54 protein-coding genes (2 of these 54 cut by a window edge) are annotated in these 56585 nt (G+C 67.7%); 35 read left to right on the top strand and 19 right to left on the bottom strand.

All coding sequences use genetic code 11. The features are described from left to right. From ACWF4Z_RS26235 to ACWF4Z_RS26215, 5 genes are all read right to left on the bottom strand, one after another. Window positions 1–110 carry the beginning of an alkaline phosphatase D family protein gene (locus ACWF4Z_RS26235; protein ID WP_452245794.1) on the bottom strand. It extends 1462 nt beyond the left edge of the window, so the window shows 110 of its 1572 coding nt (coding positions 1–110); the start codon lies at window positions 108–110; its stop codon lies beyond the left edge, outside the window. Between the two features lie 119 nt (window positions 111–229). Beyond that, complete coding sequence (locus tag ACWF4Z_RS26230) at window positions 230–982, bottom strand: hypothetical protein (protein ID WP_452245793.1); 753 nt, start codon at window positions 980–982, stop codon at window positions 230–232. Between the two features lie 300 nt (window positions 983–1282). Next, window positions 1283–3430 carry a (Fe-S)-binding protein gene (locus tag ACWF4Z_RS26225; RefSeq protein ID WP_452245792.1) on the bottom strand — a complete coding sequence of 716 codons (2148 nt, stop codon included), beginning with the start codon at window positions 3428–3430 and terminating at the stop codon, window positions 1283–1285. 106 nt (window positions 3431–3536) lie between these two features. Continuing rightward, on the bottom strand, window positions 3537–4790 hold the full coding sequence (locus tag ACWF4Z_RS26220; protein ID WP_452245791.1) for a hypothetical protein: 1254 nt from the start codon (window positions 4788–4790) through the stop codon (window positions 3537–3539). A 57-nt stretch (window positions 4791–4847) separates the two neighbouring features. Further along, window positions 4848–6302, bottom strand: coding sequence for a GAF domain-containing protein (locus tag ACWF4Z_RS26215; RefSeq protein WP_452245790.1), 1455 nt, complete (start codon window positions 6300–6302; stop codon window positions 4848–4850). A gap of 93 nt (window positions 6303–6395) precedes the next feature. Between ACWF4Z_RS26215 and adh the strand changes: the two genes are divergently transcribed. Together adh and ACWF4Z_RS26205 are read left to right on the top strand one after the other, a co-directional pair. Beyond that, window positions 6396–7919: an aldehyde dehydrogenase gene (gene adh, locus ACWF4Z_RS26210; RefSeq protein WP_452245789.1), complete on the top strand. Its 1524-nt coding sequence runs from the start codon at window positions 6396–6398 to the stop codon at window positions 7917–7919. 2 nt (window positions 7920–7921) lie between these two features. After that, window positions 7922–8302, top strand: a complete 381-nt coding sequence (locus ACWF4Z_RS26205) for a DUF779 domain-containing protein (protein WP_452245788.1) — start codon at window positions 7922–7924, stop codon at window positions 8300–8302. Between the two features lie 65 nt (window positions 8303–8367). Here ACWF4Z_RS26205 and ACWF4Z_RS26200 read toward each other — a convergent pair whose 3' ends face one another. Further along, on the bottom strand, window positions 8368–8850 hold the full coding sequence (locus tag ACWF4Z_RS26200) for a hypothetical protein (RefSeq protein ID WP_452245787.1): 483 nt from the start codon (window positions 8848–8850) through the stop codon (window positions 8368–8370). Between the two features lie 309 nt (window positions 8851–9159). Between ACWF4Z_RS26200 and ACWF4Z_RS26195 the strand changes: the two genes are divergently transcribed. From ACWF4Z_RS26195 to ACWF4Z_RS26185, 3 genes are all read left to right on the top strand, one after another. Next, the gene (locus ACWF4Z_RS26195; protein ID WP_452245786.1) at window positions 9160–10383 is read left to right on the top strand and encodes a S53 family peptidase; all 1224 of its coding nucleotides are present in this window, start codon (window positions 9160–9162) and stop codon (window positions 10381–10383) included. A 164-nt stretch (window positions 10384–10547) separates the two neighbouring features. Next, window positions 10548–11498, top strand: coding sequence for a hypothetical protein (locus ACWF4Z_RS26190; RefSeq protein WP_452245785.1), 951 nt, complete (start codon window positions 10548–10550; stop codon window positions 11496–11498). Between the two features lie 94 nt (window positions 11499–11592). Next, window positions 11593–14520: a M36 family metallopeptidase gene (locus ACWF4Z_RS26185; protein ID WP_452245784.1), complete on the top strand. Its 2928-nt coding sequence runs from the start codon at window positions 11593–11595 to the stop codon at window positions 14518–14520. A gap of 57 nt (window positions 14521–14577) precedes the next feature. On the opposite strand, the gene ACWF4Z_RS26180 is transcribed toward ACWF4Z_RS26185, so the two are convergent. Then, the gene (locus ACWF4Z_RS26180; protein WP_452245783.1) at window positions 14578–15111 is read right to left on the bottom strand and encodes a helix-turn-helix transcriptional regulator; all 534 of its coding nucleotides are present in this window, start codon (window positions 15109–15111) and stop codon (window positions 14578–14580) included. Window positions 15112–15254: 143 nt separating this feature from the next. Here ACWF4Z_RS26180 and ACWF4Z_RS26175 point away from each other — a divergent pair, with 143 nt between their 5' ends. Beyond that, entirely contained in the window at window positions 15255–16082 is an 828-nt protein-coding gene (locus ACWF4Z_RS26175) for an SDR family NAD(P)-dependent oxidoreductase (RefSeq protein WP_452245782.1), read from the top strand. A gap of 112 nt (window positions 16083–16194) precedes the next feature. On the opposite strand, the gene ACWF4Z_RS26170 is transcribed toward ACWF4Z_RS26175, so the two are convergent. Beyond that, the gene (locus ACWF4Z_RS26170; RefSeq protein WP_452245781.1) at window positions 16195–17202 is read right to left on the bottom strand and encodes a LacI family DNA-binding transcriptional regulator; all 1008 of its coding nucleotides are present in this window, start codon (window positions 17200–17202) and stop codon (window positions 16195–16197) included. Window positions 17203–17318: 116 nt separating this feature from the next. On the opposite strand from ACWF4Z_RS26170, the gene ACWF4Z_RS26165 reads away from it, so the two are divergent. The 5 genes from ACWF4Z_RS26165 to ACWF4Z_RS26145 all read left to right on the top strand — a co-directional run bounded on the left by ACWF4Z_RS26165 (window position 17319) and on the right by ACWF4Z_RS26145 (window position 22021). Beyond that, the gene (locus tag ACWF4Z_RS26165; protein WP_452245780.1) at window positions 17319–18224 is read left to right on the top strand and encodes an amidohydrolase family protein; all 906 of its coding nucleotides are present in this window, start codon (window positions 17319–17321) and stop codon (window positions 18222–18224) included. Beyond that, window positions 18221–18784, top strand: coding sequence for a cysteine dioxygenase (locus ACWF4Z_RS26160; protein ID WP_452245779.1), 564 nt, complete (start codon window positions 18221–18223; stop codon window positions 18782–18784). The genes ACWF4Z_RS26165 and ACWF4Z_RS26160 overlap by 4 nt, the downstream gene beginning before the upstream one ends. A 1036-nt stretch (window positions 18785–19820) precedes the next feature. Then, the gene (locus tag ACWF4Z_RS26155) at window positions 19821–20633 is read left to right on the top strand and encodes a class I SAM-dependent methyltransferase (RefSeq protein WP_452245778.1); all 813 of its coding nucleotides are present in this window, start codon (window positions 19821–19823) and stop codon (window positions 20631–20633) included. Window positions 20634–20679: 46 nt separating this feature from the next. Beyond that, entirely contained in the window at window positions 20680–21135 is a 456-nt protein-coding gene (locus tag ACWF4Z_RS26150; protein WP_452245777.1) for a hypothetical protein, read from the top strand. 13 nt (window positions 21136–21148) lie between these two features. Further along, complete coding sequence (locus ACWF4Z_RS26145; protein WP_452245776.1) at window positions 21149–22021, top strand: bifunctional helix-turn-helix transcriptional regulator/GNAT family N-acetyltransferase; 873 nt, start codon at window positions 21149–21151, stop codon at window positions 22019–22021. A gap of 50 nt (window positions 22022–22071) precedes the next feature. On the opposite strand, the gene ACWF4Z_RS26140 is transcribed toward ACWF4Z_RS26145, so the two are convergent. After that, window positions 22072–23175, bottom strand: a complete 1104-nt coding sequence (locus ACWF4Z_RS26140; protein WP_452245775.1) for a TIGR03118 family protein — start codon at window positions 23173–23175, stop codon at window positions 22072–22074. Between the two features lie 101 nt (window positions 23176–23276). Between ACWF4Z_RS26140 and ACWF4Z_RS26135 the strand changes: the two genes are divergently transcribed. Beyond that, window positions 23277–23693: a RidA family protein gene (locus ACWF4Z_RS26135; protein WP_452245774.1), complete on the top strand. Its 417-nt coding sequence runs from the start codon at window positions 23277–23279 to the stop codon at window positions 23691–23693. 155 nt (window positions 23694–23848) lie between these two features. Here ACWF4Z_RS26135 and ACWF4Z_RS26130 read toward each other — a convergent pair whose 3' ends face one another. Further along, the gene (locus ACWF4Z_RS26130; RefSeq protein WP_452245807.1) at window positions 23849–24460 is read right to left on the bottom strand and encodes a hypothetical protein; all 612 of its coding nucleotides are present in this window, start codon (window positions 24458–24460) and stop codon (window positions 23849–23851) included. A gap of 301 nt (window positions 24461–24761) precedes the next feature. On the opposite strand from ACWF4Z_RS26130, the gene kdpF reads away from it, so the two are divergent. From kdpF to ACWF4Z_RS26095, 7 genes are all read left to right on the top strand, one after another. After that, window positions 24762–24851, top strand: coding sequence for a K(+)-transporting ATPase subunit F (gene kdpF, locus ACWF4Z_RS26125; protein ID WP_131363646.1), 90 nt, complete (start codon window positions 24762–24764; stop codon window positions 24849–24851). Continuing rightward, window positions 24851–26512 carry a potassium-transporting ATPase subunit KdpA gene (gene kdpA, locus ACWF4Z_RS26120; protein WP_452245773.1) on the top strand — a complete coding sequence of 554 codons (1662 nt, stop codon included), beginning with the start codon at window positions 24851–24853 and terminating at the stop codon, window positions 26510–26512. The genes kdpF and kdpA overlap by 1 nt, the downstream gene beginning before the upstream one ends. A gap of 101 nt (window positions 26513–26613) precedes the next feature. Further along, window positions 26614–28611, top strand: a complete 1998-nt coding sequence (gene kdpB, locus ACWF4Z_RS26115) for a potassium-transporting ATPase subunit KdpB (protein WP_452245806.1) — start codon at window positions 26614–26616, stop codon at window positions 28609–28611. A 30-nt stretch (window positions 28612–28641) separates the two neighbouring features. Then, complete coding sequence (kdpC, locus tag ACWF4Z_RS26110; protein ID WP_452245772.1) at window positions 28642–29274, top strand: K(+)-transporting ATPase subunit C; 633 nt, start codon at window positions 28642–28644, stop codon at window positions 29272–29274. A 94-nt stretch (window positions 29275–29368) separates the two neighbouring features. Then, window positions 29369–31960 (top strand): DUF4118 domain-containing protein, encoded by a 2592-nt coding sequence (locus ACWF4Z_RS26105; RefSeq protein WP_452245771.1) that lies wholly within the window; start codon window positions 29369–29371, stop codon window positions 31958–31960. After that, window positions 31957–32634 carry a response regulator gene (locus ACWF4Z_RS26100; RefSeq protein ID WP_452245770.1) on the top strand — a complete coding sequence of 226 codons (678 nt, stop codon included), beginning with the start codon at window positions 31957–31959 and terminating at the stop codon, window positions 32632–32634. The genes ACWF4Z_RS26105 and ACWF4Z_RS26100 overlap by 4 nt, the downstream gene beginning before the upstream one ends. After that, window positions 32631–33398 (top strand): class I SAM-dependent methyltransferase, encoded by a 768-nt coding sequence (locus ACWF4Z_RS26095; protein ID WP_452245769.1) that lies wholly within the window; start codon window positions 32631–32633, stop codon window positions 33396–33398. The genes ACWF4Z_RS26100 and ACWF4Z_RS26095 overlap by 4 nt, the downstream gene beginning before the upstream one ends. A 70-nt stretch (window positions 33399–33468) precedes the next feature. Here ACWF4Z_RS26095 and ACWF4Z_RS26090 read toward each other — a convergent pair whose 3' ends face one another. After that, on the bottom strand, window positions 33469–34719 hold the full coding sequence (locus ACWF4Z_RS26090; RefSeq protein ID WP_452245768.1) for a hypothetical protein: 1251 nt from the start codon (window positions 34717–34719) through the stop codon (window positions 33469–33471). A gap of 108 nt (window positions 34720–34827) precedes the next feature. On the opposite strand from ACWF4Z_RS26090, the gene ACWF4Z_RS26085 reads away from it, so the two are divergent. Beyond that, window positions 34828–35670 (top strand): hypothetical protein, encoded by an 843-nt coding sequence (locus tag ACWF4Z_RS26085; RefSeq protein ID WP_452245767.1) that lies wholly within the window; start codon window positions 34828–34830, stop codon window positions 35668–35670. Between the two features lie 84 nt (window positions 35671–35754). On the opposite strand, the gene rpsN is transcribed toward ACWF4Z_RS26085, so the two are convergent. Together rpsN and rpmG are read right to left on the bottom strand one after the other, a co-directional pair. Continuing rightward, a complete protein-coding gene (gene rpsN, locus ACWF4Z_RS26080) occupies window positions 35755–36060 on the bottom strand; it encodes a 30S ribosomal protein S14 (protein ID WP_452245766.1) in 306 nt (101 codons plus the stop codon). A 6-nt stretch (window positions 36061–36066) separates the two neighbouring features. After that, window positions 36067–36234: a 50S ribosomal protein L33 gene (gene rpmG, locus ACWF4Z_RS26075; protein WP_452245765.1), complete on the bottom strand. Its 168-nt coding sequence runs from the start codon at window positions 36232–36234 to the stop codon at window positions 36067–36069. 124 nt (window positions 36235–36358) lie between these two features. Here rpmG and ACWF4Z_RS26070 point away from each other — a divergent pair, with 124 nt between their 5' ends. The 3 genes from ACWF4Z_RS26070 to ACWF4Z_RS26060 all read left to right on the top strand — a co-directional run bounded on the left by ACWF4Z_RS26070 (window position 36359) and on the right by ACWF4Z_RS26060 (window position 38608). After that, on the top strand, window positions 36359–37450 hold the full coding sequence (locus ACWF4Z_RS26070; protein ID WP_452245764.1) for a GTP-binding protein: 1092 nt from the start codon (window positions 36359–36361) through the stop codon (window positions 37448–37450). Then, complete coding sequence (locus ACWF4Z_RS26065) at window positions 37447–37692, top strand: type B 50S ribosomal protein L31 (RefSeq protein ID WP_452245763.1); 246 nt, start codon at window positions 37447–37449, stop codon at window positions 37690–37692. Before ACWF4Z_RS26070 ends, ACWF4Z_RS26065 begins: the two co-directional genes overlap by 4 nt. An 88-nt stretch (window positions 37693–37780) precedes the next feature. Next, a complete protein-coding gene (locus ACWF4Z_RS26060; RefSeq protein WP_452245762.1) occupies window positions 37781–38608 on the top strand; it encodes a hypothetical protein in 828 nt (275 codons plus the stop codon). A gap of 117 nt (window positions 38609–38725) precedes the next feature. Here ACWF4Z_RS26060 and ACWF4Z_RS26055 read toward each other — a convergent pair whose 3' ends face one another. Further along, window positions 38726–39085, bottom strand: coding sequence for a nuclear transport factor 2 family protein (locus ACWF4Z_RS26055; protein ID WP_452245761.1), 360 nt, complete (start codon window positions 39083–39085; stop codon window positions 38726–38728). A gap of 95 nt (window positions 39086–39180) precedes the next feature. On the opposite strand from ACWF4Z_RS26055, the gene ACWF4Z_RS26050 reads away from it, so the two are divergent. Then, window positions 39181–40602, top strand: a complete 1422-nt coding sequence (locus ACWF4Z_RS26050) for an aromatic amino acid lyase (RefSeq protein WP_452245760.1) — start codon at window positions 39181–39183, stop codon at window positions 40600–40602. 27 nt (window positions 40603–40629) lie between these two features. Here the strand turns inward: ACWF4Z_RS26050 and ACWF4Z_RS26045 are convergent, their stop codons facing one another. Genes ACWF4Z_RS26045 through ACWF4Z_RS26035 form a run of 3 tightly spaced genes read right to left on the bottom strand, consistent with a single transcriptional unit; the run spans window position 40630 to window position 42496 of the window. Next, window positions 40630–41388 carry an IclR family transcriptional regulator gene (locus tag ACWF4Z_RS26045; protein WP_452245759.1) on the bottom strand — a complete coding sequence of 253 codons (759 nt, stop codon included), beginning with the start codon at window positions 41386–41388 and terminating at the stop codon, window positions 40630–40632. Window positions 41389–41411: 23 nt separating this feature from the next. Continuing rightward, complete coding sequence (locus ACWF4Z_RS26040; RefSeq protein WP_452245758.1) at window positions 41412–41603, bottom strand: hypothetical protein; 192 nt, start codon at window positions 41601–41603, stop codon at window positions 41412–41414. Further along, entirely contained in the window at window positions 41600–42496 is an 897-nt protein-coding gene (locus tag ACWF4Z_RS26035; RefSeq protein WP_452245757.1) for a GNAT family N-acetyltransferase, read from the bottom strand. Before ACWF4Z_RS26035 ends, ACWF4Z_RS26040 begins: the two co-directional genes overlap by 4 nt. Before the next feature lie 59 nt (window positions 42497–42555). On the opposite strand from ACWF4Z_RS26035, the gene hutH reads away from it, so the two are divergent. The 9 genes from hutH (at window position 42556) to hutI (ending at window position 53009) form a co-directional block, all read left to right on the top strand. Next, on the top strand, window positions 42556–44148 hold the full coding sequence (gene hutH, locus ACWF4Z_RS26030; protein ID WP_452245756.1) for a histidine ammonia-lyase: 1593 nt from the start codon (window positions 42556–42558) through the stop codon (window positions 44146–44148). Between the two features lie 16 nt (window positions 44149–44164). Further along, a complete protein-coding gene (hutU, locus tag ACWF4Z_RS26025; RefSeq protein WP_452245755.1) occupies window positions 44165–45820 on the top strand; it encodes a urocanate hydratase in 1656 nt (551 codons plus the stop codon). Window positions 45821–45999: 179 nt separating this feature from the next. After that, entirely contained in the window at window positions 46000–47001 is a 1002-nt protein-coding gene (locus ACWF4Z_RS26020) for an ABC transporter ATP-binding protein (protein WP_452245754.1), read from the top strand. After that, the gene (locus ACWF4Z_RS26015) at window positions 46998–47654 is read left to right on the top strand and encodes an ABC transporter permease (RefSeq protein WP_452245753.1); all 657 of its coding nucleotides are present in this window, start codon (window positions 46998–47000) and stop codon (window positions 47652–47654) included. Before ACWF4Z_RS26020 ends, ACWF4Z_RS26015 begins: the two co-directional genes overlap by 4 nt. Window position 47655: 1 nt before the next feature. Then, window positions 47656–48306 (top strand): ABC transporter permease, encoded by a 651-nt coding sequence (locus ACWF4Z_RS26010; RefSeq protein ID WP_452245752.1) that lies wholly within the window; start codon window positions 47656–47658, stop codon window positions 48304–48306. A gap of 108 nt (window positions 48307–48414) precedes the next feature. Continuing rightward, window positions 48415–49338 carry an ABC transporter substrate-binding protein gene (locus tag ACWF4Z_RS26005; protein WP_452245751.1) on the top strand — a complete coding sequence of 308 codons (924 nt, stop codon included), beginning with the start codon at window positions 48415–48417 and terminating at the stop codon, window positions 49336–49338. 7 nt (window positions 49339–49345) lie between these two features. Then, window positions 49346–50542, top strand: a complete 1197-nt coding sequence (locus tag ACWF4Z_RS26000) for an allantoate amidohydrolase (RefSeq protein ID WP_452245750.1) — start codon at window positions 49346–49348, stop codon at window positions 50540–50542. Then, a complete protein-coding gene (locus ACWF4Z_RS25995) occupies window positions 50539–51849 on the top strand; it encodes a formimidoylglutamate deiminase (protein ID WP_452245749.1) in 1311 nt (436 codons plus the stop codon). Before ACWF4Z_RS26000 ends, ACWF4Z_RS25995 begins: the two co-directional genes overlap by 4 nt. Then, window positions 51846–53009, top strand: a complete 1164-nt coding sequence (gene hutI, locus ACWF4Z_RS25990) for an imidazolonepropionase (protein WP_452245748.1) — start codon at window positions 51846–51848, stop codon at window positions 53007–53009. The genes ACWF4Z_RS25995 and hutI overlap by 4 nt, the downstream gene beginning before the upstream one ends. A gap of 63 nt (window positions 53010–53072) precedes the next feature. On the opposite strand, the gene ACWF4Z_RS25985 is transcribed toward hutI, so the two are convergent. Next, window positions 53073–53930 carry a DUF559 domain-containing protein gene (locus ACWF4Z_RS25985; protein ID WP_452245805.1) on the bottom strand — a complete coding sequence of 286 codons (858 nt, stop codon included), beginning with the start codon at window positions 53928–53930 and terminating at the stop codon, window positions 53073–53075. Between the two features lie 356 nt (window positions 53931–54286). Here ACWF4Z_RS25985 and ACWF4Z_RS25980 point away from each other — a divergent pair, with 356 nt between their 5' ends. Further along, window positions 54287–54679 carry a phosphoribosyltransferase family protein gene (locus ACWF4Z_RS25980; RefSeq protein WP_452245747.1) on the top strand — a complete coding sequence of 131 codons (393 nt, stop codon included), beginning with the start codon at window positions 54287–54289 and terminating at the stop codon, window positions 54677–54679. On the opposite strand, the gene ACWF4Z_RS25975 is transcribed toward ACWF4Z_RS25980, so the two are convergent. Further along, window positions 54676–55161 (bottom strand): GNAT family N-acetyltransferase, encoded by a 486-nt coding sequence (locus ACWF4Z_RS25975; RefSeq protein WP_452245746.1) that lies wholly within the window; start codon window positions 55159–55161, stop codon window positions 54676–54678. The two genes, ACWF4Z_RS25980 and ACWF4Z_RS25975, sit on opposite strands and share 4 nt — an antisense overlap. A 246-nt stretch (window positions 55162–55407) precedes the next feature. Between ACWF4Z_RS25975 and dnaK the strand changes: the two genes are divergently transcribed. Then, window positions 55408–56585 carry the 5' portion of a molecular chaperone DnaK gene (gene dnaK / locus ACWF4Z_RS25970; protein WP_452245745.1) on the top strand. It continues 676 nt past the right edge of the window, so only the first 1178 of its 1854 coding nucleotides appear in the window; its start codon is at window positions 55408–55410; the stop codon falls past the right edge of the window.

Here is a 56585-nt window from a genome sequence, read left to right as displayed (position 1 = left end):
CGCCCGGTCCAGCCGGCCGCAGCCGACTCGATCTCGGGCAGGCTCCCGCCGAGCGCCAGCGCGGCCGCGGCCCCGGTGACGGTCAGAAAGCTTCGTCGCGTACTACTCATCGGCACCCGCCCACTCGATCATCCGACGCCATCACTTCCGCGACAGGTAAGTAGCTACCTGGCTAACGTCAGATTACGAGAATTTCCCACCCATCAGCGTGAAGTGACCGAATCCGGTCTCAGCCCACGACCTTGCTCGCGGGCGGCGCGGCGATGTGGACCGGCTGGTTGTAGTCGGTGATCGTGGTCTTCATGGTCAGGCCCGAGGCTGTGTAGCTCAGCTCGCGGACCAGGCGCGCCGAGTCCAGCAAGATCTCGAAGTCGATCGTCTTCGGGGTGCCGGCCGGGACCGTCTGACCGATGGCCTTCAGGGCCTTCACTGTGTCGACCGTGGCGACATAGGCCTCGAGCTTCTTCCCGCCGAGCGTCCTGGTGCCGTCGTACGTCACGGTGGTGACTGACCGCAGCGACGCGAACAGGTCAGTCGGATTGCCACCCTGAAGCATTGAGTGAAGCTGAGCGGCCTGTGCTCCCTTCGCCTTCACGTACTTGCCGGCCGGAGTTACGCCCGGCACCGAGACGTAGAGCGCGTTGCCGACGAGGATCACCTTGGCCGGCTTGCCGCCGATGAGCCGGCCCGAGACGTCCATGGACATCGCGAGCGGCTTCGCGGTCTGTACTCCGTTCGCCGTGAATACAGTGACACCGCTGGTCGTCACCCACATCGTGGAGACGATGCGCCAGGACTTCTGCCTGGTCAGGGCGGTACTCATCGCGGGGACGAGGGTGTCCCGGGTGAGGTGCGCGACCGCCTTGAGCGGCGCGGCGGTCGTTTGCTCCACCGGCGCAGCCGAAGGCCGGTACCCGGTGGGTTGCGCCTGGCCACCGCACCCGACCAGACCGAGCACGAGCAGTACCACGACCACAGCCACGCGAACCTTCATCGTGCCAATTCCTCCCCAGGCAACCCAAGCCGTCGGATCTTATGGTCTGGACCACCTGAAGCGAAAGAGCCTTGCAGCTATTTGCAGTTAGCCAAGCAACGTGTCCGCCAAGAGGACAGCGGTCCGGCACCACTCATCAACCAGCCCGTTGAACACCTGCCCACGCGCACGACCTCGCCCGGGCAGGGCGGAGTTCGCGGTTGATGAGTGCCTGGAGTCCGCTAGGACAGTTCCCCAGGCCGCGAAGCGGTGTTCGCTCAACCCGCCACATCCGTGACAAGAACCCGATTAGCTTCTTTTGACTGAGGCTAGGAGGAGTTGGGCTACGTCTTGGACTTCGACTTCTTCGCGGGCTGTGCCGTCGGCCTGTTTTGCGGTGAGGCCGTCGGAGAGCATGACGCGGCAGAAGGGGCAGCCGGTCGCGATCTTGTCGGCGCCGGTGGCGACGGCCTCGTCGGTGCGGTTCAGGTTGATCCGGCTGCCGATCTTCTCCTCCATCCACATCCGCGCACCGCCGGCTCCACAGCAGAACGACTTGGTCTGGTTGCGCGGCATCTCGGCGAACTCCGCGCCGGGGATGATGTCGAGCAGCTCGCGGGGAGCGTCGTACACCTGGTTGTGCCGACCCAGGTAGCACGGGTCGTGGTAGGTGATCTTCTGCCCGTTGAGCGTGCTGTCGGCCGGAGCGACCGGGGTCAGCTTGCCCTCGCGGACCAGGCGATTCAGCAACTGCGTGTGGTGGATGACGTCGAGCTCGACACCGAGCTGGGAGTACTCGTTCTTCAACGTGTTGAAGCAGTGCGCGCAGGTGGAGACGACCTTCTTCGCTCCGGTCTCCTTGAAGACCTCGGCGTTCTGCATCGCGAGCTGCTGGAAGACGAACTCGTTGCCGGCCCGACGGGCCGGGTCACCGGTACACGTCTCGCCGTCACCGAGGACCGCGAACGAAACGCCGGCGATGTTGAGTAGCTCGGCAACCGCCTGCGTGGTCTTCTTCGCGCGGTCCTCGAAGGCGCCGGCGCAGCCGACCCAGAACAGGTACTCGACCTCGGCCAGCGTCTCGACGTCAGTGCCGACCTGCTTGACCTCGAACGGCAGACCCTTGGCCCAGTCCATCCGGCCCGACGGGTTCATGTTCCACGGATTGCCCTTGTTTTCCAGGCCTTTGAAGAGTCCGTTGAGCTCGGACGGGAACGACGACTCGATCAGCACCTGGTAGCGGCGCATGTCCATGATCGCGTCGACGTGCTCGATGTCGACCGGGCACTGCTGCACGCACGCACCACACGAGGTGCACGCCCACAACGCTTCCTCGTCGATGACCGCGACGTCCGCGGGACCCACGAGTGGCTTGTCCTGTTCCGCGAGTACCAGCTCCGGGAGCGACTTGCGGTCATCGTCGCTGCTCGCCAGCAGGTACGGCGCTTTGGCGTACGCGTGCTCGCGCAGACCCATCATGATCAGCTTGGGGGACAGCGGCTTCTCGGTGTTCCAGGCCGGGCACTGCGACTGGCACCGGCCGCACTCGGTGCAGGTGGTGAAGTCGAGCAGGCCCTTCCAGGTGAAGTCCTCGAGCTTGCCGACACCGAGAGCCGCGTCCTCGTCGAGCTCCTCGATGTTCTCGAAGTCGATCGGCTCGCCCTTGACCATGATCGGCTGCAGCGCGCCGAGCGCCGTACCTCCGTCGGCCTTGCGCTTGAACCAGATGTTCGGCCAGGCGGTGAACCGGTGCCAGGCCACGCCCATCGTCGCGTTCAGCGAGATCGTGATCATCCAGGCGAACGAGATCAGGATCTTGATCATCGCGACCAGGTAGATCGTGTTCTCGAGGCCGTGCGGGGAGAGGCTGCCGAACAACCCGTCGCCGACGAAGAACGTCGACGGGAAATGGAACCTGGAGGCGCCACTCAGCTCGTACTCCAGGCCGCGCAGCAGCAGGATGCAGATCAGTACGCCGAGGATCGTGTACTCGACGTAGTACGCCTGCCAGGCGGTCGAGCCGAAGAACCGGCTGTAGCGGCCCTTCTCGCCGCGCGGCAGGTTGCGCAGCCGAATCGCCATCAGGCCGAGGATCGAGACCAGACCGGTCCAGGTGAGGAACTCGCTGACCCACTCGAAGACGAACCAGTGGCCGATCACCGGCAACACCCAGTGCGCGTCGAAGAGCTGCCCGAACGCCGTCACCAGGCTGAGGAACAGCCCGATGAAACCGAACGCGACGAACCAGTGCAGTACGCCGATGTGGCTCCACTGCAACATCCGGGTGTGCAGCAGCGACTCCTTGGCGAGCGTCGCGGTGCGCTGCCCCGGGTGGTCGGTCCGGCTCGATGGCTGGCCGAGCTTGATGACGGACACCATGTGCCCGATCGTCTTGCCGAACAACGCGACACCGACCAGCGCAACCGCGAGCGATACGACAATGGCAAGGATCTGCATACCAGCGATGTTATTGGTCGGTTACTCGTCAGTCATGTCGATGCGGCCATCATCACGCCCGCGTGTTGCATCACACCCCGGTGGGTACACCTCGGTGCGTACTGCGTCAGCCGCGCGCGATGCCGCCCGAACGCGTGGTCCGCGGGGCAGGTTTCGTGGCAGCCGGCTGACTTGCCTCCGCGGCCTTGCCCGCCGAAGCCGCGAGTACGGCGGCTACTTCGGAGTCGGTCTGCTTGTTCCGGTCGTCCCAGCCGCGGGTGTACATCTCGTGCAGGAAGGCGGAGGGTCCGTCGCCGACCAGCGCATCCTCGAGCCGGTCGCCGGTGCCTTCGTGCCGAGCGATCCATCCGGACCGATAGGCGGCCGTGGCCGCCGCTTGCACCGCCACGGTGACCGCAACGTCCGCAGGCCCCGCCGGTGCGGCAGCAATTGCCGCACCTGCAGCTGCGCCGCTCGCCGCGGCACCGCTCGCCGCACCTGCACCTGCGCCGCTCGCTGCACCCCGGCCGCCTGCGGCCTCGGCGCCTGCTTCGCTTGTCGCAGTGCGCTGGTTGCGCAGCTCGACCGGCCCGCGAGAGTCCTTCGCGGTGATCTTCGCCGCTGTGCTGGTGGTCCCCGTCACCAGGCCGTTTCCAGTGGTGAAGGTGTGCTCGCCGTACCCGGAGACGTTGGCCGTGATGTCCCCGCCCTGCACGTCCACCAGGCTGTAGTTGCCGGCCGCGTCCCCAACCGTCACATCGGCCTGCCGTGCCCGCACTGTCAGCCGATCGGTCACCTGCCCGATGTCGACCTTGCCTTCGTCCATCGCGATCTGGACATCCGCCGACTGACCGATCCAGGCGTACGCCGGACCCTCGGCGTAGATCTTGTCGGCCTTCGCGACCCGCACCTCGCCGCCCTGGGAGACGACGTTCACCTCGGCCGCGCCCTGCAGACCGTCGGAATCGACCCCACCCGGCAGCACCACGTCGACGTCCGCATGATCGGTGTCGACATCCACACCGGAACCCAGCGGGACCCGCGCGACGACCTCAACCCGCGAGCCCAGTCGCGGATCGACGTCCGGCGTCTGCACCTGCACGACCAGCCGACCGGCCCATGGGTTCGGCTCCCGATCGAGCTCCGACAACTCGTGCGACGGCGTGCTCGTCCGAACCGGCTCGTCCCGAACGTCCGGACTCCAGGCCACCACACCGTCCGCGATCGCCGCCGCCGACGGGCCGCTCGCGTCTGCCGTCCGCACCTCGAGCTCGGCGCGTTCGATCTCCGGGTCGACCTCGACCCGGATGATCCCGTTCCGCCCGTGCAACAGCACCTCGACCATCACGGGACCGGCAGCCTCAGCGGTGATCGACCTCATGCGCGACTCCTAGGGACCGGGAAACAGAAGTCCACCGAGAGTAAGGACAGCGCGGGGTCACTCGACCAGGCGGTTGAGGCGGGCGGAGACGGCAGGGCGGCGGGGGTCGGTGGGTGGGAGATCGGTGGCAAGGGACTCGAAGATCTCGCGGTCTTCGGCGCCGGTGGAGGTCTGGGCGAAGCGCCACAGGAGCTCGGGGTCGTCGGTATCGAGGACGGCTCGGCGGAGCGTCGCGTCGAGTTCGTCGCGTTCGGCGCGCAATGCCGGCGCATCCGATCGAGCCAGCAGGGGGCCGGCGTACAGGTCGAGGGCGGCGGTCAGCTGGCCGTCGCGGATCGCGCGTTGTACGTCGGTCACGTCGCCGGTGACGTCCGCGATGATCCGGTAGGGCTTGGTGTCGAGTACGCCGCCGCCCAGGACATTCCGCAGTCGGTGCATCTCCGCGCGGACTGTGGTCGGGTTGCCTTCGTCGCCGTACAACTGCAGCATCAGCTGCTCGGCGGTGAGCCCGGCCGGATGCAGTAGGAGCAGTGCGAGCACTTCGGCTCGCCGCAACGTCAGCGCGATCTCGCGCCCACCCACGACCGCGATCGGTTGGCCGGCGCCGAGCAGCTTGAGCCGGAGCGAGGGCCGACTGCGTCGTACCGGCGTCCCTGGGATGCGCAGCAGATAACCCTCGTCGAGCGGCTCGATCAGACCCTCACGTCCATCACCGAGGTCGATCCGGTCAGCGCCATCAGGAAGCACGAGGCGGTTCGGTAACCATTCAAGCGGTTGTACGGCGAGCACTCGCCCGCTCGGCGTGAGCAGCGCGCCCGGCGCGTCGCCCAACGCCATCAGGTGCCGCATGTTGCGAGCCCGCAGCATCTCGTCGGCCGCGGCCATCCGAACCCGCAGCTGCCCCTCGGCCAGCTGAGCGGCCGCAGTCACCAACACGACCATCGCGGGATGGACCGTGCGGAGCGGACCCGAGACATCGACCGCGCCGAGCAGCTTGCCGGTATCGGGGTCGTGGACCGGCGCCGCCGCACACGTCCACTCATGAATGCGACGGACCAGGTGCTCGGCCGAATGGATCTGCACGGGTGCTCCGACGGCGAGCGACGTACCCATGCCGTTCGTGCCGATCTGGTCCTCGGACCACAGCGCGCCTTCGGACAAAGCGATCTGGTCGGCCTGGCGCTTCACCTCCGACGAACCCTCGCGCCACAGGATCATCCCCTGCGCGTCGGTGATGATCATGATGTGCGACGCCTCGTCGGCGATCGTCGTCAGCGTCTGCCGCAGCACCGGCAGGACCGCGCGCAGCGGGTGGTGCTCGCGGATCGACTCGAGCATGTCGTGGTCGACGATGACCGGCGGCGCGTCGAGCTCGGGATCGACGGCGGCGGCGAGCGAACGCTGCCACGACGCGGCGACCAGCGCACGCGGAGACCCGGTCGTGCGGGCGTCGCCGCTGAGCACCTCGTCGTACAGCTCACTGAGCCGGTGCGCCTGCTCCTTCGCATCCATCGCGCCTCACTTCGCGGTGCCTGTCACATGCAACGTCCGTGCAACGTAGCGCCGGTTAGATTCCGGTCCACCCGTCCAGGTCAAGGAGGACCTATGACGATCTTCGCAGCTCCCGGGCAAGATGGCAGCCCGGTCACGTACAAATCGCGCTACGAGCACTTCATCGGTGGCGAATGGGTGCCGCCGGTCAAGGGCGGGTACTTCGAGAATCCGACCCCGATCACCGGCGAGAACTTCACCGAGATCGCTCGCGGTACGTCGGAAGACGTCGAGGCGGCCCTCGACGCCGCGCATGGCGCCGCGCCGGGCTGGGGACGCACGTCACCGGCCGAGCGCGCGAACATCCTGAACAAGATCGCCGACCGGATCGAGTCGAACCTCGAGATGCTCGCGGTCGCCGAGGCGTGGGACAACGGCAAGGCGGTCCGGGAGACACTGGCCGCGGACATGCCGCTGGCGGTCGACCACTTCCGCTACTTCGCCGGCGCGCTGCGGGCCCAGGAGGGCTCGGTCTCGGTGATCGACGACGACACGATCGCCTACCACTTCCACGAGCCGCTCGGCGTGGTCGCGCAGATCATCCCGTGGAACTTCCCGATCCTGATGGCGACCTGGAAGCTGGCCCCCGCGCTGGCGGCCGGCAACGCCGTCGTACTGAAGCCCGCCGAGCAGACACCGGCCTCCATCCACGTCCTGATGGAGCTGATCGCGGACCTGATCCCGCCGGGTGTGCTCAACATCGTCAACGGGTTCGGTGTCGAGGCCGGCAAACCGCTTGCCTCGAGCAACAGAGTCGCCAAGGTCGCGTTCACTGGTGAGACCACGACCGGGCGCCTGATCATGCAGTACGCGTCGGAGAACATCATCCCGGTCACCCTGGAGCTCGGCGGCAAGAGCCCGAACGTGTTCTTCGCCGACGTCGCGTCCAGCCGGGACGACTTCTACGACAAGGCGTTGGAGGGCTTCACGATGTTCGCCCTCAACCAGGGCGAGGTCTGCACGTGTCCGTCCCGGGCGCTGATCCAGTCGTCCATCTACGACCAGTTCCTCGGTGACGCGCGGGCGCGGACCGAGGCGATCAAGCTGGGCAACCCGCTCGACACCGACACGATGATGGGCGCACAGGCCAGCAACGACCAGTACGAGAAGATCCTGTCCTACATCGACATCGGCAAGGCCGAGGGCGCCAAGGTCATCACCGGTGGCGAGAAGGCCGAGCTGGGTGGCGACCTCAGCGGCGGGTACTACGTCAAGCCGACGATCTTCGAGGGCGACAACAAGATGCGGATCTTCCAGGAGGAGATCTTCGGTCCGGTCGTCTCGGTGACCAAGTTCGACGACTACGCGGACGCGATGAAGATCGCCAACGACACGCTCTACGGTCTGGGCGCGGGCGTCTGGTCGCGCGACATCAACACGGCCTACCGGGCCGGGCGGGAGATCCAGGCCGGTCGCGTCTGGACGAACAACTACCACGCCTACCCGGCGCACGCCGCGTTCGGTGGTTACAAGAACTCCGGCATCGGCCGGGAGAACCACAAGATGATGCTCGACCACTACCAGCAGACCAAGAACCTGTTGGTCAGCTACAGCCCGACGAAGCTCGGGTTCTTCTGATCATGGTCGTCGAGAAGGTGTTGCTCTCGGACGAGGCGGCGGGTTGGTTGCGTCGTCTCACCGAGGTGCACGGTCCGCTGATGTTCCATCAGTCCGGTGGCTGCTGCGACGGCAGCTCGCCGATGTGCTACCCGGACGGAGAGTTCCGAACGGGCGCGGCGGACGTGCATCTGGGTGATCTGGTCGTCGACGGCCTGGACCAGCCGATCGGCTTCTGGATGTCGGCGAACCAGTACGAGTACTGGAAGCACACCCAGCTCACCGTCGACGTCGTGAAGGGTCGCGGCAGCGGCTTCTCGGTCGAGGCCCCCGAGGGCATCCGCTTCCTGATCCGCTCCCGTCTCTTCACCGACCAGGAGTCCGAGGCACTAGGACTCCTCTGAAAGCGAGTGCCGACCGTCCGGTGGCGTTGCCGGACGGCCGGCACTCTTCCCTGCCCTGTACGCCGTCACCTCAGCACGGCAGCGTAGATCTCCGAGCTGTCCCGGTCGGGGTGCTCTGTCTTGAGCGCCAGGATCCGCAGACGCTGCTCCTCGGTTGCCGCTTTCACGCGAAGCGCGTGGGCAACATGCGGGCGGTCGACGACGTGCAGCCAGAAGGTGAGATCGATCTTCCAGGTATCGGAGTGCAGTACGGCGTAGAGCCGCTCGTCGGTGATCGCCGGGGTAGGGCGCCGATCGTCCCGCTCGTCACCGAAGTCGATGCTTCGAAGCTCGACCCGCTGGGCGATCGTCGTCAGGCCTTCCAGCACCGACGCAGCTGTGGCGTCGGGTGCGTCGAACATGACGTCGAGGTCGCGGGTGACCATGAGGCCGGACAAGGCGCTGCCGATGAGCACCGGCTGCCAGGGAAAGGCCGACTGCAGGTCAAGCTGTTCGAACAGTTCGTGTGCCTCGGCCTGCAAGGCGTTTGCGTGGTCGGCCAGCGTCATGGCTCGACGGTAGAGGGGTGGGATCTGGTGGGCCAAGGGTTTCCCGGGGTGGGGACGTAGAGTGACGTGGCAAACACAGGGGGAATCCTTCATCGGGCGGCGAGCGCCTTCTAGGCCCGTCAGGGCGGGGAAAATTCGGCCCGATCGGGCAGATGTCATGGGTGCACCCATGACAGATGTCAGGGGACGGATCGCTGGCTTCGGATTGCCTGCCGGGCGGACGATTTCGACACCCACCCCACGCCGGTCTCCGCCCCCGACGCACGGTTTACGAGGGAGCGGAGGTCTGCCCAAAACTCGAGGAGTCCCGTGAGGCAACGGATTCTCGTGTCCGCCCTGGGTGTCGGCGCAATAGCCGTCGCTGGGCTGACCGCGCAAGGAATGACCGCACAGGCATCATCCGTCCCCGGGGCAACCGCCGCCCCGTCGTACACCGCCGGAAAGCACGCCAGTCGGGTGTGCTCGACCACCAAGGCCGCACACACCGCGACGTGCAACGCGGTGAAGCTGGTCGACGCTTCCGGCTTCGCGCCGGCGGCCAGTGCACCGCCGTCGACCGGGCTCACGCCGTCCGGGCTGCGCGACGCGTACAAGCTCAACGGGCTGAGCGCCGGCGGCCGTACGGTCGCCATCGTCGACGCCTACGGTTACCCGAACCTGGAGCGCGACCTCGGCGTCTACCGCTCCCAGTTCGGCATCGCCGCCTGCACCACGGCGAACGGCTGCCTGCGGGTCATCAACCAGACCGGCGGTACGACGCTGCCGACGTTCGACGTGGGTTGGGCCGGTGAACAGGCCCTCGACGTCGACGCGGTCTCGGCCGCGGCTCCGGACGCGAAGATCGTGGTCGTCCAGGCCAACTCGGCCAGCTTCGCCGACCTCGGTACCGCGGTGCAGACCGCGGCCAAGCAGGCCGGGGTCGTTGCCATCTCCAACAGCTACGGCGGTGGCGACGCGTCCGACACGACGTACGGCAAGTACTACAACCACCCGGGCATCGCCGTCACCGCATCCACGGGTGACGACGGTTACCAGGGCGGCAGCTACCCGGCGTCCTCGTCGTACACGACCGCCGTCGGCGGTACGTCGCTCGTTGCCGCCAGCAACTCCCGTGGGTGGAGCGAGACGGTATGGAGCGGTGCCGGTTCAGGCTGCTCGACGTACAACACCGCACTGAGTGCGGCTTCGTCGTTCGGCACCGGCTGCTCGAAGCGCGCAATGGCCGATGTTTCCGCGGCGGCCGACCCGTCGAAGGGCGGGATGGCGATCTACTACCCGACCAGCAAGACGGCGTCGACGTGGGCGCAGTTCGGCGGGACGAGTGAGGCGGCGCCGATCATCGCCTCGGTCTACGCGCTGTCCGGCAACACCGCCGGCTACGCGAACGCGCTGCCGTACGGGCACGCGAGCTCGCTGTTCGACGTGACGAGCGGGAGCAACGGTTCCTGCCCGACAACCCAGTGGTGCAACGCCCGCGCCGGCTGGGACGGCCCGACCGGCCTCGGCACCCCGAACGGCGCCTCCGCTTTCTAGCGGCTGCCGTCTGACGCCGAAGCCCTGCCAGCGAACGGGCGGACCCCTACCGCGATTGGGGCCCGCCCGTTCATCAGGGTTCGGTCAGGGTAGGTCGAGCACCACCGGCTGAGGTGGTTCTGACGCTCCTGATTCACAGCATGCCGATGCTGAGGATCAGGTGTATGACAAATCGCCTGCACCGCCCGCTGTTGTGGGTCTCGATCGCACTCGCCGCGCTGGTCCCGGTCACGATTCTCGGCGCACTCTTCGACGACCGGGTCCTGCTCGGTCACCCGATCTGGATGAAGCCGCTGAAGTTCGCGATCAGCCTGGCCTTGTACTGCGGAACCCTCGCCTGGATGCTGTCCCTGCAACGGCGGGCGCGGCGGGTCGGCTGGTGGATGGGCACGATCGTCGCCGCCGGGATCGCCACCGAGATGGTGCTGATCATGCTCCAAGTCGTGTTCCGAGGCCGGCAGTTGCACTTCAACATGTCGACACCGAGCGATGCCATGATCCACAACATCATGGCGACGGCCATCTACATCGTGTGGGCGGCCGTGTTCGTCGTCGCCGTACAGCTGCTGTTCGACAGGCCCGGTGACCGGGCGTTGCGGTGGAGCATTCGGCTCGCACTCGGTACGACGCTCTTCGGCATGTTGCTCGGCTCCCTGATGTTTCGCGCCACCCCGGCTCAGCAGGCCGAAACCGCCGCAACCGGGAAGGAACTGCACTTCGGCTCGCACTCCGTCGGTGTCGAGGACGGTGGCGCCGGTCTGCCGATCACCGGCTGGAGCACCGAGGGCGGCGACCTGCGGATCGGTCACTTCCTCGGCGTGCACGCGCTGCAGGCGATCCCCTTGCTTGCCCTCGGCCTCGTGCTGCTGGCTCGCCGGTTCCCCGCGCTGCGGCCCGAGGGCCTCCGGACCGCCTTCGTCTTCGTCGGTACGGCGTCGTACGCAGCCCTGATGTGGCTGGTCACCTGGCAGGCCCAGCGGGGTGAGTCGATCGCGCATCCCGGCACGACGACACTCAGCGCGGCCGGATGCTGGCTGGGTGCGACCATTCTCCTGTCGCTCCTAGTACTGTTCCGGGCACGAAGGACAACCCTCGTCCCTACGGCATTCCGGTGATTTCCCTTCCCCGAGAGCTCGCGCAGGCTTAGGGTCGGCCCTCGGACGGGTCGTGGAGGGCGATCCGCAGACACGACTCCCTGGAGATTTTGCTGTGACAACATCACGCAGAGGGCGGGGGCTCCTGGCCGTCACCGCCGTCTCCGCCGCGACTGTGCTGGCTGTGACCGCCGCCAGTGGCGCGAATGCGGCGCCGACCGCTGGCCCGCCCACAGGCAAGGCCAAGGCCGCCCAGACCGATACACCCGCGAGCAAGGACCGTAAGGGCAACTACGACGCCCGGACGCCCAGTGCCAAGACCACCTACGCCCGGTCCGCCAAGGTGGCCGGCAAGGAGAGCGCGGCCTCGGAGAAGTTCCGCAACTCGCTCGGCACCCAGGGTGTCGTCGAGCTGGACCCGAACACCGGGACCCCGGCTCAGGTGACCAAGCTGGACGGATTCCTGACCGGCAAGAGCGCCAAGAAGGCCGCGGACATCACGCTGGACTACGTGAAGGCGCACCCGGAGGTCTTCAAGCTCTCCACCGCCGACCTGACCACGCTGAAGCTGCGCAAGGACTACGTCGACGACCTCGGCACGCACCACGTGTTCTGGTCGCAGGTGGTCGACGGCATCGAGGTGTTCGGCAACGGCCTGAAGTCCAACGTCACCAAGAACGGCCAGCTGATCTCGATCATGGGCTCGCCCGTGGCCGGACTCACTGCCCAGGCCCAGACCCGGTCGGCCGAGGCCGCGCCGCAGGTCACCGCCGACGGTGCGCGGACGGCGGCCGCCGAGGACGTCGACGCGAAGCTGAACACGGCGACCGCCAAGACCGCCGGTGTCAGCACGACGTGGAGCAACGGCGACACCGCCAAGCAGGTGTGGTTCCACACCGCCGACGGGCTGCGCAAGGGCTGGCTGACCTACGTCAACGCCGGGAACGCGAAGATCTACAACCACGTCATCGACGCCGCGACCGGCAGCCTGCTGTACCGCAAGGACCTGATTGCCGAGGGCAACGGCGACGCGCTGGTGCAGGACAACTACCCGGGCGCACCCAAGGGCGGTACGCAACGGGTCGAGAACCTGATCTACAACAAGTGGCTGCCGAAGAACGCCAAGACCCTGCTGGAAGGTACGTCGGTCGCGGCCTTCGCCGACATCAACGACGACAACCTGCCGAACACCGGTGAGACGGTCAAGGTGCCCGGCACCGCGACCGGCGGCGAGTACAAGCTGGTTCCGTTCCAGAACTCCTCGTCGTTCTGCTCGGCCGCGTTCATCTGTACCTGGGACCCGGCCAAGCCGACGTCCTGGCGGACGAACCTGAACCAGGACGTCACGAACGCGTTCTACCTGGCCAGCAACTTCCACGACTGGCTGGCCAAGCCGCCGATCAGCTTCACCCCGGCGGCGGGCTCCTTCGACGCCGCGGGCGGCGACCCGGTGCACCTGAACGCGCTCGACGGCGCGGCGACCGGTGCCAACGGCGGCCCGGACGCCAACCACGACGACAACGCGAACATGGGTACGCCGCCGGACGGCACCTCGCCGACCATGCAGATGTACCTGTGGCACTCGCCGGGCAAGTCCGACGCGCAGGAGCCGTGGGTCCCGGCCAGCGGCGCGAACGACGCCAGCATCCTGTACCACGAGTACACCCACGGCCTCTCCAGCCGGCTCGTGATCGATGCCACCGGCAACAACACGCTGAACAGCATCCAGGCCGGCTCGATGGGCGAGGCGTGGAGCGACTTCTACGCGATGGACTACCTGGTCTCGCACGGTCTGGAGAAGGACACGACCGCACCGGGTGAGGTGCTCGAGGGCAAGTACGTCTCCCACGGGGACCTGTTCCGGACCCAGGCGATCGACTGCCGCGTGAAGGCGGTCAGCCCGAACTGCATCCAGCCCGACGGTTCGAAGGGCGGCTACACCTACGCCGACTTCCCGACCATCGGCGGCCGCCCGGAGGTGCACGCCTCCGGTGAGGTCTGGGCACAGACGCTGTGGGACCTGCGGGAGCGCTTCGGCCGCAGCTACGCGCTGAGCATCATCACCCGCGCGATGGAGCTGTCGCCGTCCGACCCGACCATGCTCGACATGCGGAACGCGATCGTGCAGGCCGACCTGGTCGCCAGCGGCGGCAAGAACGCCGGCATCATCTGGCAGGTCTTCGCCAACCGCGGCATGGGCTGGTACGCCGGTGTCGTCGACGGCGGCGACCCCTACCCGGCCGAGGACTTCCACAAGCCGCCGACAGGCGCGACCACGACCCTGACCGGCACGGTCAAGGACAAGGACACCGGTGCTCCGGTGGCCGGCGCGCTCGTCTACATCGGCGGGCACTCGTCCGGCTACGCGGGTGACTACGCGGGTTCGACCGACGCGGCCGGCAAGTACACCATCACCGGTGTCGCTCCGGGCTCCTACCCGAAGGTCGTCGTGTCCGCGCCGGGCTACGAACTCGTCGTCCAGCCGGTCACCGTGAAGGCGGGCAGCGCGGCCAACTTCGTCCCGCGGCGCAACTGGGCATCGGCCTCCGGCGGCGGAACGGTCGCCGGCTTCAACGGACCGGACTACAGCGACTTCGGTTGTGGTCCGGGCGGTGCGATCGACAACGCCCAGGGCACCGGCTGGGGCAGCACCACCGGAGACGACGACGGCAATCCGACCGGCACGATGATCCCGAAGCACGTCGACATCAAGTTGCCGGCGACGGTGACCGTCACCGGGTTCAACGTCGACCCGTCGGCGACCTGCGGCGACTCGGGGACTGCCTCGACCGGTCAGTACCGGATCGAGACCTCGGCCGACGGCACCACCTGGGCCACCGCTCAGGAGGGCACCTTCACCACCGCCAACCAGGGCAAGTACAACCTGCTGGCCCCGAGCGGCAACGCGACCGGTGTCCAGTACGTCCGCTTCTGGATGCTCAGCCCCCAGGTGCCGAACTTCTCGACCACCTGCCCGGGCTCGACCACCAGCGGTTGCTCGTTCACCGACATGACCGAGATCCAGGTCTTCGGTACCAAGTAACGCCGTACCACTACGGAAGGCCGGTCGAGCATCCGCTCGGCCGGCCTTCCGGCATTTCTACTTCTCTTTGGCCGGTGGGACCGTCTGAGCCCAGTCGGCCCAGTCCGCGAGCGCTGTGTAGAGGCGGATGCCGGCCTCGACGGTGACTCGCAGGGACTGCGTCTGCGGGCTGTAGCCGTACTCGCCGCGGTCCTTGGCGTCGGCGACGAGCCGGTACTGCTCGGCCAGATGACGGTAGTACCCGGCCTCGGCCTCCAGGTGCCGTTGCAGATCGTCGGCGTCCATCAGCCAGAAGAACAGTGACCGCAGCAGCGGCTGCAACCGCATGGTGTGGTCCACGTCCACCTCGGTCAGCCAGCGCTTCACCTCGGCCACGCCGGCAGCGGTGATCCGGTACGCCTTCCGCCCACGCGGACCTTCGCTCTCGACCTCGACCAGGCCCTCACCCGCGAGCTTGCCCAGCTCGGCGTAGATCTTCGGGTGTTGGGCCGGCCAGATCGATCCCAGTACCTCCGTGAATCGCCGGGCCAGGTCGTACCCACTGGCCGGTCCCTCGGCGAGCAGCCCCAGCAGCCCGTGCCGCAACGACATGCCGCCTCCTTGATCGTCGTACTGCGTGCCTCGTCGGCAAGCATCTTGACATGTCCCCTCGGACACGTGCATATTCGTTCATGTCCCTGGGGACATGTCCTATAGAACACCTCATGACCAACCTCATGATCAAGGGAGTCGATATGACGCAGAGTCGGGCGGTCCTCATCACCGGTGCGACCGGTGGGATCGGGATGGCCACGGTCGAGTTGCTGCGACGGCGCGGATTCACCGTGTACGCCGGTGCCCGCGGGCGCGCCACCTTCGGCGAGGGGGTGCGGGTGGTACCGCTGGACGTCGCGGATCCGGAGAGTGTTGCCGCGGCTGCCAAGCGGGTCGCGGCGGAGGTCGACGGCCTGTACGCCGTGATCAACAACGCCGGTGTGATCGTGCAGGGTCCGCTCGAGTTGGTGCCCGCGGACGAGTGGCGGCGTCAGCTCGAGGTGAACACGCTCGGCCCGGCTTCCGTCGTTCGCGAGTTCCTGCCGCTGGTCCGGGCCGGCGCGGGGCGGATCATCAATGTGAGCGCGGCGACCGGCCGGATCGCTCTTCCGTTGCTCGGGGCCTTGTCGGCCAGCAAGGCCGGGCTGGAGTCGCTCTCGACTGCGCTGCGATTGGAGCTGGCTGCCTGGAGCATTCCCGTTGTGGTGATCGAGCCGGGCTCCACCGAGACGGCGATCTTCAGCAAGGCCGCCGAGGCCGCGCGGGTGGCCCACGAGCAGGTCGAGACCGATCGGGTCGCCCTCTACCGCCAGCACCTCGCCGCCTACGAGAAGGCCAGCGCGAGCTTCAAGCCAGGGCCGGTGGCGAAGGTCGCCGAGGTCATCGTCCGCGCTGTCGAGGCGCGGCGGCCGAAGCGTCGCTACGCCGTCGGTGACGCCCGCACCTTCGCCGTTCTCACGATCCTGCCCGCCGGCCTCCGCGACCGGCTCGTGAGCACCACGCTCGGCCTCCGCGGGATCAAGCCGTGAGCGTCTCGAGGTAAGGCGGGCCTTCCCACATGATGGACAGTGGGAAGTAAGTGTAGTGACTTGGTTTAGTTTCGCAGGTGTGGATGCTGATGGACGCCGGTCGTCGCCGCGCTCAAGTGGGTGGGGCGGCGACCGAGCCACGCTCGATCAGCGTCGGCACGATGGTGGTCCGGCGGACGCGGCGATTCGTGTCGACGGCCGACGTGACGCGGCTGACGACGTGGTCGACCAGGGCGTCGAGCGGCCAGTGAAAGGTCGACAGGGGTGGCGTGAGCAGCTGGGACATCGGCTGATCGTCGTACCCGAGCAGGGAGATGTCGTCCGGGACACGGAGGCCGAGCTCGCGGCTCGCGGCGTACACCCCGAAGGCCATCGAATCGGCGAGCGCGAGGATGCCGGTCGGGCGGTGCGGGCCGGTGAGCAGCGTCCGCGCGACCTCGGTCGCTCCGGCCAGGTCGTGCGGGCACTGGAGGATGCGGACCTTCAGCTTGAGGTCCTTCCCGATCCGCTGCGCGATCTCCTCGGCCGGCCGCTCGACCTCGAATCGCAGGGTCGGACTCAGGACGGCGACCTGCCGATGGCCGGCCTCCGCGAGTCGGCGCAGCGCCGTGCTCACGCCGGTCTCGTTGTCGAACACGACCTCGGACTTCGCCTTCGCGCCGGGCAACGCGTCGCCGATCGCGATCACCGGCGCCTGCGCGGTGATCGCCGCCCAGCCCTTCGCGGCCGGGTCGATCGGGATCACCACGATCGCATCGGCGCGGTGGTCGACCAGGTGCTGGGCGAGCTCGAGCTGGCGATCGGCATCGCCGGCCGAATCGATGATCCACGCGTTCCGGTCCGGCGCCAGCAACTCCCGGCCGAGGGCGGCCGCGAGTCGCTGCTGCCACAGGTCTTCGAGGGATGCGCAGAGCACCCCGATCGAACCACTGCGCCCGGACGCGAGGGCGCGGGCGACGGGGTCGGCCTGGTAGCCGAGCCGGTCGGCGGCGTCCTGGACGCGTTGTCTGGTCTCCGGGGTCCCGTGCAGGCCGCGCAGCGCGTACGACACAGCGGCCATCGAGAGCCCGGTCTCGGCGGCGATGTCCTTGAGGGTCGGCCTCCGGCTGGTTCCGGACATGCCCACGACCCTAGGGCAAAGCGTGGACAGAAACTTGACAAGGCCATTCTTGAAGCGCTTCAATCATGGGGAACTGAAGCGCTTCAATGTGATCAAATCTCCGGAAGGGGGAGCCGATGATCGACGTCCACCAGCACTTGTGGCCGGCCGCTTTCGTCGACCGGCTCCGGGCTCGCTCCGAGCCGCCGTACCTGGACGGATGGACGCTGCACACTGCGTCCGAGGCGCCGTACGACGTCGACCCGGCCGCGCACGAGATCGACAAGCGCCTCGCCGTGGAGCAAGACGCGGGGACGACGCTCGCCGTCGTGGCGCTGTCGAGCCCGCTCGGAATCGAGCACCTCGCGGATGGCGCGCTGCTCGATGCCTGGCACACGGGAGCTGCTGAGCTGCCGACGCCGTTCAAGGCCTGGGCCGCCGTCAGCTTGCCCGAGCCCGATGTCGCTGGGCTGGAATCCCTGCTGGACAAGGGTTTCGTGGGTCTGCAGTTGCCCGCGCACGTCCTCGGTACGCCCGATCGATGGGCGGCGCTGGGTGATCTGCTCGCGACCGTCGAGCGGTTGGACAAGCCGATCATGGTTCACCCCGGCGTCGCCGGCGCAGGCAGTGAGGCGCCGGGATGGTGGGCGCCGGTGGTCGATTACACGACCCAGCTGCAGGCGGCCTGGTGGGCGTGGCATTGCTTCGGCGGGCGACGTTCGTACCCGAAGCTGCGGCTGTGCTTCGCGGCCGCCGCGGGCCTCGCGCCCGTGCATCACGAGCGGCTGACCGCGCGCGGCGGCCGGCTCGGCACCATCGACCCCAATCTGTACGTCGACACCTCGAGCTACGGCCCGCAGGGAATCGACGCGGTGGCGCGCGTCCTCGGCATCGACCAGGTCGTGCACGGCACCGACCGGCCGTACGCCGGGCCGACCGAGCTCCGCCAAGGCGCCGCCGCAACCGCGGTGATCCGCCACGACAATCCACACCGACTCCTCTTCGGCGCCGGTGCTCGAACTCCTGAGAGGGGAGTGCAGTGACTGCTCAGCCTATTACCGACGTTCCCGACGTCCCGGCGCGCAACGCAAGCCGGCTCGTGGAGCTCAACGACTGTCTGTCGCTGGACAACCTCCCAGGACGTGATCTCGAGCCCGCGGAGCTGGCCGAGCTGGCCGGCGGTCTCGCCGCGCAGCCGCACCTGTGGGAGGACAAGGTCGCCTACAGCGACGACGAGCGCGTGTTCGCCTCGCTGCACCGGGACGCGAACGTCGACGTCTGGCTGATCTGCTGGACCCCGGTCAACGACACCGGCTGGCACGACCACGACGTCTCCTCCGGCGCGGTCGCGGTCGCCCGCGGCAAGCTCGTCGAGCACAACCTGGCCATCGGCGTCGAATCGGTCGAGACCGAGATCGAGGCCGGCGACGTCTACGGCTTCGGCCCCGACCACATCCACCGAGTCGTAGGCCTCGACAAAGGCAGCGTCACCATCCACGCCTACAGCCCGCCCCTGTGGCGCATGGGCCAGTACTCCGTCAAGGACGGCGTACTCCGCCGAGTCTCCGTCTCCTACGCCGACGAACTCCGCCCCCTCGACTAAGAAAACAAGAGATCTGGAGTGGCCGGGTGCCTGGCTTGCTCGGTGGGTATGTGCGGGTTCGCGCAGCACCCAGCCACTTTGATCTGACGGTTATCCAGAAGGCCTGTGAAGCTTGAACATCCGGGCACGGCGGCGGTCCGGGGTGAAGCGGGGTAGCAGCCAGGAACACTCAGCAATCGGGTCTGTGAGCTTGTGTCCAGGTTTGAGTGCCCGTCGGGGTGGTGCGTGACCCGTGGTTGAAGGGTGGCTGTGTTGCCGCCTTCGGCGGGTGACCTGAGCCGATTTCATGGGTTGGCCCATGAAATCGGGGGATGCGGACCCTGGATGCGGGTGTGGAACCCCCGATATGAGTGGCAGACCCACGAATTTGAGTGGGCTACCCAGGAAATCGGGCCGGCGGTGCGGGGGCGGGGTGGCCGGGGTGGGTGGGCTGGTGGGGATGGGTTGTGGGCTGGTGGGGATGGGTTGTTGAGTCGTGGCGATTGGTTCGTGCCGGGATATTTGAGTCGTGGATTATGTCGCGGACGTTGGGCGTGTCGTTGACCACGATCCACGACTCGATGCTCGATCGGCGAGATATCGAGGTGTGGCCGGATCTGTCTCGGTCCTCGGATCAGACTGTGTTCAACTGGCCGGCGAGCCGAGCTTGTCGGCTGAGCATTCACAGCGTCTGCGCCCGACCGCCAGGCCATCACAATCCTCGTTCGGCAGGCGACTCCTGCCGGCTGGCCTCCACCGGAACCGTGAATTGTGATGGCCTGGAGATCCGATCACTCCGTGACTGGCTCCTCGTCAGTCCCGATCCCTCGCATACGACGGGTCGTTGCAATCCCGACACGACGACCACCGACTGGCCGCACCTACGCACCGAGCCCGCAAAGCACCCAGCCACTCTGTCTTTCTTTCCCTGTTCTTTGTTCTTCCCTGCTCTTCGTCGGAGCCTCCTGAATGTCTCGGGGTCCCCGGGCGATCTGCCCCGGGTTGCCCCGGGATCTGGCCTCCCCGGGGTGGTGGTTCGTGTCCAGGATTGCTTGTTATGACTACGCATGTGGAGCTGGAGAAGCACTACACCGAGCGGTATGACGAAGCGAGCCGGTTGGGCTCGACCATCAAGGGACGATTGGAGTTGGCTCGGGTTCAGGACCTGCTCAGCCGGTATCTGCCACCGCCGCCCGCGTCGGTGGCGGACATCGGCGGCGGGCCGGGTGTGCACGCGAGCTGGATGCAACAGCGTGGGTACGACGTCGAGCTGCTCGATCCCGTGCAGCGGCACGTCGTACAGGCGACCGAGGCGGGGATCAACGCCCTTCAAGGGGATGCGCGCCGGCTGCCGTGGGACAACGAGCAGTTCGACGCGGCTTTCCTGGCCGGGCCGATGTATCACCTGCGGGAGTCTTCCGACCGTCGGCTCGCGTTGCGGGAAGCGATGCGGGTATGCAAGCTCGGCGGGTTCGTCGCGGTGGTCGCGATCAACCGCGCGGCGAACCTGATCGGCTCCACGCTGGCCAACACGCTGATTCAGCGGGAGCGGGTGGTCAAGGACATCCTTCGGGACGGGTTCAGTGCGAACAACGATCGGATGGCGCACACGACGTACCACACCGTCGCCCAACTGAGGTCCGAGTTGGTCGGCGTCGGCCTGCGCAGTGTCACGGTGCATGGGCTGACCGGTCCGGGCGGCTGGCTCACCGTGATGATCGACGCGCACTACCAGGGGCAGCCCCTGCCCGACAGCTTGCTGGAGCCGGATCCGCTCCGGACCGCGCTGGAGTGTGCCCGACTCGCGGACGGGCAGCCGGACCTCGTCCAGTCCAGTTCCCTGCTGTTCGCTGTCGGCCAGCGTGCATGACGGTTGGTCTCAGCGCCGGTTGGTACGACGATTGCGGGAGCGGGCGATGCGGTACGTCGTCAGCGGCTGGCCGGTCGCTCCGCTCGCCGTACCACCGGACAACGGCTCGGAGCCCTATCTGGCCGGAGAACCGGTCCGCACCGTCGAGGAGGCCCAGACAGTGTGGTCGGACCATCCCTGGGCGATCGCACTGATCGCCGAGCCCTTCGAGGTGATGGAGCTGCCACCTGAGTACGGCGCACTGCTCAACCAGCAGCTGAAGACGAACTGCCCGACCGCGATGGCGCCCGCGCGGCGGCACTGGTGGTTCTTCCTCGAGCCGGGCTCGGTCGCGGCGCCACACGTCGTCGGGGCCGGTGGCGCTCTCCACCGCGACTGGGTCCCGGCACCGGGCACTCGACTCTCGTCGACCGGTCGCATCCGCTGGCTCGTCCATCCGCACCAGACCCACTGGCACCCATATCGGAGGCAGGATCCTATCGACCAAGTATTGAGTCTCTGACTAAAGTCAGAGAATGAGCATCGGACAGGTACGGCGGTTCCACCGGGTGGTGAGTCAGCGGGTGGGGGCGTTGGACGACGCCTATCTGGGCCGCGGGCGCCCGTTGGGGCAGGCGCGGGTGCTGTGGGAGATCGGGCCGGACGGGTGCGACGTACGGGAACTCCGGAACCGGCTCGAGCTCGACTCGGGGTACGTGAGCCGGCTGCTGCGGGCGTTGGAGGGCAGCGGGCTCGTGCGGGTGGAGCCGAGCGACGCGGACGGGCGGGTCCGGATCGCTCGGTTGACGGCGCTTGGCGTCGCCGAGCGGGAGTTGCTCGACGAGCGGTCGGACGAGTTGGCCGCGTCGATCCTGGAGCCGTTGAGTGCGCGGCAACAGGAGCGGCTGGTCGCGGCGATGGACGAGGTGTCGCGGTTGCTCGACGCGGCCGCGGTCCGGGTCGCGGTGGTGGACCCGGGCACGGCGGAGGCCCAGTACTGCGTGGGCGAGTACTTCGCCGAGCTCGGGCGCCGGTTCGACGGCGGGTTCGATCACAGCCGCAGCATCTCGGCGGAGAACCACGAGCTGACGTCGCCGGCCGGATTGTTGCTGATGGCAACACTTCATGGCGAACCGGTCGGGTGTGGTGGGCTGAAGTTCCACGGCGACGAACCAGCGGAGATCAAGCGGATGTGGGTTTCACCCACCGTGCGTGGGCTCGGTCTGGGGCGACGGCTGCTGGTCGAGCTCGAACGGGAAGCGGGTGCCCACGGGGCTCCCGCCGTACGGCTGGAGACCAACCGAAATCTGGTCGAGGCGATCGCGATGTACCGCGCTGCTGGCTATCAGGAGGTCCCGGCGTTCAACAATGAGCCGTACGCGCATCACTGGTTCGCGAAGGCCCTGTGATGGTCCGGGGAATCCACCCCTGAGGATTCCCCGGACCATCAGTCCAGCAGTTAGGACTTGCGCAGTACGCCGATCAGGCCGTGGGTCTCGTGGTCCGGGCCGGCCGAGAACCAGAGGGCGTCGGTGCCGCCGGTGGAGGCGGTGCCTTGGAGCAGCGCCCACAGGCCGTCGATCTTCAGGGTCTTGCCGTTGGCGTCGCGGACCTGGCCGTCGGACCGGTAGCGGTTGTGCGCCTTCGGCGTCAGGATGTTGATCCGGCCGTCGCCGAAGTTGCCGACGAGCAGTGTGCCGGCGGGCTGACCCCAGGCGGTGGGGGCGAGTGCGAGACCCCACGGCGCGTTCAGGTCACCACGCGACGCGACCCGGCTGACGAGCTTGCCGTCGACCGTGAACTCGTCGACGAATCCGAGCCCGCGGCCGGCCGCGTTACGACCGGTCTTGGGGTCGACCTTCGCGTACGCGACGAAGATCTTGCCGTTCAGCGTTTGCACGTTGAAGGGCGAGTACCCCTTCGGCAGCGAGAAGTCCCGGAACGCCCACCACGGCAGCTTCACCGGGGCGAAGGTGTTGTCGAAGACGTCGATCCGGCCCTGCGCGAAGTTGGACGCGTACAGCCGGTCGTTCGTCGGCGAAATCGCCAGACCGGTGTAGGCGGCGCCGGGTGTCGTGGCCTTGATCTCGGCCGCACCCACCAGCGGCGAGATCGGCGGTCCCCAGGCGGCGATCTGCCCGGTCAGGGTGGAGAAGATGAACCGCGCCGGCGCGCTCGCGGTCCCGTTGCTGAGGACGAATCCGGTGCCCGTGTTCGCGACCTGCCCCGTCGGCAGCGGCACGGTCACCCGGATGGTGGGCACCTTGGTCGCGGTGGTCGCGCCAGGTGCGGACGAATAGAGCGTGGACGACGACGTCCCTTGGTTGGACGTCCACAGCGGAGACGTCGCCGCCAGCGCGAGACCCCACGGGTTCACCAGGTCGGCGTCCTGCAAGGGAGCCTTGCCGGCCTGGTCGGAGACCAGATTCACCTGCTGTACGGCGAGATGCCTCGACCCACCGTGGTCGTCATGAGCGCTGGCGGTCGCGGGCGCGACCAGAGCGAGACCGCTGACGAGTGCGGCCGCGGCTGCGAGTGGACGGCCCTTCAAGCGAAGCGACATGTCACTTTCCTGTCGGTCGGGATGCGGAACACCATCGATACGGCCGGTCGGGCTAGGCGGTTCAATCCCGGCAAGGTAGACATGAAGGATCTCGGGGCGGGATGGATCTGGAGGGGGAGTACATGTCACGGCTAGCGATCGAACCGTTGAATCCGGTGATCTTGCCGCCGGCCACCGGCAACTACGCGCACGGTGTTCAGGTTGAGGGCGCCCAGCGGATGGTGTTCGTCAGCGGGCAGGTGCCGTGGGGCAACGAGTACGGCCGGGTGCCGGAGACCTTCGAGGCGCAGTGCCGGATGGTGTGGCGCAATGTGCTCGCGGTGCTGTCCGAGGCGAGCATGGGAATCACCAACCTGGTGAAGGTGACCACCCACCTGTCCGACCGCCAGTTCCGCACCCTCAACTCGAAGATCCGCGAAGAGATCCTCGGCGACCACGCCCCGGCCCTCACCGTCATCATCTGCGAGATCTACGCCGAAAACTGGCTCCTGGAAATAGACGCAATCGCCGTGGCATAAACGCGCGGCGGACCCCCGGCACTCACCAACCAGATCGACGAGCAACCGCCCACGCTCAAGAAGCCTCCAGGGCTCCGTCGGGCCGGATGTTGGTGAGTGGCGCAGGTTCACCCCAGTCCCCAGCGGCGGTCGTGGCCGCTGGGGCGGGGTGAGGGTCAGGCCCAGGTTTCGGCGTGGGTGGCTACGCCGTTGGGGGCTATCAGTTCGGTGACGACGTCTTCGGCGTCGGCGTCGAGGGGCTCGAAGGGGAGCTCGGGTACGACGTACGCCCTGGCGCCGGCCACCATCTCGATCCCGGGCAGCTCGAACCAGGCCTCGCCGACCTCGCGGCTGATCTCGTAGATGGCCTGCTCGGCGGAGTCCACCGGCTCAACCTCGATGCTCTCGTCCAGCTCGGCCGGGTGCCGCTCCTGCGCGGCGCGGCCGGCGTCCAGCAGCGCCTCCAGGTCGACCACGCGCAGGTCGAACCGTGAGACCACGCTGATCACCTGGTCCTCCTCGGTGTCCTCGTCGTCGGTTTCGTCGTCGGCGTCGTCCAGCAGCAGCGGCGCCGTACCGGTGTGCTCGAAGACAGCCTCGTTCCAGTCCTCGACGAGCTCCTCGAGCGCGGCGTTCTGCTCGTAGATCGCGGCCTGCTCCTCCTCGCCCGTCATCGCGAGCAGGGCCTCGGTGTGGGCCTGGAGACGCTCGGCGAGCTTGGCGCTCGCCGCGGCGAGCGCTTCCCGGGTTTCTGCGGAGAAGAACTGCTCTACGGGGGCGATGTCCATTTCGGTCACTAGGTGTTCTTCCCTTGGTGTGTGGGGCTCTGGTTGCCAGGCGTAAGTATGCGGACTCGCGGCGTTCTCGCGAAGTCCTGTCCGGAATCAGTGCCTGTGAGAAGGCTGTGAGAGGTCTGTGCGGCGGTGTGAGAGGCCTGTGAGAACACTCCTGAGCGGGCAGCGAGCGGTGTGCAGTGAACTCATGAGCACATGGAAGCCGAGGTGCCGTCATGCCTGACGTGATCTACCTCGCCGTCACCGTCGTCGTGTTCGCGGTCGTCTGGGCCGCGTTGCGTGGAGTGGAGAAGCTGTGAGCGCCGAGAACATCGCCGGGCTGGTGGTGGCCGTGGCTCTCGTCCTCTACCTGGTCGCCGCCCTGATCTTTCCCGAGAGGTTCTGATGTCCGACACCGCAGCCGGCCTGTTGCAGGTCGGCCTCCTTCTTGTGCTCCTGGCTGCCTGCTACCGGCCGCTGGGCGGGTACATGGCCCGGGTCTACTCGGGTGAGAAGCACTCCCGGGTCGAGCGTGGGGCCTACAAGCTGTTCGGGGTGGACGCGAAGACCGAGCAGACCTGGGCGGTCTATGCCCGGTCGGTGATCGCGTTCTCGGCCGTCAGCGTGTTCCTCCTCTACCTGCTCCAACGGATCCAGCACGCGCTGCCGCTGTCCAACGGCCTGCCCGGGGTCGAGTCGGGACTGGCGTTCAACACCGCCGCGTCGTTCGTCTCGAACACCAACTGGCAGTCGTACGTCCCAGAGGTCACGATGGGCCACCTGGTCCAGTTCGCCGGCCTCGCCGTCCAGAACTTCCTGTCCGCGGCCGTCGGCATCGTGGTCGCGATCGCGGTGATCCGCGGTTTCGCCCGGAACAAGACCGACCGGCTGGGCAACTTCTGGGTCGACCTGACCCGGACAGTGATCCGCGTGCTGCTGCCGATCTGCATCCTCGGTGGTCTGCTGCTGGTCGCGATGGGCGTCGTCCAGAACTTCTCCAGCGGTCACGAGGTCACCTCGGTCGTCGGCCAGGCCCAGACCCTCCCGGGTGGTCCGGTCGCGAGCCAGGAGGTGATCAAGGAGCTCGGCACCAACGGCGGTGGCTACTACAACACGAACTCCGCCCACCCGTTCGAGAACCCGAACGGCCTGTCGAACCTGTTCGAGATCTTCCTGCTGCTGCTCATCCCGGTCTGCCTGACCCGGACCTTCGGCGTGATGGTCAAGGACAAGCGGCAGGGCTACGCGATCCTCGGCGTGATGGGCACGATCTGGGGAGCCTTCGTGGTCCTCACGACGTTCTTCGAGACCCAGGGCGCCGGTACGGCGACCCGCGCGGCCGGTGCCGCGATGGAGGGCAAGGAGACCCGCTTCGGCGAATGGGCCTCGTCGCTGTTCGCCGTCTCGACCACGGGTACGTCGACGGGCGCGGTCAACGCGATGCACGACTCGTTCACCCCACTCGGTGGTGGTGTGCCGCTGTTCCACATGATGCTGGGCGAAGTGACACCCGGCGGTACCGGAACCGGTTTGTACGGCATCCTGGTCCTCGCCGTCCTGACGGTCTTCGTGGCCGGGTTGATGGTCGGCCGGACTCCGGAGTACCTGAAGAAGAAGATCACCGGGCGCGAGATGAAGCTGGTCTCGCTGTACATCCTGGCCACGCCGACCGTCGTACTGGTCGGTGCCTCGATCGCGATGGGACTGGCGACAGCACGCGCGTCGATTCTCAACACCGACAGCCCGCACGGCTTCTCCGAAGTGCTGTACGCCTTTACGTCGGCCGGTAACAACAACGGCAGCGCGTTCGCCGGCATCAGCGCGAACATCCCCTTCTACAACACGGCTCTCGGGCTCGTGATGCTGCTCGGCCGGTTCGTGCCGATCGTGATCGTGCTGGCCCTGGCCGGCTCGTTCGCCCAGCAGCAGCCGGTGCCGGTGACCCAGGGCACGCTGCCCACCCACAAGGCGCTGTTCGTGACGATGCTGGTCGGAGTGGTCATCATCGTCACCGGCCTGACCTACTTCCCCGCTCTCACCCTCGGACCCCTCGCGGAGGGACTGTGACCACGCTCGTGAAGACCCCTCCTCCGGCCCCCAAGAAGGCCCCCAAGAACGCCGCTGAGAAGGTGGCGAAGAAGGCACCGTCGGGTGCGTTCGACCCGAAGATGCTGCTGACCTCGTTGCCGGACGCGCTGCGCAAGCTCGATCCGCGCGTGATGGTGAAGAACCCGGTGATGTTCGTGGTCGAGGTGGGCGCGGTCGCGTCCACGATCAAGGCGATCACCGACTCCAGCGTGTTCGTCTGGTGGATCGTGGTGTGGCTCTGGCTGACCGTCGTGTTCGCCAACCTGGCCGAGGCGGTGGCCGAGGGCCGGGGCAAGGCCCAGGCCGAAACGCTGCGGCGGGCCAAGACCGAGACCACGGCACGGCGCCTCACCGACACCGGTCAGGAGGAGATCCCGGCCACCCAGCTTCAACTGGGCGACCGCGTGGTCGTCGAGGCGGGACAGATCATCCCCGGTGACGGTGACGTCATCGAGGGTGTGGCCAGCGTCGACGAGTCGGCCATCACCGGCGAATCGGCTCCGGTGATCCGGGAGTCTGGTGGCGACCGCAGTGCGGTCACCGGTGGTACCAAGGTGCTGTCGGACCGGATCGTCGTACGGATCACGACCAGGCCGGGCGAGAGCTTCATCGACCGGATGATCGCGCTGGTCGAGGGCGCGTCGCGGCAGAAGACGCCGAACGAGATCGCGCTGAACATCCTGCTCGCCAGCCTGACGATCGTCTTCATGATCGCGGTCGCGACACTGCCGACGTTCGCCAACTACGCGCACACGAATCTGAACATCGTGATCCTGGTGGCCCTGCTGGTCGCCCTGATCCCGACCACGATCGGCGCGCTGCTGTCCGCGATCGGCATCGCCGGGATGGACCGGCTGGTCCAGCGCAACGTGCTGGCGATGTCCGGGCGCGCGGTCGAGGCAGCGGGCGACGTGAACACGTTGCTCCTGGACAAGACCGGCACCATCACGCTGGGCAACCGGCAGGCGTCGGAGTTCATCCCGGTCGAGGGTGTGACCGACACCGAGCTGGCCGATGCGGCGCAGCTGTCCAGCCTGGCCGACGAAACCCCGGAGGGCCGGTCGATCGTCGTACTGGCGAAGACCGGCTATGGACTGCGTGAGCGGCACACCGGCGAGTTGCCGCACGCAACCTTCGTCGAGTTCACGGCGCAGACCCGGATGAGTGGGGTCGACGTGGACGGCCGGCAGGTCCGCAAGGGCGCGGCCGGTGCGGTCAACGCCTGGATCCACCAGCACGGTGGCGCTGCCGACCCACAGCTCGGCGAGATCGTCGACGGCATCTCCGCCTCCGGAGGTACGCCGCTCGTCGTCGCCGAGAGCGTGGACGGGAAGGCGCGTCCGCTGGGTGTCATCCACCTCAAGGACGTGGTCAAGGAAGGCATGCGGGAGCGGTTCGACCAGATGCGCGCGATGGGCATCCGGACCGTGATGATCACCGGTGACAACCAGTTGACCGCGCGGGCGATCGCCGAGGAGGCCGGGGTCGACGACTTCCTGGCCGAGGCGACGCCCGAGGACAAGATGGCGCTGATCAAGAAGGAGCAGGAGGGTGGCCGGCTGGTCGCGATGACCGGTGACGGGACCAACGACGCTCCGGCGCTGGCCCAGGCCGATGTCGGTGTGGCGATGAACAGCGGGACGTCGGCCGCCAAGGAGGCCGGCAACATGGTCGACCTCGACTCCAACCCGACCAAGCTGATCGAGATCGTCGAGATCGGCAAGCAGTTGCTGATCACGCGCGGATCGCTGACCACGTTCTCGATCGCGAACGACGTGGCCAAGTACTTCGCGATCCTGCCCGCGCTGTTCGCGGCGGCGTACCCCGGCCTGGACAAGCTGAACATCATGCAGCTGCACTCGCCGGAGTCGGCGATCGTGTCGGCCATCGTGTTCAACGCACTGGTGATCGTGGCGCTCGTTCCGCTGGCGTTGCGCGGCGTTCGGTACCGGCCGTCCTCGGCGTCCTCGATGCTGCGGCGCAACCTGTTGATCTACGGCGTCGGCGGCCTGATCACGCCGTTCCTCGGAATCAAACTCCTGGACCTGGTGATCTCCCTGATCCCCGGTCTACGTTAACTGTGTCCAATTCTTGAAGGGTAGTTGTCAATGGCAAGCAATCTCCCGGGCTCGGTTCGCCAGTTCGGGGTCGCAATCCGGGCCCTGCTGGTCTTCACCGTTGCGCTCGGCATCCTTTACCCGCTGGCGATGACCGGTGTGGCCCAGGCGCTGTTCCACAGCAACGCCAACGGCTCGGTCATCCAGGTGAACGGGAAGGACACGGCCTCGGACCTGATCGGTCAGGCCTACACGATGGACAGCGGGAAGAAGGACGACAAGGGCGACCCGATCATGGTCGCGGACCCGAAGTGGTTCCAGACCCGGCCGTCCGCGGTCGACTACGACGCGATGGGTAGCTCGGGCTCGAACCTCGGCCCGAACAACGCCGACCTGCTCGCGGCCGTCGAGGAGCGGAAGAAGGCCGTCGCCGCGCTCGAGGGTGTCCAGGAGTCGCAGGTCCCACCGGACGCGGTCACGGCCAGCGGCAGCGGTCTCGACCCGGACATCAGCCCGGCGTACGCCGCTCTGCAGATCAACCGGGTCGCCCGTGAGCGCGGGCTCGACGTCGCGAAGGTCCGGCAGTTGGTGCAGGACAACACGAAGGGGCGCGCGCTCGGCTTCCTCGGCGAGCCTGTCGTCAACGTGGTCACCCTCAACAACGCCCTCGCGACACTGGGCTGAGCTGAGATCATCTAGGCATGAACGAGCGAAGCGAGTTCATCATTCAGCACAGCAGCAAATGCTCATTCGCGCCCGGAGCGAAGCGAGGACGTGAATGAGCAAGAGCGGCCGTGGGCATCTGCGGATCTACCTGGGTGCCGCGCCCGGCGTGGGGAAGACCTACAAGATGCTGGGCGAGGGGCAGCGCAGGCTGTCCCGGGGTACCGATGTGGTGGTCGGATTCGTCGAGACCCACGGCCGCGAACACACCGCCCAGATGCTCGAAGGGCTCGAGGTCGTCCCGCGCCAGATCATCGACTACCGCGGCGCGAGCTTCACCGAGATGGACATCGACGCGGTGCTGGCCCGTCGACCAGAGGTTGCTCTGGTCGACGAGCTCGCGCACAGCAATGTGCCGGGCAGCCGGAACGAGAAGCGCTGGCAGGACATCGAGGAGTTGCTCTCCGCCGGGATCGACGTGATCTCGGCAGTCAACATCCAGCACCTCGAGTCGATCAACGATGTCGTCGAGAAGATCACCGGCGTACCGCAGCACGAGACGGTCCCGGACCGAGTGGTCCGGTCCGCGGACCAGATTGAGCTGGTCGACATGACGCCGGAGGCGTTGCGCCGGCGGATGGCGCACGGCAACGTCTACGCGGCGGACAAGATCGACGCTGCCTTGGGCAACTACTTTCGCGTCGGCAACCTGTCCGCCCTCCGCGAACTCGCGCTGCTCTGGCTGGCCGACCGGGTCGACGCGGGCCTGCAGCAGTACCGTGCTCAGCATGACATCGATTCGACCTGGGAAGCCCGGGAGCGCGTCGTGGTCGCGCTCACCGGTGGTCCCGAGGGCGAGACACTGATCCGGCGTGCCGCCCGCATCGCCGCCAGGTCCTCCGGTGGAGACCTGCTCGCAGTCCACGTCGCCCGCTCCGACGGCCTGACCGGCGCCGACCCGAAACGGCTGGCCGATCAGCGCAATCTGGTCGAGAGCCTGGGTGGTACGTACCACCAGGTCGTCGGCGACGACATCTCCGACGCGCTGCTGACGTTCGCGCGCGCGGAAAACGCTACCCAGCTGGTTCTCGGCGGGTCCCGCCGGTCTCGGCTGTCCTCGTTGCTCACAGGCCCTGGTATTGGGTCGAGCACGATCCGAGACTCTGGTGATATCGACGTCCACATCGTCACCCATTCGTTCATGGGCCGTGGCCGGTTGCCGCGGTTGCGGGGCAGTCTGTCCACGCGCCGCAAGGTCGAGGGCTTCGTCCTGGCCGTCCTCCTGCCGCCGCTGCTCGCGCTGTTGCTGGATCTCGGCAGCGACCATCTGAACCTGACCAGCAACGTGCTGGCCTTCCTCCTGGCTGTGGTCGTCGTGGCCCTGGTCGGCGGGCTGTGGCCGGCGATGCTGACCGCTCTCGCCGGCACGCTCGTACTCAACTACTTCTTCACCCCGCCGGAGCGGACGTTCTCGATCGCCGACCTGAACAACGCGCTCGCGCTGGCGATCTTCATCCTGGTGGCGGCGCTGGTGAGTTCGGTGGTCGACCGGGCGGCCCGTCGGACCAGACAGGCGGCTCGGGCCGCGGCCGAATCCGAGACGCTGGCGACGCTCGCCGGGTCGGTGCTGCGCGGTGAGACGGCGTTGCCGGCCTTGCTGGAGCGAGTGCGCGAGGCCTTCGGGATGACCGGGGCCTGCCTGATGGAACGCGTGGATGACGACGAGCTGACCGAGGTCTGGCGCCCGTTGGCCTCGGCCGGGACGCTGACCTGCACCCGGCCGGAGGAGGCCGACGCGGAGATTCCGGCGCGCGACGATCTGGTCCTGGTTCTTCAGGGCCATCAGTTGGCGGCCGACGAGCGCCGGCTGGTCGGGGCGTTCGCCGCTCACGCCGCGGCCCTGGTGGATCGGGCCCGGCTGAGTGAAGCGGCCGCGGAGGCGAAGCCGCTGGCCGAGGCGGACAAGCTGCGTACGGCGTTGCTCCGGGCGGTCGGGCATGATCTTCGGTCGCCGCTGGCCTCGGCCAAGGCGTCCGTGACCAGCTTGCGCTCCGATGACGTGGAGTGGAGCGACTCCGAGCGGGCCGAGCTGCTGGAGACGGCGGACGAGTCGCTGGATCGCTTGTCGCGGCTGGTGGACAACCTGCTCGATCTCAGTCGACTGCAGGCCGGCGTGCTGCCGGTCTTCACCCGGCCGATGGCGATGGACGAGATCATCCCTGGTGTGCTGGCGGAGTTGGGCGACGACGGTGACAAGGTCACGGTCGACATTCCGCATACGCTGCCGCTGGTCGAGGCCGACCCCGCGCTGTTGGAGCGGGTGGTGGCGAATCTGCTGGCCAACGCGGTCCGGTACTCACCGCCTGGGCGGGCGCCGTTGATCACGGGCAGTGCGCTCGGGGACCTGGTCGAGATCCGCGTGATCGACCGCGGGCCGGGCATCCCGCAGCAGGATCGCGATCGCGTCTTCGCGCCGTTCCAGCGGCTCGGGGACACCGACAACACGGTTGGCGTCGGGCTGGGGCTGGCCCTGGCCCGTGGATTGGCCGAGGCGATGCACGGGACGCTGCTGCCCGAGGACACTCCGGGTGGCGGCCTGACGATGGTGGTGTCGATTCCGACCGCGACCCTCCGCCCGGCCGATGTACCGGTCCCAGGTGCCCGTGAACGGTCCGAAGAGTCCGCGACGACAGAAGGACAGGAATGACCCGCGTACTGGTGATTGATGACGAGCCGCAGATTGTGCGGGCGTTGCAGATCAATCTGAAGGCACGTGGGTACGAGGTGCATCTGGCCGGCACCGGCACGTCGGCGTTGAAGGTCGCGGCGCAACACCCGCCGGAGCTGGTGATCCTCGATCTCGGCCTGCCCGACTTCGACGGCGTCGACGTGATCCGTGGCCTGCGCGGCTGGACTGAGGCACCGATCCTCGTACTGTCCGGCCGCACCGACCAGACCGACAAGGTCGAGGCACTGGACGCCGGTGCGGACGACTACGTGACCAAGCCCTTCGGCATCGACGAGCTCCTGGCCCGGATGCGCGCCGTCCTGCGCCGCGCCAACATCGCCCAGGACCAGCCGGTGGTCACCGTCGGCGGTGCCACCGTCGACCTCTCCGCCAAACGCGTCACCCTCGAGACCGGCGAAGACATCCGCCTGACTCCGACGGAGTGGCATCTCCTCGAGGTCCTGGTCCGCCACCCCGGCAAACTCATGTCCCAACGCCAACTCCTCACCGAGGTCTGGGGCCCTGGCTACGAAACCGCCAGCGGCAACCTCCGCTTCTACATGGGCCAACTCCGCCGCAAACTCGAAGAGGACCCGGCCCGCCCAAAACACCTACTCACCGAGCCAGGCATGGGCTACCGTTTCGAACCGTGAGCACACTGGGGGAACCGCGCCGAAAGAGTCACGCCAAGCGCACCGCCGAGAGCCAAGCGGCCTTCTTGATAAGGCATTTGCGGCCTGGGATGAAGCTACTGGATCTGGGTTCCGGCCCTGGGTCCGTCACCGTCGGCCTGGCCGCATTGGTGGCGCCCGGGGAGACAACCGGGTTCGATCTGCATCCCGGCGTGCCTGAAGGGACAGCCGAAGGGGCAGTGACCTTGGTGACGGGTGACGCCCATGAGTTGCCCTTTGAGGACGGGACTTTCGATGCGATCTTCTCCAGCGCGATGCTTCAGCACGTGCCGGATCCGTTGAGCGTTCTCCGGGAAGCGCGACGGGTGGCCAAGCCCGGTGCGGTGATCGGCCTGGTCGATGCGGACTGGGACGGACAGTTGCTTTGGCCAACCAATTCGCTGCTCGAGCGGTCGTCCGAGGTGATGAGTGAGCTTCGGGCCGGGACTTCGCCGTACGTCGGGAAGCAGTTGCGGTCGCTGCTCGTCCGGGCCGGCTTCGTGCGGTGTGAGAGCTACGCCCGAGTCGTTCACCACGGCACACCGGAGGAGGTCGCCGGGGTCGGCACCTTCACCGCGAGTCTGTTGGCGCGGCAGGAGGAGAAGATCCTGTCCGGCGGACTGGCGACCGGCGACGAGCTGACCGCGATGATCCAAGCCTGGAAGGACTGGTCCGAGGAGCCCGGTGGTTTCCTCGCGCGCTTCTGGGTGGAAGCGGTCGGTTGGGCGTCAGAGGCTGATAGTTAGCAGGGTTGCTGCGGGTTCGGTGGTCGGGGTGTCGCCGAGCCGGTGCCGTTCGTGCGCTGTGCTCGCCGTGTCAGTAGCCGCGGATGCCGTCGATCTCGATGGCGACGATGTTGGGGTTGGTGCCGGCGTGGGCGCGGCCTCCGCTGCCGGGCAGGATCGCGAAGTGCAGCCCGGCCAGGTTGGTGTGGTGGGGCTTGCCGTCCAGGTTCTTCCCGATCCAGTCGTGGACCTCGGCCGACGATTGGGCGGTGGCGAGGTCGGCGGCCAGTTCGAGATGGGCCCGGATGCGGTTGAAGATGGCGTCGTTGACCGTCCTGCCGAAACCGACGTACCCGTGCACGTAGAGCGCCTTGTCACCGACCTGCTTGCAGAAGCCCACGTTCGCGATCTTGGTCCCGCACGGGCTGTAGGTATCGATCGAGTACACCTCGGTGCCGCGGGTCTGCGCGCAGCTGGTCAGGCCCACGTCCGATGGCGGTTTGCACGCCAGGCCTTGGCGTCCGACGGCCTTGACGACCGCCGGGACCGTGACTCTGGTCTGACCATCCAGCCGGACGCTCGGCACTTTGCCCTTGGCGGTCAGCTTGAGTTCATGCCGCGTGCCGTCGGGGTCGTTGTGCTGCGTCGCCGTACCCCAACCGATGCGGGGCGCAGCCGCGGTCGACGAACGCAGCACTGCAGCGTCCGCGGCCGGTAGCACTGAGGTGGTGACGGCGTTCAGTGCGGCCTTGTAGATCCGGGTCGCGGCGGCCCCATCCTCGTACGTGTTCACTTCGATGTGCGCGTAGGTGACGTCGTTGTCCGGGGCCTGCATGATCACGCGCTGATCGCCGTTCGGCAGCGCCGGATCCGCGAAGCAGCTGACGGTGAGCACGGGCTCGGCGAAGCTGTCGACACACGCGAATCCGGCCGTGGTCAGCGCCGTGACCGCCGCGTCCAGCTTCTCCGGGCGGCCGACCGGCTCCTCGGTCGGAGTGGTCGACGGGTTTGCAGACGACGGGTTGGTCGAGGTCACCGGCGGAGTGCTGCCGGGCGAGGCCTGGCCGTCGCCGTCGCCGTACTTGATCATCACGAAGAGGCCGAGTCCCGCGAGCACGGCGAACACCAGGCCTCCGATGGTGACCGCGATCAGGATTCCTCGTCGCGGACCTCTGCCGGGCGGTTGCGGATACGGGGGCTGCCCGGGCCATTGCTGGTACGGCGGTTGCTGCGGGGGGTACTGCTGTTGATACGGCGGCGGCGGTTGCTGTGGGTACGGCGGTTGCTGCTGCGGGTATTGAGGTTGCTGTCCGGGGTCTGGCGGTGGTTGCTGCCAGTTCATCCGCCACCTCCGATCAGGGCTACTGGGCGTCAGAATGACACAGTCCCGGGGCAGATGATGTCCGTTTCCTTCAAGACGCAAAGGTTCGTTCCGCGAGAGGCTCGGAGCATGGACATCTTCACCGCAGGTCGTGATTTCGTACGGCGGGAGGCCCGGCTGGTCGAGAGCCGGCTCTTCGCGACGCTCTTCGAGGACGCCGATCCGGCGGGTGTGGTCGAGGCGCTCCGCGGATACCAGAACGTCGACGGCGGTTTCGGGCACGGTCTGGAGCCGGACAAGCGCTGTCCGGACAGCCTCGCGCTGGACGTCGAGGTCGCGTTCGACACCTTGCTCGCTGCGGGTGCCCGGGACGACGCGATGATCGGCCGTGCCGTCGACTGGCTGGCCTCAACCGCGACCGCCGATGGCGCGGTCGCCCTGTGCTCACCGGCGGTCGCGAACTACCCACGGGCCGAGCACATCAGCGAGTGGACGTACCAGCCCGGCCTCAACCCGACGGCAGGCCTGGTCGGACGGCTCCACACCCTCGGCTTCGACCACCCCTGGCGGGAGAAAGCAGGCGCCTGGTGTGCGGCCGAGCTGGCCAAGGGATTCCCCGAGGACGCGCACGGCATGCACGAGGCCCTCGAGTTCCTCGAACACACCGACGGCGTCGACCTCGATCGCATCCGTGATTGGCTGCCCAAGCTGTCGCATTACCGCGCCGATGCCGCGGATCCGTCGTACGGCGTCACTCCGCTCCACCTCGCCCCGACGCCGGACTCGTTCTGGCGCCCGCTGTTCACGGATGCTCAGCTCGACGCGCATCTGGACCGGCTGCTCGCCGATCAGCAGGCCGACGGCGGTTGGGCGATCACCTGGGAGCCGCCGGGTACGTCGTCGACCCTCGCCTACCGGGGGATCGTCACGGTCGGTGCAGTGCGGACCCTGAAGGCCTACCACCGGATCTGAACGTGCGACGACCCTCCGCGACAGTTCGCGGAGGGTCGTCGTTTTCGTTGCCGTGGCCGCGGCATCCACGTCGCGGCTCCGGCACTACCAGGAAGACTTGGTGATGCCGGGCAGTTCGCCGCGGTGCGCCATGTCGCGGAAGCGGATCCGCGAGATCCCCGCCTTGCGGAGATAGCCGCGCGGGCGCCCGTCGGCGGCGTCGCGGTTGCGGACCCGGATCGGGCTCGCGTCGCGCGGGAGCTGCTGCAGCTTCAGCCGCGCCGCGACGCGCTCCTCGACCGGCACGCTCTGGTCGGCGATGACGCGTTTCAGCTCGGCCCGTCGCTCGGCGTACCGGGCGACGGTCTCCTTGCGCTGCTCGTTCTTGACGATCTTGCTGGTCTTCGCCATCGAGGCTTACCGCGCTTCGCGGAACTCGACGTGCTGGCGGACCGTGGGGTCGTACTTGCGCATGACCAGGCGGTCGGGATTGTTCCGCCGGTTCTTGCGCGTTACATAGGTGAAGCCGCTGCCCGCCGTACTACGGAGCTTGACGATCGGGCGGAGGTCGTTGCGCTTGGCCATACTGTCCTTTCCGGGATCACCTGGCGGGTGACCCTCGCTGTACGGAACGCCGGCGGGGTGGCCGCTATTCCGCTTCGGAGTGTACGTTGTATTGGTAATCATTTTCAATAAGAGGGGAGTCCGGATGCTGCCGGTGACCTTGCTGACGGGTCTCGACGAGGCGTTTCGTGCCGCGGTCGCGGGGAATCTGCTCGCCGCCGGACCCGCGGGCGTCCTGATCGAGTACGACGTCGGTGGCCTGACCGACGGCTCCGTCGTACGGATCGCCCGGACGGCCGGCGGGGTGATCGATCGCGAGGTGATCCGGATGGATCATCCGTGCGTCTCGTGCGCGATGCGGGGGTCGCTGGTGCAGCTGTTGCTCAGCATTGCGGCGGTCGAGCGGTACGAGGTCGCGATCGTGAGCGTCCCGGCGGCCGGTGACACGCAGGCTCTGGCGGTCGAGATCGCGCGGGATGGTGCCGGCGAGCTTCGGGTCGACGCGGTCGTGACCACGGTCGATACGGCCACGGTGATCGAGGATCTGACCGGCGAGGAGTTGGTCCGGGAGCGCGGCATTCCGACGGCGGCCGAGGACGGGCGAGCCGTGGCGGAGGTCGTCGTACGGCAGGTGGAGTACGCCGGTGCAGCCGTCCTGAGCAGTGACGACGCGACGGTCAGCGGGCTCGTGCGGGCCATCAACCCGCAGTTGGTCGTGCGGACGACGCCGGCCGGGCTTCTCGGCGTACGGCTACCGTCCGCTGTTGTCGAGCCTGGCTCGATCGTGGCCGCTAGCGACGATGACGGCGAGGTGCGGACGTTGGTGTGGCAGTCGGATCGACCGTTCCACCCTGAGCGGTTGTACGACGCGCTCGAGGATCTGGTCGCGGGTACGGCCCGCGGCCGCGGGACTGTGTGGATCGCGACGCAGCATCGCAATCGGCTCAGCTGGGACAGTTTCGGCACGAACATCTCGATCGGGGTCCTCGGTCCGTGGCTGGCCGACCTGCCGGCCGACCGCTGGCCGTCGGTCGGGCAGCAGCACCAGGCCCGGTCGGCCCTCGATTGGCACCCCGAGTACGGCGATCGGGCGTCGTACCTCTCGATCACCGGGATCGGCCTGGATCTGCGGGAATTACGCGAGCGCCTGGATGGTTGTGTCCTTCGTGCGGATGAAGCGGTCCACCCCTTGACCGATCCGTTCGCCCCCTACTTGGAAGGAAGTACGGCAGCATGAAGAAGGACATCCACCCCGAGTACCGCCGGGTCGTCTTCCGGGACAAGTCCGGCAACTTCAGCTTCCTCACCGGTTCGACGCGCGAGAGCAGCGAGACCATCGAGTGGCACGACGGGAACACCTACCCGGTCGTCGACGTCGAGATCTCGTCCGCCAGCCACCCGTTCTACACGGGCCAGCAGCGCGTGATGGACACCCAGGGCCGCGTGGAGAAGTTCAAGAAGCGCTACGGCCAGAAGTAAGACTCTGAAAGCCCGCCGACCATCGAGGTCGGCGGGCTTTGTCGTACCGGCCACGCCTTGGCCTCACGCCGTTTTAGGGTTCGATCTCATGACGATCGACGCGTACGACCTGCCCGGTGAGTTCGTGAAACCGGAAGGCATCACGCTGGGCCCGGACAACGACTTCTTCTCCGGCAGCCGGACCGACGGGACGATCTACCGCTGCGGTCTGGGCGATCAGGTGGCCGAGGTGTGGTCACCGGGCGGTGTCGACGGACGGACCATCGTGCTCGGGTTCGCGCTGTACGCGGACGTGCAGCTGGTCGTCTGCGGAGCCGAAACCGGCACGCTGTACACCTACGACCTCGCGACCCGCGAGCTGGTCTCCCGGCGAGCGATCGAGGGATACCTCAACGACGTGTGGGTGATCGGCGATCACGCCTACGCGACCGACTCGTCGCAACCGGTGGTCTGGCGCTTCGACCTGCCGAACACCGAACTGGCCCCGGAGCCGATCCGCCTGCAGGACACCGGCCCGAAGGTCTACCCCAACGGGATCGTCGCCTTCAACGACGAGGTGCTGCTGGTCGCGGATCCGGGCGAGGAGGTCTTGCTGCGGGTCGAGCTCGACGGTTCCACCCAGGTGCTCGCGACCGAATGGGCCGCGGACGGTCTCGTCTTGCTGGACGACCTGCTGATCGGCGTCTGCAACCGCGGTGACGTCCTCGAGACCGCCGAGTTCTTCCTCTCCGCCCTCCGCCTCAACCCCGACGCCACTGCCGCGACCCTGCTCGGCCGCTACGACGACCCGCGCTTCGACACCCCGACCACCGTCGCCTACGACGGCGAGCGTCTCCTGGTCGTCAACGGCCAATCCGCCAAAGGCCCCGCCGCCGCACCCCCCTTCCAGGTCATCGCCCTCCCGGTCCCCTGGTAGTCCGCGTGCAGCTCGACAGGACGTGTCAGCCGGAAAGCGCGTGCCGCGTAGGCGGCCGAGCGTGAACCTGGGTTGCGCAGACGTATACGTCCTGTCGACCTGCACGCCTGTGCAGGCTCAGGCTTTGTGGCAGAAGGCTTCGAGCCAGCGTTCGCCGGAGCGGACGTAGACCTGGCTGATCCATTCTTCGGTTTCGTACGGCGTTCCGTCCCAGCTGCCGGAGCTTGCCTTGCGGGCGGTGAGGACGACCGTGTCGCCGATCCGAGCGATTCGTTCGTCGCCAACCGTGGTCATGCTGTGGTGCTGTAGCCGGCCTGAGGCGATCCAGGCGATGATGTCGGCCTTGGGTGTGATTCCGGTGGCGTCGACGGCGACCCAGTCGTCGGTCCAGCAGCTCGCGATCAGCCCGGCGTCGTTGCCGATCAGAACCGCGTCCGCCGCGGCCGCCTCGGCGCGTACCTCTTCTTCGACTGTCATGGGTCGGATTCTCCACCAGAAAGCGTCTCGGATTCGAGATGGTTAGGTGAGCGCGGCGCTTACTCCACAGGCCCGGGCGGTTCCACACTGTGGGGATGGAGCCGGTGGAGCTGTCCGGGAGTGGGTTGACGCCGCTCGAGGCCGTTGCGCTCGGGCAACGGCGTACGGCGGTGCGGGTGAGCGACGAGGCCCGGAAGCGGATGCACGAGTCGGCCCTGGCGGTGGCCGAGGTGGCCCGGCATCGGCCGGTCTACGGCCGGACGACCGGGGTCGGCGCCAACCGGGACGTCCTCACGTCCGACCCCGAGCACGGCGCGCGGTTGCTCGGATCGCATTCCACCACCGGCACAACGTCGTACCCGAAGGATGTGGTCCGGCTCGGTCTCCTGATCCGGGTGAACCAGCTCGCCGCCGGCGGCTCCGGCCTCGAGCCCGCCGTGGCGGACGCGATCGTTGCCTTGCTCAACGATGACGAGCTGCCGGACCTGCACCGGGGCGGCGCGATCGGTACCGGCGACCTGGGCCCGCTCGCCGAACTCGGTCTCGCCCTCGGTGACGTCATCGACGGCACCAGCGCGCTCCCACTGCTGTCCAGCAACGCGATCACCCTCGCCGAATGTTGCCTCGCGTACGTCGAAGCCGCCACGCTCGTCAATGTCGTACCGATCGTCGGCGCACTCTCCCACGTCGCGATGCGCGGCAACGGCGAGGTGTACGACGTTCGCGTGCACGAGGCTCGTCCGCAGCCCGGGCAGGTCCGGGTCGCGCGCCGGATGCGCGGCCTCCTCGACGGCTTGCCGATCCCGCCGGCCCGGATCCAGGATCCCTTCGGTTTAAGGGCCTTCGCGCAAGTCCTCGGTCCGGCCGTCGACCATGTCGATGCCCTCGGCAACAGTCTGCGGATTGACATCAACGCCTCCGCCGAGAACCCGTTGGTTGCCGGCGACACCGTCCTCCACAACGGCAACTGGCACGCGATGCCGATCGCACTGGCGCTCGACTCGCTCCGCCTCAGCCTGCACAGCGTCGCAACCCTGTCGACCTCCCGGGTCGCGAACCTCGTCGACCCCGAATTCACCGGCCTCAGCCGCTTCCTCGCCAGCGGCGCCGAGGCAAGCTCCGGCGTGATGATGATCGAGTACGTAGCCCACGACGCACTCGCCGCCGTCCGCTCCGCCGCCCAACCAGCCACCCTAGGCACCGCCACCCTCTCAAGAGGCGCCGAACACCACGCCAGCTTCGCCCCCCAAGCAGCAGTCCTAACAGCCCAACTCCTCGACGCATTGCGCGAGGTCATCGCGAGCGAACTCGTCACCGCAGTCCGCGCAATCCGCCTCGCCGGCCTGACCCCCGAGCACCTCACCCCAGCCGCGATAGCCCCCTGGCTGGCCGACGCCCTAACCGCCCTACCCAACGACCTAGCCGACCGGTCCCTCCGCGAAGACCTGGAAATAGCCCGCGGAGTCCTCACCCAATGGGGCGACCGCCAAGTCGAACATCCGGCCGAGTCCGGCTAAATCGACCGCTTTAGCGCGCGGGGGTGTTTACCCGTGGAGACGGCGGGTGAGGGCGGTGGCGGCTTGGCGGATTCTGTGGGCCAGGTGGGGGCGGTCGGGTGGGGGGATGGTGTCGGTGCGGAAGGTGACGGAGATGGCCGCGGCGGGGTGGCCGGCGTGGTCGAGGGCGGCGCTGGCTACGGAGGCCAGACCGGGGGTGATGAAGGAGTCTTCTACGGCGTAGCCCTGGCGTTTCTCGTCGGCGAGGAGGCGGCGGAGTTGGGTGAGGGTTTGGGGGCCGTGACTGGTTCGTCGTACGAAGGAGTCGGGGGTGGGGAAGAGCGCGCGGACCTGAGCGGGCGGGAGTTCGGCCAGCAGCGCTCGGCCGGAGGCGGTGAGGGTGGCGGGGAGACGTACGCCGACATCCGTCACGAGGGTGACCGGGCGCGGCGGCTGTTCTTTCAGGAGGTAGACGAGCTCACGACCATGCAGTACGCCGAGATGCGCCGTCTGGCCGATCTCCGCGACCAACTGGACCAGCAGCGGACGCGCTAGTCGCTCCAACGGATCGTGCCGCAGGTACGCGGATCCGATCTCGAAGGCGGCAACCCCGAGGCCGAAGCGTTTCTCTTCCGGCAGGTGCACAACGAAGCCCTCGTCGATCATTGCCCGGAGCAAGTGGTACGTCGAGGAGCGTGGCAGGCCGACCGCGGACGCGATGCGTTCCATCGGTACCGGTCCGGGCTGCGTGGCCAGGAACGTCAGTACCCGCAGGGTGCGGGTCGAGGCGGGAACGTTGCCGCTCACAACGGCAGGGTAACCGCCCTGTCTCAGATTTTGGACGATTGCTGCTTCTTGGCGCGGCTTCGATTCAGCCACAGTCGCAGGCTCTCGCCCACGACGGCCACGGCGAAGAGCCCGCCGGCGACTCCCCAGTCGCAGAACTCCCCATCGGCGACCAGGAAACCGACGCCGATCGACAAGGCCCCGAATACCGCCAACGTCACCGCGAACCGGGTCACAGCACCTTCTCCGCGGTCCAAGCGGCCGACGCCGGCCGGTACCCGAGCCACGCGTTGACCGCGAGCATCGGCGCGTTCGCCGCGTCGTTCCCGGTGTGGGCGGTGACGATCCCCGCGTCCCGGGACTGCGTCAGCGCCGCGGCCTTCACCACCTTCGCCAGCCCACGCCCGCGCGCTGCCGGGATCGTGCCGGTCAGGTTCGACCAGATCACCCCGCGGTCCGGGTCCGCGGTCGTCATCACGAACGAGAGCACGGTGTCGCCGTCGAGCAGCGCAGCACTGAGATCGCGCCGCAGGTCGGGGTGATTCCACATGGTCGCTTCCCACTCGTCGTACGGCTGGGAGTACGACAAACCACTCGGATCACCGTCGGCGACCGCGGCCGTGGCGATCCACAACTCGCGCGGCGAGACCGCATCGAAGTCGACCAGTTGCAGCCCGTCCGGCACCGGCGGCACAGCCGGTACGGCGCTCAGGTCGGCACTGGAGTGACTCATCCGGCGCCCGAGCACAAAGCCGCGCGCCTGCGCGAACGCCTTCGAATCGTCGTCGTCCTCCACCACGATCAGCAAGGTCGCGGCGCCGACCTGCACGGCCGCATCGGTGATCGCCGACGCCATCACACTCCCGATCCCACGCCGACGCAGCAAAGGAGGAACCTGTACGGCGATCCGCACCCGCGGCGACTCGTCGTCCGGATCAGGCAGATACACGTTGCCGTACCCGACCACATCCGAGCCGTCCACAGCGATCAGGATCACCTTGCTGGTGCTGGTCCGGAGCTCCGCCTCGATCCCGCGCGCGGTCTTCACCAGGTGCGGCATTGCGACGGCCCAAAGCTGAGCTATTCCGGCTGCATCCTCCGGACGAGCCGTCCGGATCTCGAACACCATGGGGCAAATGTAGTCGGCCGCGGGGTCCAGTTATGTCTCAGACCCGAGACAGAAAGTGGATGGCGCTGCTGTCGGTTGCCGGTGTGCCGCGGTGCAATGTTCGGGTGGAAGACAAAAGCACGGTGATCGTCGGCACCGGCCCGCTGACCGCGGCCGACGTCGTCGCAGTGGCACGACACGGAGCCCCGGTACGCATCGACGACCAGGCGCTCGAGGAGATCGCCAAGTCGCGGGCCGCGATCGAGGCTCTCGCCCAATCGGACACCCCGCACTACGGCGTCTCGACCGGCTTCGGCGCCCTCGCAACCCGGCACATCGCGCCCGAACTACGGACCCAGTTGCAGCGCAGCCTGGTCCGTTCGCACGCGGCCGGCTCCGGGCCGGAGGTCGAGACCGAGGTTGTCCGGGCGCTTGCACTGCTGCGACTGTCCACCCTCGCGACCGGCCGTACCGGTGTGAAGGTCGAGACGGCCCAGGCGTACGCCGGTCTCCTCAATGCTCACCTGACTCCGGTCGTCCACGAGTACGGCAGCCTTGGCTGTTCGGGCGACCTCGCCCCGCTGGCTCACGTCGCTCTGGCGGTGATGGGCGAAGGTCCGGTCCGAGATGCCGGCGGCAACCTTCTCGACGCGAGCGAGGCCCTGCCTGCAAACGGTCTCACGCCGATTGTGCTTGCGGAGAAGGAAGGTCTGGCGCTGATCAACGGCACCGACGGCATGCTCGGCATGCTGGTGCTCGCGCTGGCCGACCTCGACCGGCTGCTCAAGACCGCGGACATCGCCGCCGCGATGAGTGTCGAAGGACAGCTCGCGACCGACCGCGTCTTCGCCGCCGATCTGCAGGCGTTGCGCCCGCATCCCGGCCAGGCGTCCGCCGCCGCCAACCTCCGCACGATCCTCACCGACAGCGCGATCGTCGCCAGCCACCGCGGCCCGGACTGTAACCGCGTCCAGGATGCCTACTCCCTGCGCTGTTCTCCGCAGGTCCACGGCGCCGCCCGTGACACCGCGACCCACGCCGCCACGGTCGCCGACCGCGAGCTCGCCGCCGCGATCGACAACCCGGTGGTCCTGCCCGACGGGCGTGTCGAGTCCAACGGCAACTTCCACGGCGCGCCGGTCGGTTACGTGCTCGACTTCCTCGCGATCGCCGTTGCGGACGTCGCCAGCATCAGCGAACGTCGTACCGACCGCTTCCTCGATGTGTCCCGCAACCACGGCCTGAATGCCTTCCTGGCCGACGATCCCGGGGTCGACAGCGGACACATGATCGCCCAGTACACCCAGGCCGCGATCGTGTCCGAGCTGAAGCGCCTCGCCGTACCGGCCAGCGTCGACTCGATTCCGAGCAGCGCCATGCAGGAAGACCATGTCTCGATGGGCTGGTCGGCCGCACGCAAGCTGCGCAAGGCGATCGACGGGCTCCAGCGCGTGCTCGCGATCGAGATCCTGACCGCCGCGCGGGCCCTCGACCTGCGCGCCCCACTCACCCCGGCCCCGGCCACGGCCGCCGTCCGGAATGCCCTCCGGGCGTACGTCGAGGGGCCGGGGACGGACCGTCATCTCGCCCCCGAACTCGAGCACTCCGTCCGGCTTGTTGCCGACGGCACCTATCTCACCGCGACCGAGGCCGTCACCGGCCCACTCAGCTAGAAAGGCTGGATCACCCATGTCCGGACCCCGTCCCGTACGCGCACCCCGCGGCACCACGCTGACCGCCCGCGGCTGGCAGCAGGAAGCCGCGCTGCGGATGCTGCAGAACAACCTCGACCCCGAGGTCGCCGAGCACCCCGACGAACTGGTCGTGTACGGCGGTTCCGGCAAGGCCGCCCGCGACTGGAACTCGTTCGACGCGATGGTCCGCACCCTGACCACGCTGAAGGGCGACGAGACCATGCTGGTCCAGTCCGGCCGTCCGGTCGGCGTGATGCAGACCCACGAGTGGGCGCCGCGCGTACTGATCGCGAACTCCAACCTGGTCCCGGACTGGGCGAACTGGGAGGAGTTCCGCAAGCTGGAGGCGATGGGGCTGACGATGTACGGCCAGATGACGGCCGGATCGTGGATCTACATCGGCACGCAGGGGATCCTGCAAGGGACCTACGAGACCTTCGGCGCGGTCGCGGAGAAGAAGTTCGGCGGCACGTTGGCCGGGACGATCACGCTGACCGCCGGGTTGGGCGGCATGGGCGGTGCGCAGCCGCTGGCCGTCACGATGAACGACGGGGTCGCGATCTGCATCGACGTCGACTCGTCCCGGATCGACCGCCGGATCGAGCACCGCTACCTCGACGTACGGGCGAAGGACCTGTCCGACGCGCTGCGGCTGGCCGAGGAGGCCAAGAAGGCCCGCCGGCCGTTGTCGATCGGCGTTCTGGGCAACGCGGCGGTGATCGTGCCGGAGTTGCTCGAGCTGGGTGCTCCGATCGACATCGTCACCGACCAGACCTCGGCGCACGACCCGCTGATGTACCTGCCGGTCGGGATCGACTTCGACGACTGGGCCACCGCCCGCGCGAAGGACCCGGCCGGCTTCACCGAACGCGCCCAGGCTTCGATGGCCCGGCATGTGGCCGCGATGGTCGGCTTCCAGGACGCGGGCGCCGAGGTCTTCGACTACGGCAACTCGATCCGCGACGAGGCCCGCAAGGCCGGGTACTCGCGGGCCTTCGAGTTCCCGGGTTTCGTTCCGGCGTACATCCGGCCCTTGTTCTGCGAGGGAAAGGGCCCGTTCCGGTGGGCCGCGCTGTCGGGGAACCCGGCCGACATCGCGAAGACGGACCAGGCGATCCTGGACCTCTTCCCGGACAACGAGCACCTGCGGCGGTGGATCACGATGGCCGGCGAGCGGGTCGCGTTCCAGGGCCTGCCGGCGCGGATCTGCTGGCTCGGCCAGGGCGAGCGGGACAAGGCCGGCGTCCGGTTCAACGACATGGTGGCCGCCGGTGAACTCGAGGCCCCGATCGTGATCGGCCGGGACCACCTGGACACCGGCAGCGTGGCATCGCCGTACCGGGAGACCGAAGGCATGCTGGACGGTTCGGACGCGATCGCGGACTGGCCGTTGCTGAACGCAATGGTGAACGTCGCCAGCGGCGCGTCCTGGGTGTCGATCCACCACGGCGGCGGCGTCGGCATCGGCCGGTCCATCCACGCCGGCCAGGTATCGGTTGCCGACGGCACCGACCTGGCCCGGCAGAAGCTGGAGCGGGTACTGAGCAACGACCCGGCGATGGGCGTGATCCGGCACGTCGACGCGGGGTACGACCGGGCAGTGGAGACTGCGCAGGAGCAGGGCGTCCGGATCCCGATGCGGGAGAACTGACGCCCGGAACAGTACGACGGGGAGCGGTACGACGGGGAGATTACGTACAGAGTGCGACCGTGGCAATGCCTACCGCTATGGTGCACTTTCCCAGAGAACGAGAAACCGTGCGATCAGGTGGCATCGGTCTGTCGTTCCGCTAGGGTCGTTCGGGCGACCAACGAGCGCGAAGGGGCGCCATGATCGAGTTCGAGGACGTCACCAAGCGGTATCCGGACGGCACCGTCGCCGTCGACTCCCTGTCTTTGCGGATCCCGAGCAATGAGATCACCGTGTTCGTCGGCCCGTCCGGCTGCGGCAAGACCACGTCGCTACGGATGATCAACCGGACCATCGAGCGGACCAGTGGGACGATCTCGATCGACGGTGAGGACATCAACGGCAAGGACGAGGTCACGCTGCGGCGCGGCATCGGATACGTGATCCAGAACGCCGGACTGTTCCCACACAAGACGGTGGTCGACAACATCGGGACCGTGCCCAGCCTGCTGGGCTGGGACAAACGCCGTACGCAGAACGTCGCGATGGAGCTGCTCGAGCGCGTCGGCCTGGACCCCAAGCTGGCCAAGCGGTATCCGGCCCAGCTGTCCGGGGGCCAGCAGCAACGAGTCGGCGTCGCCCGCGCGCTCGCCGCCGACCCGAAGATCATGCTGATGGACGAGCCGTTCAGCGCGGTCGACCCGATCGTGCGGCATCAGCTGCAGGAGGAGTTGCTCCGGCTGCAGCGTGACATCGGCAAGACGATCGTGTTCGTCACGCACGACATCGACGAGGCGATCAAGCTCGGTGACAACGTCGCCGTACTGCAGGTCGGCGGTCACCTGGCCCAGTTCGCACCGCCGGCGGAGCTGCTGGCGAATCCGGTCAACGACTTCGTTCGCGACTTCGTCGGACAGGACCGCGGTTACCGGGCCCTTACATTTCTGCACAACGACCTGCAGGTCAAGCCGTTGCCACCCGAGCTCGCGCTGCAGGACGGCGTACCGATCGGCTGGCGGAACGGTAGCGGTCCGGACGAGTTGCTTCCGGTCGGCTCGGTGTTCAAGCAGGGTGATTCGCTGCGCGCCGCGTTGGACTCCGTGCTGACGTCCCCGAAGGGCTACGGCGTCTGCGTCGACGACGACGGCCGCGCCATCGGGGTGGTCGACCAGAACACCGTCGCAGAAGCCCTCCGCTCATGAGTTGGATCGGCAACAACACCGGACTGATCTGGGAGCAGTTGCGGGAGCACATCTATCTCGCGATCCTGCCGGTGATCATCGGGCTGATCATCTCGGTGCCGCTCGGGTACGTCGCCACCCGCTATTCCTGGTTGGCGAATCCGCTCATCGCGTTCGGCGGCATCCTCTACTCGCTGCCGTCGATCGCCTTGTTCATCGTGCTGCCGGCCATCCTCGGTACCAAGGTGCTCTCGACGATCAACATCGTGGTCGCGTTGACCATCTATACGGTCTCGCTGCTGATCCGGAACGTGATCGACGGACTCCGATCCGTGCCACCGGAGGTCCGGCAGTCCGCGATCGCGGTCGGGTACGGGCCGCTGCATCGACTGATCGCGGTCGACCTGCCGATCGCCGTGCCCGTGATCTTCACCGGGTTGCGCGTGGTCACGGTCGCGAACATCTCGATGGTGAGTGTCGGTGCGGTGATCGGGATCGGTGGACTGGGCGAGCTGTTCACGCTCGGATTCCAGAAGGCCTTCCTCACGCCGGTGGTGGTGGGCGTGGTGTTGTCGCTGTTGCTGGCGCTGTGCGCGGACCTGATCCTCGTCACATTGCAGCGGGTGCTGACGCCGTGGGCTCGCGTTGCGACCCCGGTGGGAGAGGTGGCCTGACATGTGGGAGTTCCTGAGCGACGGGGTCAACTGGTCCGGGAACGAAGGGATCTGGGCGCGGATCGTCCAGCACCTCTGGTACACGTTCGCGGCACTCGGCCTCTCCGTGCTGATCGCGTTGCCGGTCGGTCTGCTGATCGGGCACACGAAGCGCGGCGCGTTCCTGGCGATCAACCTGGGCAACGCCGCCCGTGCCCTGCCCAGCCTGGGTCTGCTGATGCTCGCCGTCCTGCTGACCGATCAGATCGGCTTCCTACCGGTGCTGATCGCGCTGGTGGCCCTCGGTGTCCCGCCGATCCTGGCGTCGACGTACGCCGGTCTGTCCGGTGTCGATCCGGCCACGATCGACGCGGCGCGGGGGATGGGGATGACCGGCCGCGAGATCCTGACCAGGGTGGAGATCCCGATCGGGCTGCCGCTGATCATCTCCGGTGTCCGCAGCGCGACCCTGCAGATCGTCTCGACCGCGACGATCGCCGCGCTGGTGTCGCTGGGTGGTCTGGGCCGGTACGTCGTCGACGGGCTGAAGCTCCGTGACTTCCCGCAGATGTTCTCCGGTGCGCTCCTGGTGGCGTTGCTGGCGATCGCGCTCGACGCACTCTTCGCGCTGATCGGGTGGCTCACCGTCTCACGGGGGCTCAAGATCGGCTGAACTGTCCGTCGTACCTGATCAAATGGCATCTGCTTGTACCCGCTGTACCGCCCCAACGAAACATCCATCGGCACCGGCCGGTGGCTGACGAGAACACTGGAGGCTCTCGTGTTGAGATCCACACTCATCCGCACTGCGATCGCCGGAGTGGCGGTGCTCGGCCTGACCGGCTGTGGGGGTGGGGGCGACCAGCTCGGCAACGACAACGCCGGCTCCTCGCCCGCGCCGTCGAAGGTCACCAGCATCACCGTCGGGTCCGCCGACTTCTCCGAGAGCCAGCTGCTGGCCGAGATCTACGGTCAGGCGCTGGCGACCAAGGGCATCGAGGTCAAGAAGAAGCCCAACATCGGTAACCGCGAGACCTACATGGCCGCGCTCAAGGACGGTTCGATCGATCTGGTCCCGGAGTACACCGGCGCCGCGCTGGCGTACTTCGACAAGAACTCGACCGAGACCGACCCGCAGAAGGCCTACGACGCGCTGAAGAAGGCGTTGACGCCCGGCCTGGAGGTCCTGACGATGTCGCCGGCGACCGACGAGGACACCATCGTGGTGACCAAGGCGACCGCGGACAAGTACAGCCTGAAGTCGATCGGCGACCTCAAGGGCAAGAACCTGATCGCCGGTGGTAGCTCCGAGTTCAAGGTCCGGACCGCCGGGCTGAAGGGCATGAAGGAGAAGTACGACGTCGACTTCAAGGAGTACAAGACCCTGGACGCCGGTGGTCCGCTGAGCATCAAGGCGCTCGAGGACAACACCATCCAGGTGACCGACCTGTTCACCACGCAGTCGGTGATCAAGGACAAGGGCCTGGTCCAGCTGGACGACCCGGAGAACATCCTCCCGCCGAACAACATCGTTCCGTTGATCCGGACCGACCACAAGTCCGACGACGTCGTGGCCACGCTGGACGCGGTCGACGCCAAGCTGACCACCGATGCACTGACCGACCTGGTCAAGCGGATCGACGTCGGCAAGGAGAGCGCGGACGCGGTCGCGAAGGACTGGCTGTCGAAGAACCCCCTGTCCTGAGGCTGTCTTGAGCTTCGAATCCCTCTGGGCGGACCAGTCCGCCATCGGCCGGAGCCGCGAAACCGGCGGCTACCACCGAGGCGGCTGGACCCCCACCGAACGCGACGCGACGCACTGGTTCCTCGACCAGTGCGCCGCCCGCAACCTCCCCGTCCAGTCCGACGGCATAGGCAACCTCATCGCCTGGTGGGACCCGCACACAACGCCAGGCACCCCGGGGGTTGTTACTGGGAGCCATCTGGATTCGGTTCTTGAGGGCGGGGCTTTTGATGGGCCTCTTGGGGTTGTTTCGGCGTTGGCTGCGGTGGATTTGTTGCGGGCTGAGGGGTTTGAGCCTGGCGTACCGATCGGGGTGGGTGCGTTTGTGGAGGAAGAAGGGTCGCGGTTCGGGATGCCTTGTTTGGGGTCTCGGGTTGCGGCGGGGGTGTTGCCGGGTGCGAAGGCGCTCGCGTTGCAGGACCGTTCTGGTGTGACGCTGGCTCAGGCGTTGGAGAGCGCCGGGATCGATCCGGCAGGCGTAGGACCATCGCCGTTGCTGCAACGGATGGGGACGTTCGTCGAGCTGCACGTGGAGCAGGGTCGTGGGCTGACGGCGCCGGTGGGTGTGGCCAGTTCGATCTGGCCGCACGGCAGGTTCCGGTTCACCTTCACCGGCGAGGCGAACCATGCCGGCACGACGTTGATGGAAGACCGCCACGACCCGATGCTCACCTACGCGATGACGGCCCTCGCCGCCAACAAACAAGCCCGTCTCGCCGGCGCCCGCGCGACGTTCGGCCGGATCTCGGTCGAGCCCAACGGCACGAACGCCGTACCGTCACAGGTCACCGCCTGGCTGGACGCGCGCGCCGCGGACGACGCAACCCTGCAGTCGTTGCTCGAGGCAATCACTCGGCAAGCGACGGAACGAGCCGAGCGCGACGGCACGACGCTCGAAGTCACCGCCGAGTCCGTCTCGCCGATCGTGGACTTTCCGGCCGGCCTGCGCGACCGGCTCTCCGGCGTACTGGGTGGCGCGCCGATCCTCCCGACCGGCGCCGGACACGACGCCGGGGTCTTCTCCGCGGCGGGCATCCCGACCGCGATGCTGTTCGTCCGCAACCCGACCGGCGTCTCCCACTCACCCGCGGAGTACGCCGAAATGGACGACTGTCTCGCGGGCGTCGACGCGCTGGCCGCCGTACTGAAGGATCTCGCGAAGTGACGTCGTACTGGTGCTCGACCGCTCTCCTGCCCACCGGCCTCGCCGTCGGCGTCCTGATCACCGTCGCCGACGGACGCTTCACCTCCGTCACGGCCGCCGCGGACCCGGGCGACGCCGTACGCCTCAACGGACTCGTCCTGCCCGGCCTGGCGAACTGCCACAGCCACGCGTTCCACCGGGCATTGCGCGGCCGGACGCAGACCGAGCGCGGCACCTTCTGGACCTGGCGCGAGCAGATGTACGCCGTCGCCTCGGCCCTGACACCTGACACGTATTACGACCTCGCCCGAGCCGTGTACGGCGAGATGCTGCTCGCCGGGATCACCGCAGTCGGCGAATTCCACTACTTGCATCACGCTCCCGGTGGTCGAAGGTACGACGACCCGAACGCCATGGGTGCGGCATTGATCGCGGCCGCGCGCGATGCGGGGATCCGGATCGCCTTGCTGGACACGTGTTACGTCGCCGGCGGGATCGACCAGCCACTCAACGAGGTGCAACAACGCTTCAGCGACGGCGATGCGACCGGCTGGGCCGCGCGGGTCTCGGACCTCACCGGCTCCGACGATGTCGTGATCGGCGCGGCCGCGCACTCGATCCGTGGCGTGCCGCAAGAGCAGCTCGGTGTGGTCGCCTCCGCGTTTCCCGACGTACCACTCCACATCCACCTCTCCGAGCAAGTCGCGGAGAACACCGCCTGCCAGGACGCCTACGGCCGGACGCCGGCCCAGGTCCTGGACGAGGCCGGATTCCTCAGCGGTCGGACGAGTGCCGTCCACGCGACCCACCTCACCGCTGTCGATGTCGGCCTGCTCGGCAGCTCCGCCGCGTACTCGTGTTTCTGCCCGACCACCGAGCGGGACCTGGCCGACGGAATCGGGCCGTCGGTGGCGTTGCGCGACGCCGGGTCGGCCCTGACGCTCGGATCGGACAGTCACGCGGTGATCGACCTGTTCGAGGAGATGCGCGCGGTCGAGCTCGACGAACGCCTCGCCGCCCAGGAGCGCGGCCACTGGTCGGCCCCGGAATTGTTGCGCGCAGCAACCGTCGACGGTCACCGGTCGATCGGGTTCGCCGACGCCGGCGCGATCGAGGTCGGCGCACGGGCCGATCTGGTCGCGGTGACGGTGGACAGCGTGCGTACGGCGGGGACCGGCGGCACCGTGGAGACGGCCGTCTTCGCCGCATCTGCTGCGGATGTGCGCGATGTGGTTGTCTCAGGCAAGCATCTGGTGGTCGACGGCAATCATGTGAAGCTCGATGTGGCGAGCGACTTGGCCGCATCGATCGCGGCGGTGGCCGGATGACCTCTCTGTTGCTGACCAACATCGGTTCGCTGGTGACGAACGATCCGGGCCGCGGCGATCTGCTCGGTGAGCTGCACGACGCGGCGCTGGTGATCGAGGGCAGCAAGGTCGCGTGGGTCGGCTCCAGGCTCGACGCGCCACCGGCTGACTCGTCGCTGGACGTCGGCGGCCGCGCGGTGATCCCAGGGTTCGTGGACTCGCACTCGCATCTGGTGTTCGCCGGTGACCGGGCCGAGGAATTCGCGGCCCGGATGACGGGTACGCCGTACTCCGCCGGAGGGATCCGCACGACGGTCGCGGCGACCCGGCAGGCGACGGACGAGCAACTGACCGCGAACGTGGCCCGCCTGGTGACCGAGATGCGACGGCAGGGGACGACCGCGGTCGAGATCAAATCCGGGTACGGGCTGACGGTTGGCGACGAGGCCCGAGCTCTCGAGATCGCGGGTCACTTCACCGACGAGACGACGTACCTCGGTGCGCATGTCGTTCCCGCCGAGTACGCCGATGACCCCGCGGGCTACGTATCCCTGGTGACCGGCCCGATGCTCGACGCGGCCGCCGGCCACGCGAAGTGGATCGATGTGTTCGTCGAGCGTGGGGCGTTCGACGAGGACCAGGGCCGGGCGATCCTGACCGCCGGCCTCGAGCGCGGCCTGCAGGCCCGGGTCCACGCCAACCAACTCGGCGAAGGTCCCGGCGTACAGCTGGCCTGCGAGGTGGGTGCCGCCGCGGCCGACCACTGCACCTACCTCACCGACGCCGACATCGACGCCCTGGCGTCAACCGGCGTAGTAGCCGGCCTTCTCCCGGCCATCGAGTTCTCCACCCGCTCGCCGTACCCCGACGCCCGCCGCCTCCTGGACGCCGGCGTCACCGTGGCCCTGGCCACCGACTGCAACCCAGGCTCCGGCTACTCGTCGTCCATGCCCTTCTGCATCGCCCTGGCCGTCCGCGAAATGCACCTGACCCCCGCCGAAGCCCTCTGGTCCGCCACGGCAGGCGGCGCCGCCTCCCTCCGCCGCACCGACATAGGCCACCTGACCCCAGGCGCCCAAGCCAACCTCACCATCCTCAACGCCCCCACCCACCTACACCTCTCCTACCGCCCCGGCGTACCCCTCGTATCCCAGGTGTATCTCGGCGGTCGGCCGGTGTAGAACGCGGACCGCCCCCACTCACCAAGTGCCGGGCAATTTGTCGCCGCACGCTCGACCCCACACTCAAGCTGCTCGCAACACAACCTTCGTGAGTGGGGCAAGTCCGGTTGCCCGTCCCACCGCGTCCACCACCCAGCCAGCGTCGTACATAACGTCTTCCCAGCTGAAGCGCAGCACCGTCCAGCCGCGGATCGTCAGGTTCACCTGCCTGCGGCAGTCCTTGACCAGCGCGCGGCGGGTGCCGTGATGCTCGAAGCCTTCTGCCTCCAGATCGATCCGCAGACCCGGGTGTGCCAGGTCGAGCCGGGCTGAGAATTCTCGGTCCTGTACCACGAGCTGCGGGACGAACCCGACGATTCCGTGCTCGATCAGCAGAGCTCGCAGGGCAGATTCCAGCACTGACTCGGCTCGTCCGTCGGCCAGCTCGGCAACGCGCTGGATGCGTCGGCAGTTCGGTCCTCGGAGTTTGCCGGTGGCTTCCACGAGCTCGTCGTGGGTCAGATGCCCGGCGTGGATAGCCGAGTCCACCACAGCAAGCGCCTCGCCCAGGGGCAGGGTTCTGAGGCAATCGATCGACGTCTGTAGGGGAGTCGTCACATCGTCCAGCGCGGCGACGTCCGCCCAATGCAGGACACAGGCGAGGCCGGTTCGACGCCGAACCCGTCCCGGTGGCAGCGTGACGTGCGGTAAGGACGGAGGATGGATCACGCCTAGTCCCCAATGCTGTGCGGCGCTCAGGTGAGACACCACACCACCCTGGCTGCGCGCGGCAGTCAACGCGGCCGGTGCCTCCAGCAACGCGTACACGCCTTTGGCGACGCGGCGCACTTGTCCTGTGCTCAACGCGTTGCGGATAGCACGGGCTGAGACGAGAGCGCGTAATTCAGCAAAGGTCGCGGTTCCGCCCCGTCGGCCCAGCACCTCGACAACATCCGCCACGGCTCAATGGTGGCGGATGCGTCCTCTTCGTGCCCCGTGTTATCCACAGGTGGACGTCCGCCACTCACCAAGGGACGGCACGCGCGAACCAACCGGACTTTTGTGGGCAGATCCGATGGTTGGTGAGTGGCGGACGTCCGGTACTAATCGAGATGCATGAAGGGAGGCGCCAGCGTCACCATGGGGATATGAGCGGAGAGTTGCGGGTTCGGCTTCGGGAGGGGTTTCGGTGGCGGACGGATCGCGGGGTCTGAAGTAGTTACGCGGACGTCACCGGGTGGTGGCGGGACGCGGAGGTGCTGCGCGAGGTCGGGGCGGCGCTTGGGGGGCTGTATGACGTGAGGCCGACGGTCGTGGTGGGGCCGGCGTCTCGGGGGTTGCTGGTGGGGGCGTTGACGGCGGCCGCGGTGGGGGTCGGGTTTGTCGAGCTCCGGAAGGACCGCGGGCCGGTGACGGACAGTGACCGGTGGGTTTCGCGTACGACGGGGCCCGACTATCAGGACCGGCATGTCGTGTTCGGGTTCCGGCGGCAGCTTGTCCGGGCCGGCGACCGGGTGCTGATGGTCGACGACTGGGCTGACACCGGAGCTACCGCCCGGACGGCGAAGGAGTTGGTCGAGGAGTGCGGGGCGCAGTGGATCGGTGCCGCGTGCATCGTCGACGGCCTCACCGATCCGCGGCTACGGCACGACCTTCCGCTGCGGGCACTCCTGGACGTACGACAGCTCTAATCCGCCAGGTCCTTGGCCACCAACGCCGTTGTAGTGCCGTCGGCGAGGCGTTGTTTGGCTACCTCGACGTAGCCGCGGGCGGTGTGGAAGGCGAGGCCCGGGACGTTGGGCGGGTCGGAGCGGACGCGGGCGACCGCGCGGTCGAAGGGCTTGGCGGCTCGTTCGATCGCGCGGTAGACCGCGGTGGCCAGGCCCTTGCGGCGGTGCTCGGCGTCGACCACGATCCGCTCGATGAACAGGAAGCGGTCCGCGTAGGTCTGGGCGAACCAGCCGAACTCGAGACCGTCGTACGCCGATCCCGGGGTGAAGGTGAGGACGAATCCGGCCGGGCGGCCGTCCAGGTCGACCACGACGGCGTGGGCCGCGATCAGGCGGAGCCAGTCCAGCCGGTCGGGTCCGAGCGGCTCGACCAGACCTTCCGCTGCGGCATTCAGGGCGAGTACCGCGGCGTCGTCAGCGGAGGTCATCGGGCGGAGCTTCACGCTGCCACCTTCCCACGGTAAGCGCTTGCTGCGGGAGGGGTCACCCTGGGTGAACCCTGGCGCGGACCCGGAAATCGGGGGGTGCCCTTGGGAATGACCTGACCCATGTGCCATGTTGAGTCTAGTGAACTCAAGTTTGGAGCCGCACCACTGTCGTTTGCCGAGCTCATCGCCGGCGAGGATTTGAACCGGGGCCGGCGAACAGGCAACATTGAGTCTGCATCACTCAACTCGTGGAGGTAAAGCATGGCCCGCGCGGTCGGTATCGATCTCGGTACGACGAACTCTGTCATCGCCGTACTGGAAGGTGGCGAGCCCACCGTCATTCCTAACGCCGAGGGAGCGCGGACGACGCCCTCGGTGGTGGCATTCGCCAAGAACGGCGAGGTCCTGGTCGGCGAGGTGGCCAAGCGACAGGCCACCACGAACGTCGACCGCACCATCCGCTCCGTCAAGCGCCACATGGGCGAAAACTGGAGCGTTGACATCGATGGCAAGAAGTTCACGCCGCAGCAGATCAGCGCGTTCGTGCTGCAGAAGCTGAAGCGCGACGCCGAGGCGTACCTCGGGGAGCAGGTCACGGACGCGGTCATCACCGTGCCGGCCTACTTCTCCGACGCGCAGCGCCAGGCGACCAAGGAGGCCGGCGAGATCGCGGGCCTGAAGGTGCACCGCATCGTCAACGAGCCGACCGCGGCCGCACTGGCCTACGGTCTGGACAAGGGCACCGAGCAGACCATCCTGGTCTTCGACCTCGGTGGTGGCACGTTCGACGTGTCGCTGCTGGAGATCGGCGACGGCGTCTTCGAGGTGAAGGCGACCAGCGGTGACAACCACCTCGGTGGTGACGACTGGGACAACCGGATCGTGCAGTGGCTGGTGACCCAGTTCAAGAACAAGAACGGCACCGACCTGTCCGGCGACAAGATGGCCATGCAGCGCCTCACCGAGGCCGCCGAGAAGGCCAAGATCGAGCTGTCGGCCGCGGCCGAGACGACGATCCACCTGCCGTACCTGAGCCTGACCGAGTCCGGCCCGCTGCACCTGGAGGAGAAGCTCTCCCGGGCCGAGTTCCAGAAGCTCACCAACGACCTGCTCGAGCGCGCCCGCGCGCCGTTCAAGGCCGTCATCAAGGACGCCGGTATCGACGTCAGCAAGATCGACCACGTGATCCTGGTCGGCGGTTCGACCCGGATGCCGGCCGTTGCCGAGCTGGTCAAGGAGCTGACCGGTGGCAAGGACCCGAACAAGGGCGTGAACCCGGACGAGGTCGTCGCCGTCGGCGCCAGCCTGCAGGCCGGTGTGCTGAAGGGTGAGGTCAAGGACGTCCTGCTGCTCGACGTGACCCCGCTGAGCCTCGGTATCGAGACCAAGGGTGGCGTCTTCACCAAGATCATCGAGCGCAACACCACGATCCCGACCAA

The sequence above is a fragment of the Kribbella sp. NPDC055071 genome (assembly GCF_053608045.1).
The sequence above is the reverse complement of the archived record's forward strand: the minus strand, read 5'-3'. Positions and strand labels throughout refer to the sequence as shown.

Excerpts from the sequence above, each read along its gene's own strand:
- ACWF4Z_RS26175 (WP_452245782.1), top strand. The coding sequence starts at position 15,255 with ATGACGCAGAGTCGGGCGGTCCTCATCACCGGTGCGACCGGTGGGATC.
- rpsN (WP_452245766.1), bottom strand. The coding sequence starts at position 36,060 with ATGGCGAAGACCAGCAAGATCGTCAAGAACGAGCAGCGCAAGGAGACC.
- ACWF4Z_RS26010 (WP_452245752.1), top strand. The coding sequence starts at position 47,656 with ATGTGGGAGTTCCTGAGCGACGGGGTCAACTGGTCCGGGAACGAAGGG.
- ACWF4Z_RS26020 (WP_452245754.1), top strand. The coding sequence starts at position 46,000 with ATGATCGAGTTCGAGGACGTCACCAAGCGGTATCCGGACGGCACCGTC.
- ACWF4Z_RS26085 (WP_452245767.1), top strand. The coding sequence starts at position 34,828 with ATGGACATCTTCACCGCAGGTCGTGATTTCGTACGGCGGGAGGCCCGG.
- ACWF4Z_RS26215 (WP_452245790.1), bottom strand. The coding sequence starts at position 6,302 with ATGGATGCGAAGGAGCAGGCGCACCGGCTCAGTGAGCTGTACGACGAG.
- ACWF4Z_RS26225 (WP_452245792.1), bottom strand. The coding sequence starts at position 3,430 with ATGCAGATCCTTGCCATTGTCGTATCGCTCGCGGTTGCGCTGGTCGGT.
- ACWF4Z_RS26055 (WP_452245761.1), bottom strand. The coding sequence starts at position 39,085 with ATGACAGTCGAAGAAGAGGTACGCGCCGAGGCGGCCGCGGCGGACGCG.
- hutI (WP_452245748.1), top strand. The coding sequence starts at position 51,846 with ATGACCTCTCTGTTGCTGACCAACATCGGTTCGCTGGTGACGAACGAT.
- kdpA (WP_452245773.1), top strand. The coding sequence starts at position 24,851 with ATGTCCGACACCGCAGCCGGCCTGTTGCAGGTCGGCCTCCTTCTTGTG.
- hutU (WP_452245755.1), top strand. The coding sequence starts at position 44,165 with ATGTCCGGACCCCGTCCCGTACGCGCACCCCGCGGCACCACGCTGACC.
- ACWF4Z_RS26200 (WP_452245787.1), bottom strand. The coding sequence starts at position 8,850 with ATGACGCTGGCCGACCACGCAAACGCCTTGCAGGCCGAGGCACACGAA.
- ACWF4Z_RS26065 (WP_452245763.1), top strand. The coding sequence starts at position 37,447 with ATGAAGAAGGACATCCACCCCGAGTACCGCCGGGTCGTCTTCCGGGAC.
- ACWF4Z_RS26015 (WP_452245753.1), top strand. The coding sequence starts at position 46,998 with ATGAGTTGGATCGGCAACAACACCGGACTGATCTGGGAGCAGTTGCGG.
- ACWF4Z_RS26220 (WP_452245791.1), bottom strand. The coding sequence starts at position 4,790 with ATGAGGTCGATCACCGCTGAGGCTGCCGGTCCCGTGATGGTCGAGGTG.
- ACWF4Z_RS26135 (WP_452245774.1), top strand. The coding sequence starts at position 23,277 with ATGGATCTGGAGGGGGAGTACATGTCACGGCTAGCGATCGAACCGTTG.
- ACWF4Z_RS26035 (WP_452245757.1), bottom strand. The coding sequence starts at position 42,496 with ATGGTGTTCGAGATCCGGACGGCTCGTCCGGAGGATGCAGCCGGAATA.
- ACWF4Z_RS26050 (WP_452245760.1), top strand. The coding sequence starts at position 39,181 with ATGGAGCCGGTGGAGCTGTCCGGGAGTGGGTTGACGCCGCTCGAGGCC.
- ACWF4Z_RS26060 (WP_452245762.1), top strand. The coding sequence starts at position 37,781 with ATGACGATCGACGCGTACGACCTGCCCGGTGAGTTCGTGAAACCGGAA.
- ACWF4Z_RS26150 (WP_452245777.1), top strand. The coding sequence starts at position 20,680 with ATGCGGTACGTCGTCAGCGGCTGGCCGGTCGCTCCGCTCGCCGTACCA.
- ACWF4Z_RS26130 (WP_452245807.1), bottom strand. The coding sequence starts at position 24,460 with ATGGACATCGCCCCCGTAGAGCAGTTCTTCTCCGCAGAAACCCGGGAA.
- ACWF4Z_RS26190 (WP_452245785.1), top strand. The coding sequence starts at position 10,548 with ATGACAAATCGCCTGCACCGCCCGCTGTTGTGGGTCTCGATCGCACTC.
- ACWF4Z_RS26100 (WP_452245770.1), top strand. The coding sequence starts at position 31,957 with ATGACCCGCGTACTGGTGATTGATGACGAGCCGCAGATTGTGCGGGCG.
- ACWF4Z_RS26090 (WP_452245768.1), bottom strand. The coding sequence starts at position 34,719 with ATGAACTGGCAGCAACCACCGCCAGACCCCGGACAGCAACCTCAATAC.
- ACWF4Z_RS26070 (WP_452245764.1), top strand. The coding sequence starts at position 36,359 with ATGCTGCCGGTGACCTTGCTGACGGGTCTCGACGAGGCGTTTCGTGCC.
- rpmG (WP_452245765.1), bottom strand. The coding sequence starts at position 36,234 with ATGGCCAAGCGCAACGACCTCCGCCCGATCGTCAAGCTCCGTAGTACG.
- ACWF4Z_RS26155 (WP_452245778.1), top strand. The coding sequence starts at position 19,821 with ATGACTACGCATGTGGAGCTGGAGAAGCACTACACCGAGCGGTATGAC.
- adh (WP_452245789.1), top strand. The coding sequence starts at position 6,396 with ATGACGATCTTCGCAGCTCCCGGGCAAGATGGCAGCCCGGTCACGTAC.
- ACWF4Z_RS26205 (WP_452245788.1), top strand. The coding sequence starts at position 7,922 with ATGGTCGTCGAGAAGGTGTTGCTCTCGGACGAGGCGGCGGGTTGGTTG.
- ACWF4Z_RS26180 (WP_452245783.1), bottom strand. The coding sequence starts at position 15,111 with ATGTCGTTGCGGCACGGGCTGCTGGGGCTGCTCGCCGAGGGACCGGCC.
- ACWF4Z_RS26170 (WP_452245781.1), bottom strand. The coding sequence starts at position 17,202 with ATGTCCGGAACCAGCCGGAGGCCGACCCTCAAGGACATCGCCGCCGAG.
- kdpB (WP_452245806.1), top strand. The coding sequence starts at position 26,614 with ATGCTGCTGACCTCGTTGCCGGACGCGCTGCGCAAGCTCGATCCGCGC.
- hutH (WP_452245756.1), top strand. The coding sequence starts at position 42,556 with ATGGCGCTGCTGTCGGTTGCCGGTGTGCCGCGGTGCAATGTTCGGGTG.
- ACWF4Z_RS26140 (WP_452245775.1), bottom strand. The coding sequence starts at position 23,175 with ATGTCGCTTCGCTTGAAGGGCCGTCCACTCGCAGCCGCGGCCGCACTC.
- ACWF4Z_RS26105 (WP_452245771.1), top strand. The coding sequence starts at position 29,369 with ATGAGCAAGAGCGGCCGTGGGCATCTGCGGATCTACCTGGGTGCCGCG.
- ACWF4Z_RS26145 (WP_452245776.1), top strand. The coding sequence starts at position 21,149 with ATGAGCATCGGACAGGTACGGCGGTTCCACCGGGTGGTGAGTCAGCGG.
- ACWF4Z_RS26165 (WP_452245780.1), top strand. The coding sequence starts at position 17,319 with ATGATCGACGTCCACCAGCACTTGTGGCCGGCCGCTTTCGTCGACCGG.
- kdpC (WP_452245772.1), top strand. The coding sequence starts at position 28,642 with ATGGCAAGCAATCTCCCGGGCTCGGTTCGCCAGTTCGGGGTCGCAATC.